54 protein-coding genes, 1 tRNA gene and 1 pseudogene (1 of these 56 only partly in view) are annotated in these 55854 nt (G+C 63.9%); 39 read left to right on the forward strand and 17 right to left on the reverse strand.

The window, feature by feature from the left end; translation table 11 throughout:
- Nucleotides 1–29 precede the first annotated feature (29 nt).
- Nucleotides 30–794: a precorrin-6A synthase (deacetylating) gene (gene cobF, locus FJ417_RS27235; RefSeq protein WP_140644179.1), complete on the reverse strand. Its 765-nt coding sequence runs from the start codon at nucleotides 792–794 to the stop codon at nucleotides 30–32.
- A gap of 127 nt (nucleotides 795–921) precedes the next feature.
- Here cobF and FJ417_RS27240 point away from each other — a divergent pair, with 127 nt between their 5' ends.
- The 6 genes from FJ417_RS27240 (at nucleotide 922) to FJ417_RS27265 (ending at nucleotide 6612) form a co-directional block, all read left to right on the forward strand.
- The gene (locus FJ417_RS27240) at nucleotides 922–1935 is read left to right on the forward strand and encodes a DUF4424 domain-containing protein (RefSeq protein WP_140644181.1); all 1014 of its coding nucleotides are present in this window, start codon (nucleotides 922–924) and stop codon (nucleotides 1933–1935) included.
- Nucleotides 1935–2453 carry a dihydrofolate reductase gene (locus FJ417_RS27245; protein WP_140644183.1) on the forward strand — a complete coding sequence of 173 codons (519 nt, stop codon included), beginning with the start codon at nucleotides 1935–1937 and terminating at the stop codon, nucleotides 2451–2453. Before FJ417_RS27240 ends, FJ417_RS27245 begins: the two co-directional genes overlap by 1 nt.
- A gap of 247 nt (nucleotides 2454–2700) precedes the next feature.
- Complete coding sequence (hflK, locus tag FJ417_RS27250; RefSeq protein ID WP_140644185.1) at nucleotides 2701–3816, forward strand: FtsH protease activity modulator HflK; 1116 nt, start codon at nucleotides 2701–2703, stop codon at nucleotides 3814–3816.
- Nucleotides 3816–4757, forward strand: a complete 942-nt coding sequence (locus FJ417_RS27255) for a protease modulator HflC (RefSeq protein ID WP_140785558.1) — start codon at nucleotides 3816–3818, stop codon at nucleotides 4755–4757. Before hflK ends, FJ417_RS27255 begins: the two co-directional genes overlap by 1 nt.
- 6 nt (nucleotides 4758–4763) lie before the next feature.
- Nucleotides 4764–4949 carry a DUF2065 domain-containing protein gene (locus FJ417_RS27260; protein WP_140644189.1) on the forward strand — a complete coding sequence of 62 codons (186 nt, stop codon included), beginning with the start codon at nucleotides 4764–4766 and terminating at the stop codon, nucleotides 4947–4949.
- A 145-nt stretch (nucleotides 4950–5094) separates the two neighbouring features.
- Nucleotides 5095–6612 carry a DegQ family serine endoprotease gene (locus FJ417_RS27265; RefSeq protein WP_140785559.1) on the forward strand — a complete coding sequence of 506 codons (1518 nt, stop codon included), beginning with the start codon at nucleotides 5095–5097 and terminating at the stop codon, nucleotides 6610–6612.
- A 304-nt stretch (nucleotides 6613–6916) separates the two neighbouring features.
- On the opposite strand, the gene FJ417_RS27275 is transcribed toward FJ417_RS27265, so the two are convergent.
- Both FJ417_RS27275 and serB read right to left on the reverse strand, forming a co-directional pair.
- Complete coding sequence (locus FJ417_RS27275) at nucleotides 6917–7480, reverse strand: GNAT family N-acetyltransferase (RefSeq protein WP_140785560.1); 564 nt, start codon at nucleotides 7478–7480, stop codon at nucleotides 6917–6919.
- Between the two features lie 8 nt (nucleotides 7481–7488).
- Nucleotides 7489–8376 carry a phosphoserine phosphatase SerB gene (gene serB / locus FJ417_RS27280; protein ID WP_140785561.1) on the reverse strand — a complete coding sequence of 296 codons (888 nt, stop codon included), beginning with the start codon at nucleotides 8374–8376 and terminating at the stop codon, nucleotides 7489–7491.
- Between serB and miaA the strand changes: the two genes are divergently transcribed.
- Both miaA and FJ417_RS27290 read left to right on the forward strand, forming a co-directional pair.
- On the forward strand, nucleotides 8366–9310 hold the full coding sequence (gene miaA / locus FJ417_RS27285; protein ID WP_140655285.1) for a tRNA (adenosine(37)-N6)-dimethylallyltransferase MiaA: 945 nt from the start codon (nucleotides 8366–8368) through the stop codon (nucleotides 9308–9310). The two genes, serB and miaA, sit on opposite strands and share 11 nt — an antisense overlap.
- A gap of 125 nt (nucleotides 9311–9435) precedes the next feature.
- Nucleotides 9436–10227, forward strand: a complete 792-nt coding sequence (locus tag FJ417_RS27290; protein ID WP_140785562.1) for a GGDEF domain-containing protein — start codon at nucleotides 9436–9438, stop codon at nucleotides 10225–10227.
- Nucleotides 10228–10405: 178 nt separating this feature from the next.
- On the opposite strand, the gene FJ417_RS27295 is transcribed toward FJ417_RS27290, so the two are convergent.
- Nucleotides 10406–12238, reverse strand: a complete 1833-nt coding sequence (locus FJ417_RS27295) for an ATP-binding protein (RefSeq protein ID WP_140785563.1) — start codon at nucleotides 12236–12238, stop codon at nucleotides 10406–10408.
- Between the two features lie 152 nt (nucleotides 12239–12390).
- Between FJ417_RS27295 and FJ417_RS27300 the strand changes: the two genes are divergently transcribed.
- From FJ417_RS27300 to FJ417_RS27310, 3 genes are read left to right on the forward strand one after another with little or no spacing between them, the layout of a single operon-like run.
- Nucleotides 12391–12957 (forward strand): XRE family transcriptional regulator, encoded by a 567-nt coding sequence (locus FJ417_RS27300; RefSeq protein WP_140655142.1) that lies wholly within the window; start codon nucleotides 12391–12393, stop codon nucleotides 12955–12957.
- Between the two features lie 5 nt (nucleotides 12958–12962).
- Nucleotides 12963–13271 (forward strand): hypothetical protein, encoded by a 309-nt coding sequence (locus FJ417_RS27305; RefSeq protein WP_140785564.1) that lies wholly within the window; start codon nucleotides 12963–12965, stop codon nucleotides 13269–13271.
- Between the two features lie 32 nt (nucleotides 13272–13303).
- On the forward strand, nucleotides 13304–13843 hold the full coding sequence (locus FJ417_RS27310) for a GNAT family N-acetyltransferase (protein ID WP_140785565.1): 540 nt from the start codon (nucleotides 13304–13306) through the stop codon (nucleotides 13841–13843).
- Here the strand turns inward: FJ417_RS27310 and FJ417_RS27315 are convergent.
- Entirely contained in the window at nucleotides 13835–14719 is an 885-nt protein-coding gene (locus FJ417_RS27315; protein WP_181183312.1) for a LysR family transcriptional regulator, read from the reverse strand. The genes FJ417_RS27310 and FJ417_RS27315 overlap by 9 nt on opposite strands.
- Before the next feature lie 110 nt (nucleotides 14720–14829).
- On the opposite strand from FJ417_RS27315, the gene FJ417_RS27320 reads away from it, so the two are divergent.
- From FJ417_RS27320 to FJ417_RS27330, 3 genes are all read left to right on the forward strand, one after another.
- Nucleotides 14830–15981: a gamma-butyrobetaine dioxygenase gene (locus FJ417_RS27320; protein WP_140785566.1), complete on the forward strand. Its 1152-nt coding sequence runs from the start codon at nucleotides 14830–14832 to the stop codon at nucleotides 15979–15981.
- Nucleotides 15978–16568 (forward strand): HD domain-containing protein, encoded by a 591-nt coding sequence (locus FJ417_RS27325; protein WP_140785567.1) that lies wholly within the window; start codon nucleotides 15978–15980, stop codon nucleotides 16566–16568. The genes FJ417_RS27320 and FJ417_RS27325 overlap by 4 nt, the downstream gene beginning before the upstream one ends.
- A gap of 668 nt (nucleotides 16569–17236) precedes the next feature.
- Nucleotides 17237–18397: a PcfJ domain-containing protein gene (locus FJ417_RS27330; RefSeq protein WP_140785568.1), complete on the forward strand. Its 1161-nt coding sequence runs from the start codon at nucleotides 17237–17239 to the stop codon at nucleotides 18395–18397.
- Nucleotides 18398–18448: 51 nt separating this feature from the next.
- Here FJ417_RS27330 and FJ417_RS27335 read toward each other — a convergent pair whose 3' ends face one another.
- Nucleotides 18449–20257, reverse strand: coding sequence for an NAD(P)/FAD-dependent oxidoreductase (locus tag FJ417_RS27335; protein ID WP_140785569.1), 1809 nt, complete (start codon nucleotides 20255–20257; stop codon nucleotides 18449–18451).
- A 54-nt stretch (nucleotides 20258–20311) separates the two neighbouring features.
- Here FJ417_RS27335 and FJ417_RS27340 point away from each other — a divergent pair, with 54 nt between their 5' ends.
- The 11 genes and pseudogenes from FJ417_RS27340 to FJ417_RS27390 all read left to right on the forward strand — a co-directional run bounded on the left by FJ417_RS27340 (nucleotide 20312) and on the right by FJ417_RS27390 (nucleotide 32661).
- The gene (locus FJ417_RS27340; protein ID WP_140785570.1) at nucleotides 20312–20725 is read left to right on the forward strand and encodes a hypothetical protein; all 414 of its coding nucleotides are present in this window, start codon (nucleotides 20312–20314) and stop codon (nucleotides 20723–20725) included.
- Nucleotides 20726–20846: 121 nt separating this feature from the next.
- Entirely contained in the window at nucleotides 20847–22628 is a 1782-nt protein-coding gene (locus tag FJ417_RS27345; RefSeq protein ID WP_140785571.1) for an acetolactate synthase 3 large subunit, read from the forward strand.
- 83 nt (nucleotides 22629–22711) lie between these two features.
- Complete coding sequence (gene ilvN, locus FJ417_RS27350) at nucleotides 22712–23287, forward strand: acetolactate synthase small subunit (protein ID WP_140644219.1); 576 nt, start codon at nucleotides 22712–22714, stop codon at nucleotides 23285–23287.
- 106 nt (nucleotides 23288–23393) lie between these two features.
- The gene (locus tag FJ417_RS27355) at nucleotides 23394–23990 is read left to right on the forward strand and encodes a LysE family translocator (protein WP_140785572.1); all 597 of its coding nucleotides are present in this window, start codon (nucleotides 23394–23396) and stop codon (nucleotides 23988–23990) included.
- Between the two features lie 268 nt (nucleotides 23991–24258).
- Nucleotides 24259–25548, forward strand: a complete 1290-nt coding sequence (locus FJ417_RS27360; protein ID WP_140785573.1) for an efflux RND transporter periplasmic adaptor subunit — start codon at nucleotides 24259–24261, stop codon at nucleotides 25546–25548.
- A complete protein-coding gene (locus tag FJ417_RS27365) occupies nucleotides 25545–28700 on the forward strand; it encodes an efflux RND transporter permease subunit (RefSeq protein WP_140785574.1) in 3156 nt (1051 codons plus the stop codon). The genes FJ417_RS27360 and FJ417_RS27365 overlap by 4 nt, the downstream gene beginning before the upstream one ends.
- A gap of 63 nt (nucleotides 28701–28763) precedes the next feature.
- Nucleotides 28764–29369, forward strand: coding sequence for a nitrile hydratase subunit alpha (gene nthA, locus FJ417_RS27370; protein ID WP_140785575.1), 606 nt, complete (start codon nucleotides 28764–28766; stop codon nucleotides 29367–29369).
- On the forward strand, nucleotides 29366–30025 hold the full coding sequence (nthB, locus tag FJ417_RS27375) for a nitrile hydratase subunit beta (RefSeq protein ID WP_140785576.1): 660 nt from the start codon (nucleotides 29366–29368) through the stop codon (nucleotides 30023–30025). Before nthA ends, nthB begins: the two co-directional genes overlap by 4 nt.
- Entirely contained in the window at nucleotides 30012–30356 is a 345-nt protein-coding gene (locus FJ417_RS27380; RefSeq protein WP_140785577.1) for a nitrile hydratase accessory protein, read from the forward strand. Before nthB ends, FJ417_RS27380 begins: the two co-directional genes overlap by 14 nt.
- A gap of 92 nt (nucleotides 30357–30448) precedes the next feature.
- Nucleotides 30449–31363: pseudogene (gene fusA / locus FJ417_RS27385) on the forward strand (elongation factor G); the annotation flags it as partial.
- A gap of 170 nt (nucleotides 31364–31533) precedes the next feature.
- Complete coding sequence (locus FJ417_RS27390) at nucleotides 31534–32661, forward strand: ATP-dependent RecD-like DNA helicase (RefSeq protein ID WP_140655181.1); 1128 nt, start codon at nucleotides 31534–31536, stop codon at nucleotides 32659–32661.
- Between the two features lie 12 nt (nucleotides 32662–32673).
- Here the strand turns inward: FJ417_RS27390 and FJ417_RS27395 are convergent, their stop codons facing one another.
- Nucleotides 32674–33069, reverse strand: coding sequence for an STAS/SEC14 domain-containing protein (locus FJ417_RS27395; RefSeq protein ID WP_140785579.1), 396 nt, complete (start codon nucleotides 33067–33069; stop codon nucleotides 32674–32676).
- Between the two features lie 108 nt (nucleotides 33070–33177).
- Here FJ417_RS27395 and FJ417_RS27400 point away from each other — a divergent pair, with 108 nt between their 5' ends.
- From FJ417_RS27400 to FJ417_RS27415, 4 genes are all read left to right on the forward strand, one after another.
- Nucleotides 33178–33918 (forward strand): pyridoxine 5'-phosphate synthase, encoded by a 741-nt coding sequence (locus tag FJ417_RS27400; protein ID WP_140705813.1) that lies wholly within the window; start codon nucleotides 33178–33180, stop codon nucleotides 33916–33918.
- A 173-nt stretch (nucleotides 33919–34091) separates the two neighbouring features.
- Nucleotides 34092–35918, forward strand: a complete 1827-nt coding sequence (locus FJ417_RS27405) for a potassium transporter Kup (protein WP_246687559.1) — start codon at nucleotides 34092–34094, stop codon at nucleotides 35916–35918.
- A 147-nt stretch (nucleotides 35919–36065) separates the two neighbouring features.
- Nucleotides 36066–37982, forward strand: a complete 1917-nt coding sequence (locus FJ417_RS27410) for a potassium transporter Kup (RefSeq protein WP_140644240.1) — start codon at nucleotides 36066–36068, stop codon at nucleotides 37980–37982.
- Between the two features lie 73 nt (nucleotides 37983–38055).
- On the forward strand, nucleotides 38056–39096 hold the full coding sequence (locus FJ417_RS27415) for an aldehyde reductase (RefSeq protein WP_140785581.1): 1041 nt from the start codon (nucleotides 38056–38058) through the stop codon (nucleotides 39094–39096).
- Between the two features lie 38 nt (nucleotides 39097–39134).
- Here the strand turns inward: FJ417_RS27415 and FJ417_RS27420 are convergent, their stop codons facing one another.
- Entirely contained in the window at nucleotides 39135–40028 is an 894-nt protein-coding gene (locus tag FJ417_RS27420) for an SDR family oxidoreductase (protein ID WP_140785582.1), read from the reverse strand.
- 168 nt (nucleotides 40029–40196) lie between these two features.
- Here FJ417_RS27420 and FJ417_RS27425 point away from each other — a divergent pair, with 168 nt between their 5' ends.
- Nucleotides 40197–40604: a helix-turn-helix domain-containing protein gene (locus tag FJ417_RS27425; protein ID WP_140705807.1), complete on the forward strand. Its 408-nt coding sequence runs from the start codon at nucleotides 40197–40199 to the stop codon at nucleotides 40602–40604.
- A gap of 73 nt (nucleotides 40605–40677) precedes the next feature.
- Nucleotides 40678–41907 carry an NAD(P)/FAD-dependent oxidoreductase gene (locus FJ417_RS27430; protein ID WP_140785583.1) on the forward strand — a complete coding sequence of 410 codons (1230 nt, stop codon included), beginning with the start codon at nucleotides 40678–40680 and terminating at the stop codon, nucleotides 41905–41907.
- On the opposite strand, the gene FJ417_RS27435 is transcribed toward FJ417_RS27430, so the two are convergent.
- Both FJ417_RS27435 and FJ417_RS27440 read right to left on the reverse strand, forming a co-directional pair.
- Nucleotides 41861–42580, reverse strand: a complete 720-nt coding sequence (locus FJ417_RS27435; protein ID WP_181183311.1) for a glutathione S-transferase family protein — start codon at nucleotides 42578–42580, stop codon at nucleotides 41861–41863. The two genes, FJ417_RS27430 and FJ417_RS27435, sit on opposite strands and share 47 nt — an antisense overlap.
- Before the next feature lies 1 nt (nucleotide 42581).
- A complete protein-coding gene (locus FJ417_RS27440) occupies nucleotides 42582–42887 on the reverse strand; it encodes a Rieske (2Fe-2S) protein (RefSeq protein ID WP_140785585.1) in 306 nt (101 codons plus the stop codon).
- A gap of 96 nt (nucleotides 42888–42983) precedes the next feature.
- Between FJ417_RS27440 and FJ417_RS27445 the strand changes: the two genes are divergently transcribed.
- On the forward strand, nucleotides 42984–43439 hold the full coding sequence (locus tag FJ417_RS27445; protein ID WP_140785586.1) for a MarR family winged helix-turn-helix transcriptional regulator: 456 nt from the start codon (nucleotides 42984–42986) through the stop codon (nucleotides 43437–43439).
- Between the two features lie 21 nt (nucleotides 43440–43460).
- Here the strand turns inward: FJ417_RS27445 and FJ417_RS27450 are convergent, their stop codons facing one another.
- Nucleotides 43461–43892: a DUF1772 domain-containing protein gene (locus FJ417_RS27450; RefSeq protein ID WP_181181586.1), complete on the reverse strand. Its 432-nt coding sequence runs from the start codon at nucleotides 43890–43892 to the stop codon at nucleotides 43461–43463.
- 121 nt (nucleotides 43893–44013) lie between these two features.
- Here FJ417_RS27450 and FJ417_RS27455 point away from each other — a divergent pair, with 121 nt between their 5' ends.
- Both FJ417_RS27455 and ilvC read left to right on the forward strand, forming a co-directional pair.
- Nucleotides 44014–44667: a TetR/AcrR family transcriptional regulator gene (locus tag FJ417_RS27455; protein WP_140644258.1), complete on the forward strand. Its 654-nt coding sequence runs from the start codon at nucleotides 44014–44016 to the stop codon at nucleotides 44665–44667.
- 25 nt (nucleotides 44668–44692) lie between these two features.
- On the forward strand, nucleotides 44693–45712 hold the full coding sequence (gene ilvC / locus FJ417_RS27460; protein WP_140644260.1) for a ketol-acid reductoisomerase: 1020 nt from the start codon (nucleotides 44693–44695) through the stop codon (nucleotides 45710–45712).
- A 126-nt stretch (nucleotides 45713–45838) separates the two neighbouring features.
- Here ilvC and FJ417_RS27465 read toward each other — a convergent pair whose 3' ends face one another.
- Both FJ417_RS27465 and FJ417_RS27470 read right to left on the reverse strand, forming a co-directional pair.
- Nucleotides 45839–46123 carry a PilZ domain-containing protein gene (locus tag FJ417_RS27465; protein WP_140644262.1) on the reverse strand — a complete coding sequence of 95 codons (285 nt, stop codon included), beginning with the start codon at nucleotides 46121–46123 and terminating at the stop codon, nucleotides 45839–45841.
- 184 nt (nucleotides 46124–46307) lie between these two features.
- Entirely contained in the window at nucleotides 46308–46892 is a 585-nt protein-coding gene (locus FJ417_RS27470) for a BA14K family protein (RefSeq protein WP_140655225.1), read from the reverse strand.
- A 166-nt stretch (nucleotides 46893–47058) separates the two neighbouring features.
- Here FJ417_RS27470 and FJ417_RS27475 point away from each other — a divergent pair, with 166 nt between their 5' ends.
- Both FJ417_RS27475 and FJ417_RS27480 read left to right on the forward strand, forming a co-directional pair.
- Nucleotides 47059–48171 (forward strand): endonuclease/exonuclease/phosphatase family protein, encoded by a 1113-nt coding sequence (locus FJ417_RS27475; protein WP_140644266.1) that lies wholly within the window; start codon nucleotides 47059–47061, stop codon nucleotides 48169–48171.
- A 5-nt stretch (nucleotides 48172–48176) separates the two neighbouring features.
- Nucleotides 48177–48893: a hypothetical protein gene (locus tag FJ417_RS27480; protein ID WP_140785603.1), complete on the forward strand. Its 717-nt coding sequence runs from the start codon at nucleotides 48177–48179 to the stop codon at nucleotides 48891–48893.
- Nucleotides 48894–48934: 41 nt separating this feature from the next.
- On the opposite strand, the gene FJ417_RS27485 is transcribed toward FJ417_RS27480, so the two are convergent.
- From FJ417_RS27485 to FJ417_RS27495, 3 genes are read right to left on the reverse strand one after another with little or no spacing between them, the layout of a single operon-like run.
- Entirely contained in the window at nucleotides 48935–50152 is a 1218-nt protein-coding gene (locus FJ417_RS27485) for an ABC transporter permease (protein ID WP_140785587.1), read from the reverse strand.
- Nucleotides 50149–50856, reverse strand: a complete 708-nt coding sequence (locus tag FJ417_RS27490; RefSeq protein ID WP_140785588.1) for an ABC transporter ATP-binding protein — start codon at nucleotides 50854–50856, stop codon at nucleotides 50149–50151. The genes FJ417_RS27485 and FJ417_RS27490 overlap by 4 nt, the downstream gene beginning before the upstream one ends.
- 4 nt (nucleotides 50857–50860) lie before the next feature.
- Nucleotides 50861–52147 carry an efflux RND transporter periplasmic adaptor subunit gene (locus FJ417_RS27495; protein ID WP_140785589.1) on the reverse strand — a complete coding sequence of 429 codons (1287 nt, stop codon included), beginning with the start codon at nucleotides 52145–52147 and terminating at the stop codon, nucleotides 50861–50863.
- Nucleotides 52148–52279: 132 nt separating this feature from the next.
- Here FJ417_RS27495 and FJ417_RS27500 point away from each other — a divergent pair, with 132 nt between their 5' ends.
- The 3 genes from FJ417_RS27500 to FJ417_RS27510 all read left to right on the forward strand — a co-directional run bounded on the left by FJ417_RS27500 (nucleotide 52280) and on the right by FJ417_RS27510 (nucleotide 54648).
- Nucleotides 52280–53182 carry a PhzF family phenazine biosynthesis protein gene (locus tag FJ417_RS27500; protein ID WP_140644273.1) on the forward strand — a complete coding sequence of 301 codons (903 nt, stop codon included), beginning with the start codon at nucleotides 52280–52282 and terminating at the stop codon, nucleotides 53180–53182.
- A gap of 160 nt (nucleotides 53183–53342) precedes the next feature.
- Nucleotides 53343–53418 (forward strand) — tRNA-Lys (locus FJ417_RS27505).
- A gap of 393 nt (nucleotides 53419–53811) precedes the next feature.
- The gene (locus FJ417_RS27510) at nucleotides 53812–54648 is read left to right on the forward strand and encodes a hypothetical protein (protein WP_140785590.1); all 837 of its coding nucleotides are present in this window, start codon (nucleotides 53812–53814) and stop codon (nucleotides 54646–54648) included.
- Nucleotides 54649–54851: 203 nt separating this feature from the next.
- Here FJ417_RS27510 and cobT read toward each other — a convergent pair whose 3' ends face one another.
- Nucleotides 54852–55854, reverse strand: the 3' portion of a protein-coding gene (cobT, locus tag FJ417_RS27515; protein ID WP_140785591.1) for a nicotinate-nucleotide--dimethylbenzimidazole phosphoribosyltransferase. It continues 23 nt past the right edge of the window; 1003 of the gene's 1026 nt are visible here — the last part of the coding sequence; its start codon lies beyond the right edge, outside the window; the stop codon is at nucleotides 54852–54854.

The following is a 55854-nucleotide window of genomic DNA, read 5'->3' on the forward strand; positions in this document are numbered from 1 at the left end:
CCTACTGCCTACTGCCTACTGCCTACTGCCTAATCCCCTGGCTTCCTCAGCAGATAGGTGTCCATGATCCAGCCCTTCTTTCGCCGGGCTTCCTCGCGAACCCTTTCGATTTCGGCGCTGACATCGCCCAGCCGGCCGGAAATGACGATCTCATCCGGTGTGCCGAGATAGGCGCCCCACTGGATGAGGACATCCTGGTCCGCCAGCGTGTTGAAGGCGCATTTGCCGTCGAGCATGACCACGGTCGAGCCGGCATTGGCGGCCAGGCCTTCCTCGGTCAGCCGCCGGCCGGTGGTGACAAGAATCGAATCGCCGATGCGATTGAGCGCGGTCGCGTGGGCGGCGGCCAGCGCCTGGATCGCGGTGATGCCGGGGATGACTTCGAGCTCGAAAGCGACATTGCCTCTGAGGCGAACGCGTTCGAGGATACGCAGCGCGCTGTCATAGAGCGACGGATCGCCCCAGATCAGGAACGCGCCGCAACCGTCGTCGGCAAGCTCGTCGCGGATCAAGGCCTCATAGATCTCGGCGATCGCCTCGTGCCAGTCGTCGACGGTTGCCCGGTAAGACGATGTCGGCTCGGCCCGGACCGGCACATCGAACTCGACGCGGCGCGATTTCGGATTGGTGACGAAGCGGTCGCATATCTGGCGGCGCAAATCGGCAAGATCGTTCTTCTTCGTTCCCTTGTCGGGAATGAACAGCGCGTCGGCGCGGTTCAGGCCGTTGATGGCCTGTACAGTCATGTGGTCGGGATTGCCGGCGCCGATGCCGATGACGAGAAGCTTGCGCATGGCGCTCTCCTGCCCGATCGATGGCGCGGTGTCCAGAAGTCCCGATGCCCGATGACGAAGGGCTTTGAAACGGCGCACTGAAACGGTAGATGAAAAGACGCCCGGTATCGCCGTCGAGGAGGGGTCCATGTTACGCACCGTACTGACCGCAGCGCTGGCAATCATGGCCGCTCCGGCCTTCGCCAATGATTCCGTCGCTGAGCTCGGCACCGGCGGCCTGATCCTGTCGCGCAGCGACGCCGTCGCCATGCAGAGCGAGGATCTTTTCATCTCGCCGGAGAAGGTGGCGGTCGACTATGTGTTCCGCAACAACACCGACAAGGATGTCAGCTCCATCGTCGCGTTCCCGATGCCCGACATCGAGGGCGATCCAAACGAGATGCCGGCGATCCCGGAAGCGCAGAGCGACAATTTCCTCGGCTTCGAGGTGACGATCGACGGCGTCGACGCGAAGCCGCAGCTCGAGCAAAGGGCGTTTGCGCTCGGCATCGACATCACCACGGACCTCAAGGCACAGAACGTACCGCTCTATCCGTTCGGCGACGCCGCCAAGGCGGCGCTGGCGAAGCTGCCCAAGGATGTCGCCGAGGATTGGGAAAACCGTGGCATCGTCATCGAAGACACCGCCGATGACGGCTCGGGCATGAAAACCGCCTACGCGCCGTTCTGGCAATTGCGCTCGACCTATTGGTGGCGCTCGACCTTCCCGGCCAACAAGGAAGTCCATGTTTCGCATCGCTACAAGCCCAGCGTCGGCGGCACTTCCTCGGTCAGTTTCTTCTCCGACGGCCAGTTCCAGGGCCAGTATGCGGCCTACAAGACCCGCTATTGCATGGACGGCGCATTCGAGAATGCGGTGCGCAAGGCGGCCAAGGCAAATCCGGATGGTTATCCGAAATATTACGAGAGCCGGATCGCCTACATCCTGACCACGGGGGGTAATTGGGCCTCCGGCAATATCGGTAACTTCAAGCTGACGATCGACAAGGGCAGCCCCAAAAACCTCGTCTCCTTCTGCGGCGACAATGTCAAAAAGGTCGGACCGACGACGTTCGAGATCACCGCAAAGGATTTCGATCCCGAGCACGACATCGACATCCTGCTGCTGGAGCCGTCGGATAATGGCGGGAATGGCGGCTGATGGACATCGCGATCTATGTCGCCATCGCCGAAAACGGCGTGATCGGACGCGAAGGCGGCCTGCCGTGGCGGCTTTCCACCGATCTCAAGCGGTTCAAGGCCGACACGATGGGCAAGCCGATCATCATGGGCCGCAAGACCTATGAAGGCATCGGCCGGCCGCTGCCCGGTCGTCTCAACATCGTGGTGACGCGCGACAAAACCTGGCGGGCCGAGGGCATTGAGGTGGCCCACTCGCTGGATGACGCGATCGCGCTGGCCAGGGTGCGCGGCCGCTGCATGGCGGGAGCGCAGGAGATCTGCGTGGTCGGTGGCGGCGAGATCTACGCCCAGGCTTTGCCGCTCGCCGACCGGCTGCATGTGACGCATGTGCTGGCCAGCGTCGATGGCGACGCGCATTTCCCGCCGATCGACCCAAATGTCTGGCAAGTCGTCAGCGCCGAGGATTTTCCCGCCGGCGAGAAGGACAGCCACGCCACGCGTTATACGGTTTACGAGCGCCGACGCGACGATCGTTGACGACGACAAAGGGTCGCTACCGATCCAAATCGCACGGAGACGACGGCACATCGCGTTGAAAGCGGGTCAAGGCGTCCCTATAGAAGAACGGTGTTGCAGCGGCGCGCATCCAACCGGACGCGCAAGAGGCCGCCGTAATACTTTGATTTTGGCGCATGATTCCTTTTCGAAAACCGATATGGGTTTTCCGGGTCATGCGTTAGGATTGCGCCGCAAGGCCTGAGGGAACCGGAGCGAAAGGACATTCATGCCCTGGAACGACAAGAGCGGTGGCGGCGGCCCATGGGGCGGCGGCGGCAATCAAGGGCCCTGGGGGCAGGGACCGAAAGGGCCAAGCGGCCCGCAGGGTTCGCCCCCCGATCTTGAGGATATCATCCGCCGCGGCCAGGACAGGCTGCGGCGCGCGCTTCCGGGAGGCGGCGGCGCCAGCCCGGCCGTGCTCGGGCTGATCGCGCTGGCCCTCATCGTGCTGTGGGCCTTCAAGGCGATCTACACCGTGCAGCCCGACGAAGTTGCGGTCGAACTGCGCTTCGGCCAGCCGAAGACCGAGCTTTCGCAGCCAGGCCTGCATTTCCACTGGTGGCCGATCGAAACGGTCGAGACCGCAAAGATCTCCGAGCAGCTCGTCAGCATCGGCGGCGGCTCGAGCAGCGGCTCCGGGCTGATGCTCTCGGGCGACCAGAACATCGTCAACGTGCAGTTCTCGGTGGCTTACCAGGTCTCCGATCCCAAAGCCTATCTGTTCGATGTCTCCGATCCCGACGGCATGCTGACCCAGGTGGCTGAGAGCGCCATGCGCGAAGTCGTCGGCCGGCGGCCGGCGCAGGACATCTTCCGCGACGACCGCCAGGGCATCGCAACCGGGGTGCGCGAGATCATCCAGGGCACGCTCGACGGCTACAAGACCGGTCTCCAGGTCAACGCAGTCTCGATCGAGGACGCGGCACCACCGCGTGAGGTAGCCGACGCGTTCGACGAGGTGCAGCGCGCCGAGCAGGACGAGGACAAGTTCGTCGAGCAGGCCAACCAGTATTCCAACCAGAAGCTCGGCCAGGCGCGCGGCCAGGCGGCACAGGTCCGCGAGGACGCCGCCGCCTATAAGAACCGCGTCGTGCAGGAGGCGGAAGGCGAGGCGCAGCGCTTCATCTCCGTCTACAACGAGTACGCCAAGGCGCCCGACGTCACGCGCAAGCGCCTTTATCTCGAAACCATGGAGAAGATCCTGAAGGACTCGAACAAGGTCGTCGTCGAACAGGGCAACGGTCAGGGCGTGCTGCCTTACCTGCCGCTGCCGGCATTGCAGCCGAAAGCACAGCCTGCGCCGGCCCCTATGGGCGGCGTCACGACGGGAGGTAACCAGTGATGGCCAACCGTCTTCCCATCATCGCCGTAATCGCGGCCGTCCTTTTGTTCTTGCTCTATTCGTCGGTGTTCGTGGTCAATGCCGGCCAGCAGGCCATCGTGCTCAGGTTCGGCGAGATCATCGACGTCAAGAGCGAGCCCGGCATTTACTTCAAGGCGCCGTTCGCCTTCTTCGATGCCGACAGCGTGCAAATGGTCGAGAAGCGGGTGATGCGCTTCGACCTCGACAACATCCGCGTCCAGGTCTCGGGCGGCAAGTTCTACGAGGTCGATGCTTTCATCGCCTACCGCATCTCGGATCCGCGCACCTTCCGCGCGGCGGTGTCCGGTCAGGTTGAACTGGCCGAAGCCCGCCTGAGGACGCGTCTCGACGCGGCGCTGCGCCGTGTCTACGGCCTGCGCGACTTCGAAGCCGCTCTTTCGGAAGAGCGCGGCAATATGATGCGCGAGGTGCGCGATCAGCTTCGTCCCGACGCGACCTCGCTCGGCCTCGACATCGAGGACGTGCGCATCCGCCGGACCGATCTGACGGCGGAGGTCTCGCAGCAGACCTATGACCGCATGAAGGCCGAGCGCCTGGCGGAAGCCGAGCGTCTGAGAGCGCGCGGCAACGAGGCGGCGCAGCGCATCAGGGCGCGAGCCGACCGCGAGGTCGTCGAGATCGTCGCCGAGGCGCAGAAGGAATCGGAAATCCTGCGCGGCGAGGGCGAGGCGCAGCGCAGCGCGACTTTCGCCGACGCCTATAAGCGCGATCCGGCCTTCTTCGACTTCTATCGCTCGATGAACGCCTACGGCACGGCGTTGGACAACACCGGAACGACGATGGTGCTCTCGCCCGAATCCGAGTTCTTCCGCTACTTCCGCGATCCGGACAGCAAGCCCGGGCCGGCACCTGCCGCGCCTGCGATGCCACCTGCAACGCAACCCGGCACCGCCCAGTAGCGGGCGGTGCAGGATTTTCTGGCGGCAATCGGCCTGGTCCTCGTGATCGAAGGGCTGGTCTATGGAGGGTTTCCGGCTTTGGCCCGGAAACTCGCTACTGAAGTGCTGTCGGTGCCGGAAAATGTGCTGCGGATCGGTGGGCTGGCGGCGATCGCCATCGGCGTCGGCATCGTCTGGCTGGTCCGCGGTTGATGAAATTCCTTGGTGCCGAAGCGATTGACGATTTATCTTCCGCCGATAGCTATAGCCGCAAACGTGCCTTATTTCTTGCCAACATGAATCGGACAGGCGCCTTTGCGGATGCGTCGTTCCTTTTCTGAAACACCGGGAGGCCACGATGATATCCGACACCCTGTTGCGCGCGGCGCGGCGCACCTTCTTCGCCGGCGCCACGGCATTCGCAGTCGGCATTGTTGCCGTTCCGTTCTTCGTCACGCCGACGATCGCCTCCGACGGTCCGCCTTCGGTCGCCGATCTGGCCGAGCGCCTGCTTGGCGCGGTGGTCAACATCTCGACCTCGCAGACGGTGAAAGGCACGGAAGGGCCGGGCGCAGTGCCGATGCCGCAGCTGCCAGAGGGCTCGCCGTTCCAGGACTTCTTCGACGATTTCTTCAAGAACCGTGGCGGCGACAAGGGCGGTGCCGCGCAGAAAGTGCAGTCGCTCGGCTCCGGCTTCGTCATCGACGCCGAGCAGGGCATCGTCGTGACCAACAACCATGTCATCGCCGATGCCGACGATATCGAAGTCAATTTCTCCGACGGCATCACGCTGAAGGCGACGCTGGTCGGCACCGACACCAAGACCGATGTCGCGGTGCTGAAGGTCGACCCCAAGGGCCACAAGCTGACGGCGGTGAAATTCGGCGATTCCACCAAGATGCGCGTCGGCGACTGGGTGATGGCGATCGGCAATCCGTTCGGCCTGGGCGGCACGGTCACGGTCGGCATCGTCTCGGCGCGCAACCGCGACATCAATTCCGGCCCCTATGACGATTTCATTCAGACCGACGCCGCCATCAACCGCGGCAATTCCGGCGGCCCGCTGTTCGACGCCGAGGGCGAAGTCATCGGCATCAACACGGCGATCATCTCGCCGTCGGGCGGGTCGATCGGCATCGGTTTCTCGATCCCCTCGCAGCTTGCCGCCGGCGTCGTCGACCAGCTTCGCCAGTATGGCGAGACGCGGCGCGGCTGGCTCGGCGTGCGCATCCAGCCGGTGACGGACGACATCGCCGAAAGCCTCGGCATGGCAACCGCCAAGGGTGCGCTGGTGGCCGGCGTCATCAAGGGCGGGCCGGTCGACAACGGTTCGGTGCAGGCCGGCGACGTCATCATCAAGTTCGACGGCAAGGACATCCACGAAATGCGCGACCTGCCGCGTGTCGTGGCCGAAAGCCCGGTCGGCAAGGCGGTCGACGTCGTCATCGTGCGCAAGGGCGTCGAGCAGACCGTCAAGGTGACGCTCGGACGGCTCGAGGACAGTGAGAAGCTGGCCAGCGGCGAGAACGGCAACACCGACCAGGACAAGGGCGACAAGGCGACGCCTCCGGTATCGACGGCTTCGGTGCTCGGCATGACGGTCGGCGAGCTCAACGACCAGACGCGGCAGAAGTTCGGCATCGCGGCGGATGTGTCCGGCGTGGTCATCACCGATGTCGCCAAGAATTCGGCGGCGGCCGAGCGCGGCATCCAGCCTGGCGAGGTGATCACCGAGATCGCGCAGGAATCGGTCGGCACGCCGAAGGACGTGATGGACCGGATCGGCGCGCTGAAGGAGCAAGGCCGCAAGAACGCGCTCTTGATGCTGGCTTCGAAGACCGGCGAACTGCGCTTCGTGACGATCCGGATGGATTGAGTCCGGCTTGCTAGCCCGGCCGAGTTGCTGGAAGGAACACGAACATGAGCAAGGCAACATATCCTTTGAAGCTGCCCCTCTCGGTCAAGGAAGCGGCGGCGCGCCTGGCAAAAGCGGACGGTGTCTCGCTCAATCAGTGATCGCCTCGGCCGTGGCACAAAAGATCGGTGCCATGGAGACTGCGGCCGATTTCCTACGCCGACGGGCGGGCAATGCATCCGGCGCGGATTTCGCCAGGATTCTCGATCAGCTCCCGGATGGTCCGCCACAGTCTGGAGACGAACGTTCTTCTGAGAGGCATTGATCAGATACGCCGTGCCTGCCAGTCCTCGCGCGACAACCTGTAGAGGACATGCCGCTTGAGATGCGGATGGCTATCGGGGACGGCGGGATGCTCGAAATCGGCGGCGGGATCGGCTCGCATGCCGAGCCGCTTCATGACAGCGATGGAGCGATGATTGTCAGCAACCGCGAACGACACGATTTCGCCGACGCCAAGCGTTCCGAAGCCATAGGCGAGCCAAGCTTCCGACGCCTCGGTAACGTAGCCCTTGCCCCAGAATTCGGGTGCCAGCCGCCAGCCGATCTCGATGGTGCCGGGCGCCAGCACGTCGATGTCTTCCGTTCCGGACAAACCGACAAAGCCGATGCATTCGCCGGTCGCGGCAATCTCGGCCGCGGCGAAGCCGTAGCCATCCTCATCGATCCAGGCGCGGACCTCGTCCATCTTGGCATCCGCCGCGGCACGGTCGCGGCGGAACGGGAAGAATTCCATCACGCGCTCGTCGGAGTTGATGCGATGGAAAAGCGCGCGGTCGCGCTCTTCCCAATTGCGCAGGATGAGACGCTCGGTGCGTATCGGCGTCATTGGAGACCTCACAAGACGAATTCATCCCGGCGGTAGCCCTGGAGATAGAGCAGCGCCGTCAGATCGCCATGGTCGATGCAGATGCGGGCCTGTTCCGCCACCGCCGGCTTGGCGTGAAGCGCGACGCCGGTGCCGGCAAGGCGGATCATATCGAGGTCGTTGGCGCCGTCGCCGACGGCGATGGCATCCTCGGTCGTCAGTCCGAGCCGCGCCGCGATATCGAGCAGCGCTTCGGCCTTGGCGGCGCGGCCGAGGATCGGCTCGGCCACCATGCCGGTGAATGTGCCGTCTTTCTCGATCAGCCGGTTGGCCCGGTTTTCCTGGAAACCCAGCATGGCGGCGATGCGGCTGGTGAAGACGTCGAAGCCGCCGGAGACCAGCGCCGTCCAAGCCCCGTTGGCGCGCATCGTTTGCACCAGGGCGCGGCCGCCGGCCGCGAGCGTCAGCCGGTTGGCGATGATGCGGTCGACCACGGCGGTATTGAGGCCCCTCAGCAGGGCGACGCGCTCGCGCAAGGCGGGCTCGAAGGCGATCTCGCCATTCATCGAGCGCGCGGTGATCGCCGCGACATGATCCTTGACGCCGATCTCGTCGGCGAGCTCGTCGATGCATTCCTGGTCGATCATGGTCGAATCCATATCGGCGAGCAGTATCTTCTTGCGCCTGCCTTCGGCGGGCTGGACGATGACATCGACCGGCTCGGAAGCCAATGCAGCGCGCAGATTGGCGGTCATTTCGCCGATATCCGGCGTCTGCGGCAAAACGAGATCGCAGGCGATGTCCTCGGCCAGCCAATCAACGGCGCTTGCGCCGGCGGCCCGCAAGGCCATATTCGCAAGCGAGGCCGGCACGGCGCGGGCTTCTGGACGGGATACTAAAGTGGCGATCAGCGGCATCGAACATTCCGGCAGGCAGGCGGGCGAAGGCCGCGTCAAGAACGCGATCCTGATAGCCGGGCCGACAGCCAGCGGCAAGTCGGCGCTGGCGCTCGATCTCGCCGAACGCGACGGCGGCGTCATCGTCAACACCGATTCCATGCAGGGCTATTCGGTGCTCGATGTCCTGACGGCGCGGCCGAGCGCCGCTGAAATGGCACGCGCGCCGCATTTCCTTTACGGCCATGTCCATCCCTCCACGGCCTATTCCACCGGCGCCTGGCTGCGCGACGTCACGAAGCTGATAGAAGACGGCGTGCTGTCGGGCCGACCGGTCGTTTTCGTCGGCGGCACCGGGCTCTATTTCCGCGCGCTGGCCGAAGGCATCTCGGACATGCCGGATATTCCGGCCTCCGTCCGCGAGCGCTGGCGCTACGAGCTCAAGGAACAAGGGGCCGAAAGGCTGCATCGCCTGCTGATGCGTGAGGATTCGACCGTCGCCATGCAGCTCAGGCCGACCGATGGCCAGCGTATCGTGCGGGCACTCGAGGTGCTCGACGCTTCGGGGCGCTCGATCCTGGAATGGCAGGCGGCGCGCGGCCGGCCGCTGATCGATCGCGACAGCGCGCGTTTCCTGGTCATCGAGCCGGACCGGCAGCAACTGGTGCGGCGCATCGAGGCGCGTTTCGACCAGATGCTCGACAAAGGCGCGCTCGACGAAGTGCGCCGGCTCATCGCGCTCGGTCTCGACGCGGATCTGCCGGCGATGAAAGCGATCGGCGTGCGCGAGCTGCAAGCGGCAATGGCCGGACAGTCGGGTTTTCCCGAAGCGATCGAACGCGCCAAGATCGCGACCCGGCAGTATGCCAAGCGCCAGTCCACCTGGTTCAGGCACCAGCTGGGCGCGGAATGGCGCAGGCTGCGGCCGGGCGACGAACCGGCGCTCCCGGACTGACGAAAAGCTTTTTCAATCAGCACCTTAAAATCCCTGGCTCTAATTCTCGCCAAGGTTGTCCGGGTTAACTGTCCGTAAGGTCCGCCATGCCATAACCTCGAGGCTTGCAGTGCCGCGGGGAGTAGATGCGTTTCCATAAGGCGGAATCCGCATTTTTTGTCTTTATTTTCGTGATCCTGGCCGCAGGCCTGGTGACCTTCCACGCCTATGGCCAATTGCAGGACATCGCCGCCGACCTCGATACCGCATCGCGCGCCGACAAAATCGTCTATCTCAACAAACTGCTGTTCGTCACCGGGGCGCTGCTGGCGACCGCGCTGTTCTTCGGCACCTTCTTCATCTACCCGCTGATCCGCGGCCAGGTGCGGGAAGAGGGCAAGCTCAGGGCCATGACGGTTTCGCTCAGCGCCCGTTCGCAGACGCTCGAGCAGGCGGCGCTCACCGATGGTCTTACCGGAATGCAGAACCGTCGCTATTTCGACGATGCGCTGCGCGAATATCTCCACGAGTTTCGCCGCATCGACAGGCCGGTCGGACTGATGATCCTCGATCTCGATCATTTCAAACAGGTCAACGACACGCATGGCCATGACGTCGGCGACGAGGTGTTGAGGGCCGTCGCCGCGTGTCTGAGGGGCATGACGCGTTATCACGATGTGGTGGCGCGGTTGGGCGGCGAGGAGTTTGCCGTCGTCACCCCCAACATGGATGTCGAATTGCTCGCCAGGTTCGCCGAACGCATCCGCAAGGCGATCGCCAACATGTCGATCATGTCCGGCAATGTGCGGCTGAAGGTCACCACCAGCGTCGGCCTTGCCGTCTGGGACCACAAGGAGAGCGCGGAGGATTTCTACCGCCGCGCCGACCGCCAGCTCTATGAGGCGAAGAAGCAGGGCCGCAACCGCGTCTGCGCCTGAAATCTCATCATCAAATTCGTGAGGCTGGCCGTCTGGAGGCGCTTTCTGCGCTTCCGGTGCTCACGGACCCAAATGTCCGCTCCGCTCCGGTTCTCGAAAACGGCTCCAGCCGACTCAGCCTGACGAATTTCCTGACGAGATTTACCCATTCAAGCGGGGCTTCAGGCAGAGCGGAAACTCAGTCGTTGAGCTGGCGCATGCCGAAGGTCGAGGGCTTCAGGCCGTAGCGAGTGTCGAAGTCGTCGTCCGGCTGCACGCGCGGGGCGTTGGCCGGCTTCTTGTAGTCCGGGTCGCCGGCCTGGCGGGTCGAATCCACGGTCTCGGCGAAAGCCATTGACTGCTGCGGCTTCGGCACGTTGCGAAGCCGCTCGACGATCATGGCCAGATCGACGTCGCTGCCATCCACGGAGGGCTCGACCTGCTCGCCTTTCGCGGTGCCGGGGATGAATTGTTGCGGCAGCTTCTCGAATTTCAGCCGCATGGTCGTCGCCACGCCTTCGCCGAAAGCGATGGCTTCGCGCTGCCCCATCGAGGACAGGAAAGCCAGCGTCGAGGCCGAGGAGTCGGCGATCGCCGAGCGGATGATCGCCTGGTCCTGCTCGTTGGCAAGGCGCATGGCGAAAAAGGTAGAGCATTGCGACAGGATGGTCGGGTCGAGCTCGCCCGGGCGCTGGGTGACGACGCCGAGATAACAGCCATATTTGCGGCCTTCCTTGGCGATACGCGACAGCGCGTGGCGGGTCGGCGCGAAGCCGAGACGCGGATCGGCCGGCATATAGCGGTGGGCTTCCTCGCAAAGCAGGAGCAGCCTCAGCCGGCCCTCGCTCCACAAGGCCAGGTCGAAGGCCAGGCGCGCCAGCACCGAGCAGACCGAATTGACGACTTCCGAAGGCATGCCCGCCATCTCGAAGCAGGTGACCGGGCGGCCATGGCTGGGGACGCGGAAAATGTTGCCGATCGTTTCGTGGATGGTGTCCTCGATCAGCCGCGAATTGAACATGAAGCGGTAGCGCGGATCGGCCGCCGCCGATTCGATGCGCGTTTTCAGCGATTTCAGGATCGGGCGGTCGTTCTTGCTTTCGAGCAGGCCCATGCGCTCGTCGATCTGCTTGATGAGATCGGCCATACGGTAGGGCACCGGCGTGTCCGCGGTCAGCGCGTCGCTGCCGCGCCTGACATAGGTGCCGGAATTCGGGTTGCGATAAAGGTTCTTGGCGGCCGGGATCAGGTCGCGCAGGACATCCACTTCCTCGGGCACCGTCTCGCGGCCGCGAAACAGCACTTCGGCGAACTCTTCCAGCCTGAACATCCAGAACGGCAGGTCGAGCGTCTTGGAATCGACCTTGACGCAATATTCCGGCAGCGAGCCGGCGAACTCGTTGTGCGGGTCGAGGATGAGCACGCGCAGGTCGGGACGCGCCTCGATCGTTTTGCGCAACAGCAGCGACACCGCCGTCGATTTGCCGACGCCGGTGGTGCCGACGATGGCGAAATGACGCGCCAGCGTGTCGTCGATGGCGATGTTGGCATCGATCGACTCATCCTGCGACAGCGTGCCGATGGTCACCGAATGGCGCCCGGCCAGATCGTAGACCGCCTGCAGGTCGCGGCTGCGGATGCTGTGGGCAATGGCGCCGATATGCGGATAAGTGGTGATGCCGCGGTCGAAGACCGGCTTGGCGCCGGGCTCGGCGCCGTCGCGCACCTCGCCGACCAGTTCGACGCTGACCTCGATCGGGTTCTGCCCTTCGTGGTTCCAGGCAAGGTCCGATTTGCCGATGGCATAGACAAGGCCGACCGTTCTTGTCGAACCGAGATTGATGGAGATCATCTTGCCGACGGTCCAGAGGCCGGTGACCGCGCCTTCGGTGTCTTCGGCATGGGCACTGATGGTGGCGCGCGCGCCGTCGCATTGCACGACATTGCCCAGAATGCGCTTGTCGTTCTGCTGGATGTTGCGGCGCTCCTGCGAAGTCGGTTCGCCAACGGAGGCTTCGCGTTCAACAAACATGATGCCGTGGTCCCATTCCCCTGGAGCGGCAACCCTATCCAATCGGGGTTAAAGTCAGGTGAGGTCGAATGGTGTAGGCAGCGTTAAGCCAGCCGCGACAATTCGATCGAACAACCTCTTCCCATCGTGCGGAATTCCGATATATTGGACGAATGGATGGTATATCGAACGACATCAGCGCCACTATCGGCAGACGAATACGCTCCGAAAGGACGGTGAGGGGCTGGTCGCTGGCCGAATTGGCCGAGCGCTCGGACGTTTCGAAGGCGATGCTGAGCGCCATCGAACGCGGTACGACCAGTCCGACCGCGGCGCTCCTGGTGCGCATCGCGGCGGCCTTCGGCATAACGCTGTCGACGCTGATCGCACGAGCCGAGATGCAGGGCGGCGGCGTTTCGCGCAAGGACGAGCAGCCGGTCTGGCAGGATCCGGCAACCGGTTACATCAGACGTCATCTGTCGCCGGCATCGCGGATGCCGCTCGAACTGATCAGGGTCAGCCTGCCGGCGGGCGCCAAGGTCAGCCTTCCCGCCGCATCCTACACCTTCATCAAGCAGCAGGTATGGCTGATCGACGGAAGGCTGGACTTCACCGAGGGCGATTTGGTGCACAGGCTCGAGCCCGGCGACTGCCTGGCGCTGGGGGCGCCCTCGGATTGTGTCTTTCATGCTCCCGGACCGGATGCGGCGGAGTATCTCGTGGCGCTGGTCAGGGACTGATTGCGATGTTTCGCCGGCCAAAGCGCTCGCATAATGGCGGGCCGCCGCTCGACGACTATGACGGCCCGCCCTGGGGCAAGGGCGACGCCTATATCTTCCTCGCCTGGCGCGCCGCTCACGACAAGGCCTGGAAGGCGCCAAGCCACGCCGTCATGCTGATGCGGCTGGAACGGGCCGAGCGGCTCGGGCTGACCTATGAGGAATATACGCTGGAGATCCTGGAGCGCGGGCGCCATCTCAGCGAGGACGACGCCGACCGTATCGCCGAAATCAGGCGGGCGCGCCGACGCAAGCGAACCAGCCATTTCGAATGACCTCGTTCCCGAGACCTCTGGAGAGCACCAGAATGAACTCCCTTGAAATCCGGGCGTTGATCCACGACGCGGCGACCGTAGCCCAACTGTCCGCTCTCTTGATCGAGACGGTCGCCACCGGCGGATCGGTGAGCTTCATGCATCCGCTGTCGCTGGAAGCGGCGCGGGACTTCTGGCGCAAGTCGCTTGCCGGGGCCGCGCGCGGCGAAAGGGCGGTGCTCGGCGCATGGCGGGGCGAGGCGCTTGCCGGCACCGTCACCCTGTTGCTCGATTTCCCATCCAATCAACCGCACCGCGCCGAGATCGCGAAGCTGATGACCGGCCGGGACCATCGCGGCAAAGGCGTCGCGACGGGGCTGATGCGGGCAGCGGAGAAATTGGCCGTCGAGAAAGGTCGTACGCTGCTGGTGCTGGACACGGCGAGCGAAGAGGGCGCGGCCGGGCTTTATGAGAAACTTGGTTTCACCTTGTGCGGTGAGATCCCCGATTTCGCGCTCAAGCCGCATGGCGGGCTGACCGGCACCCTTATCTACTGGAAACGGATAGGGAGAGCGGCCGACGCGCTATCCTGAAATCCTGGCGATGCGCGACAGAAGCCAGCGGCGAAAATCCTGCTCGGCGCCGGACAGCCGTGACGATGACGGTCTTGTCAGGAAATGGCCCGATGGGCTCGAAAGCTCGAAATCCGAAAGCCTGACGAGAGCCTTTTCCTTGAGAGCCGTGTCGATGAGCGGCCGCGAGCCGAGCAGCGCTCCGGCGCCGGTCTTGGCCGCTTCCAAGGCGGCGACGAAACTGTCGAAGCGATGCGAGCGCCGGGAATGACCGACGAGCCCCGAGGCGGCAAACCATTCCGCCCACATCTCGCGCGCGCCTGCCACCAGGAGCAGCGGCAACGATGTCCAATCGGCGTCTCGGGCGAGCGGCGGAGCCGCGACCGGAACGAGCCGCTCGACGGTCAGCCGGTCGGTCTCGCGACCGGGAAAGGACCCGTTGCCGAAGCGTATGTCGAGCGCCGAGCCCGGCTGGTCGTAATCGGTCGGCCGATGGATGGTCACCAGATCGAGCCTGACGCGCGGCAGCGCCTTTGCCAGGTCGGGAAGAGCCGGCACCAGCACCAGCAGGGCGAAGGAAATGGGAACGCGTATGCTGACGGTCTGCACGGCGCGCGGCTCGAACAGCTCTTTCGTGCTGTTGCCGATGGTCGCGAATGCCGACTGGATGTGGGGGAGGTAGGCCGCGCCTTCCGGCGACAGCGCCACGCCGCGCGCCAGGCGCGCGAACAATCGCGTCTTCAGCCGCTCTTCCAGGAAACGGATGTGCTGGCTGACCGCGGCCTGGGTGAGCCCGAGCTCGGCAGCCGCGGCGGTGAAATTCGACAGGCGGGCGGCGGCCTCGAAACTGCGCAGCCGGTCGAGCGGAGGCATCGTGTCGAAAGCTTCTTCAGCCATCATAAATTTAGTGCCATTACCCACAAAACGATAATTTGAATTATGCCTTCGATGAAGCCACCATGCAATCCGTACCTGCGGTGGCGTTAGAGGATGGGAGCTTTCGGGATATGTTGGCGACGGTAATGCTTGGCGACGACGGACGAACGATCGAGCTTGGCTGGAAAGACGGAGCGGTGAGCCGCTTCCACGCCATGTGGCTGCGCGACAATGCGCTGGACGACAAGACGCGCAGCGCCGGCAACGGCCAGCGGCTGATCACCATCCTCGACATTCCGGCCGGGACGCGGATCGGCTCAGCCTCGATCAAGGGCGGGGCGCTGGAGGTCAGGTTCGTGCCCGAGGACAAGACAGTCAGCTTCCCGGCCCAGTGGCTGTGGGCCAACGCCTATGATCGCGTCGAATCTCGGCAGCTCGGCTGGACGGGCGACGTCATTCAGCGCTGGACCAAGTCGGCAATGCAGAATTCGGTGCCGCGCGCCAGCTACGCGGCGGCCTTGCATGACCGCGGCGTCCTGCGCGAATGGCTTTCGGCGGTGCGGGCCTATGGCTTTGCCGTCATGGATGGCCTGCCCACGGAATCCGGCGCGCTGTGCAAGGTGGCTGACCTCTTCGGCTACATCCGGGAGACCAATTACGGGCGCTGGTTCGAAGTGCGCGCCGAGGTCAACCCGAACAATCTCGCCTACACCAATCTTGGCCTGCAGGCGCATACCGACAATCCCTATCGGGATCCGGTGCCGACGCTGCAGATCCTGGCCTGCATCGAGAACACGGTGGAAGGCGGCGAATCCAGCGTCGTCGACGGGTTCGCGGTGGCGGCGGCGCTTCAGGCGGAGAACCCGGACGGCTTCCGGCTGCTCTCTTCCTATCCGGCGCGCTTCGAATATGCCGGCTCGTCGGGCGTGCGGCTGCAGTCGAAGCGGCCGATGATCGAGCTCGGGCCCGATGGCGAGTTGATCTGCATCCGCTTCAACAACCGCTCGCTGGCGCCGGCGGTGGACGTGCCGTTCGCCGAGATGGACAAGTATTATGCGGCCTACCGCCGGTTCGCCGAACTGATCGAGGATCCGGCCTTCGAGGTGACCTTCAAGCTCGAGGCGGGAGAATCCTTCATCGTCGACAACACCCGCGTCATGCACGCGCGCAAGGCGTTTTCCGGCAGCGGCAAACGCTGGCTGCAGGGCTGCTACGCCGACAAGGATGGCCTGTTGTCGACGCTGGCGGCGATCGAGCATGGTTTCAAGGAGGCGGCGGAATGAACCCGAATGAATTGAACACGGGCAACATCGTCGAATTCATCGCCGATATCTTCGAGCGTCGCGGCGCGGAATCCTATCTCGGCGAGCCGGTCACCATGTCGGAACATATGCTGCAGGGCGCGTGGCTGGCCGAGCAGGACGGCGCACCGGAGGAACTGGTAGCTGCGGCGCTGCTGCACGACATCGGCCACTATACCAGCGAGTTCGGCACCTATTCGCCCGACGACGTCGAGGACAAGCACCATGACGAGGCGGGCGGCGAGGTGCTGGCGCCCTTCTTTCCGCCGGTCATCGTCGAGTGCGTCAGGCTGCATGTCTCGGCCAAGCGCTATCTGTGCGCCACCGATCCGACCTATTTCGGCAAGCTGTCGGCGGCCTCGGTGCATACGCTGTCGCTGCAGGGCGGGCCGATGAATGCCGAGGAAGTGGCCGAGTTTCGCAGCAACCCCTTCCACGACGAAGCGGTGCGGGTACGCATCTGGGACGAGGGGGGCAAGGTCGCCAATATGAAGACGCGCGCCTTTCGCGATTACGTGCCGCTGCTGGAGCGCGTGGTGAAGAGGTTCGCGGCGGAAACGGCGGCCTAGCCGAGTATAACCGGATTGGATACCGGCCAGACGGCTCCCGCGACCGCCTCCAGGTTGCAAGTGTTCGCGCACCGGGTCCAATTGCGTCCAGTCCCAATGGGCGGAATGTCGGGGCCTCGTTCGAACCCGGCGATGCCGAGCATAGCCGGCGCCTTGCTGTCGTGCTCAAACAGATGTATTAGCCGCGCCCTACATGCGGCCAGTTGGTTTTCAATGGCCGTGCCGGTACCCACAACGCTTTTGATGGAGGCGACGATGAGATCCTGTTCACGCATTACGCGCCTTCGCGGCGGACGGACCGGTTGACCCGCTACCGCGGTTTCAAACTTCCTGACGGTGCGAGCGCCGACCGCGATCCGCGGTGGGCAGTTATCTTTTCCGCGCGGTCGACCGTGCGGGGCCAACGACGGTGAGCTGAGCGCTTTCCGCGAACGATGCCGGCTGCCTGGAAGCCTCAGATGCGCCTTTGCAACGCTCAAGCAGGCTATTGTAAACATTGAGAGAATGGCGCTTGCGTCATCTTTGCTCGGACCCTAGAGAGCCCGCCATCCATAACCCGTCATCCCTGAGAGGAGACCTGTCAATGACCCCGCAATCCAGATCGTCACGATCCGTGCCGACGCTGGAAATGCGCGCGGCTGACAGGGTTCCAATAGGGAAGAACGGCCATGGCAAGGTCCATGATCCAGCGCAGGCAGGACGCCGAGCGCGAACGCATTGAAGCTTATGATGCAAGGCTGCGGCAGGTTTTCGCCGCCACGCGTCCCGTTCCGGATTTCGAGCGGGCGCTGGACGATGCACGCTCGGGCTTTGCGGGCATGGCGATCCGCGACGGCGCGCAGTGGCGCCCGAAGCTGAAGACGCGCGACCGCGCGCGCCTGCGGCTGGCCGCGGCGCGCCATCTCTATGCGCGTTATCCAGTTTCGGCCGCGCTCGAGAGCGTCTGGTTGGACAGCACCGGCCTGGACGCCAACGAGATTGCGTTCCGCAAGGCCTGGTATGTGACGGTGGCGCGTGGCCACTCGCTCTATAAGGCGGGCGCCAACGCATGGCTGTCGCGCAAGGAGGTGCATTGCTTCCTGAATGTCTCCGGCGATTTTGGTTTCGCCGAGGCGTTCTGGCTGGCGATCGCCCGGTCCTACACGGATGACCAGGGATTGGCGGCTCGGCTTGCGCGTACCAAGATCGCGCGCACGCCGCGCCACGAGTTGGCATTCTGGCGCGAGGTGGCTCGCTTCTTCTGCGGATATTCCGCCTCGAAGGAGGAGATCGACGATCTGTGCGATTACATCGGCGCCATGCATCAGCGTGATGCGGCCTACAGCCTGAAGGGGCGCACGCTTGCCTCGCTGCGCCGGCAGATGTTGAACTGGCATCGCGACATCGCCGCGATCGAGCGCATCGAGGCCATGCGCCGGCGCGCCGCCGGACGCAACCAGCGAGGCGCCGGAACGCCGGCCGAGCGCGGTGCCTGGGACGGCTCGCGCCTGGAGGACTGGGAATGGCAGCCATCGGCCAAGGAAGCGAAGGTGCGCGGCGAGCGTTTCTTCGTTCGGCAGTTGAAGACCGCCGAGGACCTGGTCGCCGAGAGCCGCGCGATGCATCACTGCGTTTCGACATACGCGGCCAAATGTATCGCCGGCAACGCCTCGATCTGGGTGCTGCGGCGCATCGCGCTGGGCAAGATCGAGCGGCTCCTGACGATCGAGCTCGATCCGCAGAACCGCGCGGTCCAGGTCCGCGGCTTCGGCAACCGTCTGGCCTTGCCGGAGGAGCGCAAGGTTGTCGAGCGTTGGGCCAAGGCGAGGGGCGTGGTGCTCAGGGCCTGAACTGAAACCCGCGGCGGAGACGCCGCGCGGGTCTTTTGCACGGGCGGGCAGCTATCCCTTGTGATAGACCTCCTGCAGCCCATAGACAGGCGTCGGCAAGCCGACCTGCCTGGCTTTGAGCTGCAGCGACAGGTACTGCGAGTAGTGCCGAGACTGGTGCAGGTTGCCGCCGTGGAACCACAGCGCTTGCTGCTGCGTCGGCTTCCACATGTTGCGCTGCTCGCCTTCCCAAGGGCCGGGGTCCTTGGTGGTGCTGGAACCCAAACCCCAAACCTTGCCGACCTTGTCGGCGACGTCCTGTGAGATGAGGTCCGCGGCCCAGCCGTTCATCGAGCCATAGCCGGTCGCATAGATCACCAGGTCGGCCGGCAATTCCGTGCCGTCGACGAATTTCACGCCGGTTTCGGTGAGTTCCTGCACCGCGGCGCCCGGTCCGCTCTTCAGCTTGATCGACCCGTCGATGACGAGGTCGCAGGCGCCGACATCGATGTAGTAGCCGGAGCCGCGTCGCAGGTATTTCATGAACAGGCCCGAGCCGTCGTCGCCCCAGTCGAGCATGAAGCCGGCCTTTTCCAGGTCGTCGTAGAATTTCGCGTCGCGCTCCTTCATCTGCTCGTAGAGCGGGATCTGGAACTCGTGCAGGATGCGGTAGGGGAGCGAAGCGAAGATCATGTCGGCCTTGCGCGTCGTCATGCCGTTCTCGACCGCCTGCTCGGAGTAGAGGGCGCCGAGGCCGATATCCATCAGCGTGTCGGATTTCACGATGTGCGTGGAGGATCGCTGCACCATGGTCACGTCGGCGCCGCCTTCCCACAGCGCCGCGCAGATGTCGTGCGCCGAGTTGTTGGAGCCGATGACCACCACCTTCTTGCCGCGGTATTTATCCGGGCCGGGATGGGTCGATGAATGCTGCTGCTCGCCCTTGAAGATATCCTGGCCCTTGTATCTCGGCCAGTTTGCCTTGCCCGACATGCCGGTCGCCAGCACAAGCTGCTTGGGCTTGAGCGTGATCTCCTTGCCGTCGCGCTCGACGACGATCGTCCATTCCTTGGCCTTGTCGTCGTATTTGGCGGATTTCGCCGTAGTGGAGCTCCAATAGTTGAGCTCCATCACCTTGGTGTACATTTCCAACCAGTCGCCGATCTTGTCCTTCGGCGCGAAGACCGGCCAGTTCTTCGGAAAGTCGATATAGGGCAGGTGATCGTACCAGACCGGGTCGTGCAGGCAGAGCGACTTGTAGCGTCTGCGCCAGGAATCGCCTGGGCGTTCGTTCTTCTCGATGATGATGGCCGGCACGCCTAGTTGTTTCAGCCTAGCTCCAAGAGCGATTCCGCCCTGGCCGCCGCCGATGATGACGACATAGGGCTGTCGGGAGTGGCCGAGCTCGGCGATCTCGTCGTCGCGCTCTTCACGCCACGTCTTGCGGTCCTTGCCGTGGCCATGCTTGGCGCCGAGGGGGCGGGTGAAGCCCGCCTTCTCCTCATGGTCTTTCAACTCCGCCATCGTCGTGAGCAGGGTCCAGATCAGGTCGCCCTTGAACCGCACGAGGCCAAAGCCGCGCGCCACGCCGGTCTCGAAAGTGATCCAGGCGGTGATGACGCCGCCGTCCTCGTTCGCTTCCTCGCCCTTGGCCACCGCCCAACCGGTCGGCTTGGTGCTGGCCAGCGTCGCCTGCAGCATGTCGCGGATCTGGTCGCGGCCTTCCATCGTCTTCAGGTTCCAGGTGAAGGTGACGAGGTCGCGCCAGTAGCAATCGGCCTGGAAGCAGTTGACGGCGCTGTCGATGTCGCCGGCTTCCAATGCCTTGCCGAACTTGTCGAGCAGCGCCTGCGCCTTGGTGGTGGGTGTTCTCTCGAGCATTTGTTCTCCTCCACTTGCTAGAGTCCGTCATGAGCAGCAAGCGGCGTGCCAATCGTGACGTTCATCAAGGATTACAATGAAATCAATCTGTTAGGGCAATGTAGATTTCGATCGGCCGAGCCGATCGAGCCGATGCGTGTCGATGCAGCGCATCCAGGATTGAACGACGATGTCGTCGCGGGCCGATCGCGCGCCGGACAGCACCTGCTCGATCTCGCGGATATGCTCTCGTTCGCCAGCCCTGCGTCCTCCTCGCACGTCCTCTGCCAGCGCATAGTGGTGCGTCGGAGAGGGACGCTCAACTGTACTATGGTAGCTGTGGGATGGGAGCGCGCGCCGATGTCGTTCTCACAGGCGGGTGAATTCGCGCTGGACCCCATTGACGAGCCCGCGTTTTCGCCTTTATTGTCCGCGCCCATGAAAACGGCACTCATTCTCGTAGGCAGGCGTGTGGGCAAGGCGGTGTAACCGCCGGGCGAAAACCTCCCATGCGCATCACACAGGCTCCCTCGGGGGCCTTTTTTATTGCCTGAAACACGACTAAACGACCAGCAAATCGCCAGATGGCGGACAGTACGGGACCAGACCGATGAGCAACGGACAGAACGAGCGGCGCGAAATGACAGGCGCCGAAATGGTGGTGCAAGCGCTGAAGGACAACGGCGTCAAGCATGTCTTCGGCTATCCGGGCGGCGCCGTTCTCCCAATTTATGATGAAATTTTTCAACAAGACGATGTCGAGCACATCCTGGTCCGGCACGAGCAGGGTGCCGGCCATGCCGCCGAAGGCTATGCCCGTTCGACCGGCAAGGCGGGCGTCATGCTGGTGACGTCCGGTCCCGGCGCCACCAATGCGGTGACGCCGCTGCAGGACGCGCTGATGGATTCCATTCCGCTGGTCTGCCTCACCGGCCAGGTGCCGACATCGCTGATCGGCTCCGACGCGTTCCAGGAATGCGACACCGTCGGTATCACGCGGCCCTGCACCAAGCACAACTGGCTGGTGAAGGACGTCAACCAACTCGCCGCCACCATCCATGAGGCTTTCCATGTCGCGACCACCGGCCGTCCCGGCCCGGTCGTGGTCGACATTCCCAAGGACGTGCAGTTCGCCAAGGGCATTTATGTGCCGCCGCAGACGGCGCCGCGCACCAGCTATCAACCCAAGGTCCAGGGCGACCTGGAGAAGGTGAAGGCCGCCGTCGAGTTGATGGCAGCCGCCAAGAAGCCCATCATCTATTCGGGCGGCGGCGTCATCAATTCCGGTCCGGAAGCGAGCCACTTGCTGCGCGAGCTGGTCGACCTCACCGGTTTCCCGATCACCTCGACGCTGATGGGGCTCGGCGCCTATCCGGCGTCGGGCAAGAACTGGGTTGGCATGCTCGGCATGCACGGCACCTATGAAGCCAACATGGCCATGCATGACTGCGACGTGATGATCTGCATCGGCGCGCGCTTCGACGACCGCATCACCGGCCGTCTCAACGCGTTCTCGCCGAGCTCGAAGAAGATCCACATCGACATCGATCCGTCCTCGATCAACAAGAACGTTCACACCGACGTGCCGATCATCGGCGACGTCGGCCGGGTGCTGGAGGACCTGGTGCGACTGTGGCGGGCGACCGCCAAGACCGACAAGAAGGCGCTCTATCCATGGTGGGAGCAGATCGCGAAATGGCGCGCGCGGGACTCGCTCGCCTACAAGATGAACAACGACGTGATCATGCCGCAATACGCGATCCAGCGGCTCTACGAGCTGACCAAGGACAAGGACACCTACATCACCACCGAGGTCGGCCAGCACCAGATGTGGGCGGCGCAGCACTATCATTTCGACAAGCCGAACCGCTGGATGACGTCGGGCGGCCTGGGCACCATGGGTTACGGCCTGCCGGCCGCGCTCGGTGTGCAGATCGCGCATCCGGATGCGCTGGTCGTCGACATCGCCGGCGACGCCTCGGTGCAGATGACGATGCAGGAGATGAGCACGGCGGTGCAGTACAATGCGCCGATCAAGATCTTCATCCTGAACAACCAGTATATGGGCATGGTGCGGCAGTGGCAGCAGCTGCTGCACGGCAACCGGCTGTCGCATTCCTACACCGAAGCGATGCCGGACTTCGTCAAGCTGGCCGAGGCCTATGGCGGCCATGGCATACGCTGCGACAAGCCGGACGAGCTCGACGACGCGATCAAGGAGATGATCTCGGTGAAGAAGCCGGTGCTGTTCGACTGCCGCGTGGCGACCTTGGCCAACTGCTTCCCGATGATCCCGTCGGGCAAGGCGCACAACGAGATGCTCCTGCCGGGCGAGGCGACCGACGAGGCGGTGGCCAACGCCATCGACGCCAAGGGCAGGGAACTGGTGTAGGCAGCCACAAAGGCGGGGCTGTCGCGAGAAAGCCGTGCGCAAACAGAGAATTAGCTCAAAAGTCTGAAATCGAGATTCACCTTATGAACGCACAGCACCTTCAACCGACCGGCTCCGCCTATTTCATCGCCAAGGAAACCGAGAAGCCGGAAACGCATACGCTCTCCGTGCTGGTCGACAACGAGCCGGGCGTGCTTGCCCGCGTCATCGGCCTGTTTTCCGGTCGCGGCTACAACATCGAGAGCCTTACCGTTTCCGAGACCGAGCACGAACGGCATCTGTCGCGCATCACCATCGTGACGCGCGGCACGCCGCACGTGATGGAGCAGATCAAGCACCAGCTCGAACGCATCGTGCCGGTGCACAGGGTGGTCGATCTGACCGTGCGCTCGCATGAGCTTGGGCAGGAGCGGCCGCTGGAACGCGAACTCGCGCTGGTCAAGGTCGCCGGCACCGGCGACGCCCGGGTCGAGGCGCTTCGCCTTGCGGATGCTTTCCGCGCCTCGGTCATCGACGCCAACACCGAGCATTTCATCTTCGAGATCACCGGCAAGGGGTCCAAGCTCGACCAGTTCATCGCCATCATGAAGCCGCTCGGCCTGGTCGAGATCTGCCGCACCGGGGTGGCGGCGATGAACCGCGGCCCGCAGGGGATGTGAACAGGACGACCATCCTGTTTTCAGCTTTGGCCCGGCGGTTGCCTGTTTCTGGCTTTTGCGCATGTGCTAAAAAAGACAGTAAGGCTGACATATCGGGGAGGATAACATGTCGCTCGACGCATTCCTTGCCCTGCTGGTCTACGCCTTCGTGACGTCGATCACGCCGGGACCGAACAACCTCATGCTGCTCGCTTCCGGCGTCAATTTCGGCATCGCCAGGACGGTTCCGCACATGCTGGGCATCAGCATCGGCTTTCTGGTCCTGCTGCTCGCCGTCGGCTTCGGGCTCGGCGCGGTGCTGACGGCGTTTCCGGCGCTGCATACGGCGCTGAAGATCGCGGGCGCCGCCTACCTGCTCTACCTCGCCTGGAAGATCGCCATGTCGCGCTCGATAAGCGACGGAAAAGGGGCGCAGGGGCGGCCAATGCGCTTCATCGACGCCGCTGCGTTCCAGTGGGTCAACCCCAAGGCATGGGTGATGGCCATCACCGCCATGGCCGTCTACACCAATTCCGATCACCCGTTCGTCTCGGTGGCGCTGATCTCGATCGCCTTTACCATCGTCAACCTGCCCAGCGTTTCGGTGTGGGCCGGCTTTGGCACGGCGCTGCGCGGCTTCCTGTCGGATCCGGTGCGGCTGAAATGGTTCAACATTGCCATGGGCGTGCTGCTGGCGGCGACGCTGTGGCCGATGCTCCGTTAGGTGTATCGATATTCAGGTGAGGCCGGCCTGACCTGAATCTCAACACATCTAGACAGCCTTTCCGATGGGCCGCAGAGCTGCTCGCGACCTCGTTTGCCGGCTGCCTAACATTTGTGCACTGCACATTAAATCTTCGTAATCCCGCGTTTTGGCCCTTTTCCGCCAAAGCCTTGTCCTATCTATTCGGCGAAAATCGCGGCGAAGGGCCGTGAATCGAGCTAAGATGGACCACCGGGATCGGCGTGTCGGGTAGAGGGCTTATTTGTCGATGCGCGGAAAAATCGCCTTTGCAGTTGTAGCGGTCGCCTGTCTGGCGGGCGCCGGGCTCTATTTTTCGCCCACGACGTTGGCCAAGGTCCAGGAGCTCATTTCGGGCAAGCAGGCTGGCGCTGCCGCCGCGGACAAGACGGCCAGCGGTGACAAGACAGCCAGTGCATCGGATAATGCGAAAGGCGGCAGCGGGCGTTCGGCGTCGATCGTGTCGGCGACCGCGACGACCGCCGATTTCCCGATACGCCGCTATGCCATCGGCTTCGTCTCGTCGCCGGCGGTGGTCAGCATCAATGCCCGTGTTTCCAGCCAGATCGTGTCGATCGCGGTCAAGGACGGGCAGATGGTCAAGGCCGGTGATCTTCTCATCTCGCTCGACGACCGCGCGCTGAAGGCGCAACTCGCCAAGGACCAGGCGACGCTCACCAAGGACCAGGCAATGCTGGTGAGCGCCCAGGCCGACCTGCAGCGCGCCAAGGACCTCGTCGCCAAGCAGGCCGGCACGCAGCAGACCTACGATCAGGCGCTGGCGGCGCAGAAGGCCGCGGCCGCCACCATCGACGCCGACAAGGCGACCATCGATGCCGACACCGTGCAATTGAGCTACGCGACGATTACGGCGCCGATCGCGGGCCGGCTCGGCGCCGTCAACGTCTCGGTGGGCGATCTCGTCACCACCAGCAACGGCAACTCGAGCAGTTCGACGCCGCTGGTCACCATCACGCAGATAGACCCGCTGCAGGTGAACTTCACACTGCCCGAGAGCAACCTTGCCTTGTTGCACAAGGCGCTCGCCGACCCGCAGCAAGGCGACGTGACGCTGACCAAGGACGGCGATCCCACGCCGATCGGCAAGGGCACGCTCGATTTCGTCGATTCCAGCGTCGATACTGCCTCCGGCACCATCGCCACGCGGGCGAGCATACCCAATCCAGATCTTTCGCTGTGGCCCGGGCAATATGTGAACGTGGTGCTTGAGGCCGGCACGATGCCGCAGATGACCTCGGTTCCGACGGTCGCGGTGCAACCCAGCCAGAAGGGCCCGTTCGTCTATGTGGTCAAGCCGGACAACACCGTCGAGATGCGGCCGGTGCAGGTGGCGCTGACCGAGGGCCAGAACAGCGCCATCAGCGATGGTCTCAAGAGCGGCGACAAGGTCGTCGTCGAAGGCCAGACGCGATTGAAGAACGGCGCGGCGGTGCACGAAGGCAAAGCCGTGGCCGGATCCACTGATCAGGCATCGCCCAAGGTCGCGGAGGCCGACAAGGCCGGCGGGGCGAGCCAATGATCTCCGAATTCTGCATCCGCAAGCCCGTCGCCACCCTTCTGATGTCGTTCGCCCTCATTCTGGGCGGCATCTTTGCCTACAAGTTCCTGCCGGTGGCGGCGCTGCCCAGCGCCGAATTTCCGGTGGTCAACGTCTCGGCCAGCTTGCCCGGCGCCTCGCCGGAGACGATGGCGACATCGGTGGCGACGCCGCTGATCAAGCAATTCGCGACGATCGCCGGCATCGATTCGATTTCGACCACCAATTCGCTCGGCCAGACTTCGATCGCCATCCAGTTCGTGCTCAACCGCGACATCGACGCGGCGGCGGCGGACGTCCAGGCGGCGATCGCGCGCACGCAAAAATCGCTGCCGCCGGAAATGACGGCGCCGCCGAGCTATCGCAAGGTCAATCCGGCCGACGCGCCGATCCTTCTGATGTCGCTGGTCAGCGACACGGTCCCGCTGACCGATCTCGACGCCTTCGCCGAAAACGTCATTTCACCTTCTCTGTCGACCATCGACGGTGTGGCCCAGGTCTCGATTTACGGCCAGCAGAAATATGCCGTGCGCATCCAGATCGATCCGACCGCGCTGGCCGCGCGCGGCATCTCGATCGATCAGCTGCAGGCTGCGATCGCTTCGGCCAACAGCAACACGCCGCTCGGCGTCCTGCAGAACAACAAGCAGCAGCTGACCATCACCGCCAACACACAGCTCGACAACGCCGCTGGCTTCTCCAACCTGATCATCGCCACCAAGAATGGTCACCCGGTGCGGCTGGGCGAGGTGACGCGCGTCGTCGACTCGGTCGAGACCACGACGACGGCAAGCTGGTATGACGGCACGCGCGCCATCATCCTCGCGGTCCAGCGCCAGCCCGACGCCAACACCGTCGAGGTGGTCGACAAGGTCAAGGCGATGCTGCCATCCTTCCAGGACCAGATGCCGGGGGCGGCCAGCATCAAGCTGCTCAACGACCGCTCGACCTCGATCCGGCAAGCCGTCGACGACGTCCAGTTCACGCTGCTCCTGACCATCGCCTTGGTGGTGATGGTGATCTTCGTGTTCCTGCGGCGGGTGACGGCGACGATCATTCCGGCCGTGGCGGTGCCGATCTCGCTGATCGCCACGCTCGGCGCGATGTTCCTGTTCGGCTTTTCGATCGACAACATCTCGCTGATGGGCCTGACGCTTGCCGTCGGCCTTGTCGTCGACGACGCCATCGTCATGCTGGAAAACATCTTCCGCCACATGGAAGAAGACGGGCTGTCGGCCTTCGACGCCTCGCTGAAGGGCGCGCGCGAAATCGGCTTCACCATCATCTCGATCTCGATCTCGCTGGTGGCGGTGTTCATCCCGGTGCTGCTGATGGGCGGCGTCATCGGCCGCATCTTCAACGAATTCGCGGTCGTGGTGACCGTCGCCATCCTGGCCTCGATGTTCGTGTCGCTGACGCTGACGCCAATGCTCTGCTCGCGCCTGCTGTCGGTGAGCAAGGCCGATCGCGAAAAGCATGCCCCCGGTCACAAGCCGGATTTCATCACGCGCGGCTACGACCGGATCCTGGGCTTCTGCCTGCGAAACACCTTCCTGGTGTTCCTCGTCTTCGTCGCAACCGCGGCGGCCTCGGTGTGGCTGATCCAGGTTTCGCCGAAGGGCTTCTTTCCGCAGGAGGATATCAGCCAGATCTCGGTGACCACGCTTGCGCGCCAGGACATCTCCTTCGACGCCATGGTCAAGCTGCAGGGCAAGGTCGCCGATGTATTCTCCCATTCTCCCTATGTGACGCATGTCGCGTGGTCGGTGGGCGGCAGCCAAAGCGCGCTCAACCAGGGCCGGCTCTATGTGCAGCTGAAGGACAAGAGCCAGCGCCCCGACATCGAGAAGGTCCAGTCCGACCTGAGGCGGCAACTTTCGAATGTGGCTGGCATCGAAGCCTATATGCAGCCGGTGCAGAATCTCAGGCTGGGCTCACGGTCGTCGGCCAGCGCCTATCAGCTCGTGGTGCAGGGCCTGGATACCGGCCAGACCGACATCTGGGCGCAGAAGCTGGACGACGCGATGGCCGCGGACCACACGATCTTCACCGACGTCACCAGCGACCTGCAGAACAACGCATTGCAGGCCTCGCTGGTGATAGACCGCGACAAGGCCGCCCAGCTCGGCATCGATACCGACACGCTGCGTTCGGCCCTCTATGGCGGCTTCGGCACCGATCAGGTTTCGACGATCTTCGGTTCGGCCGACAGCTATGAGGTGATCACCGAGCTCGATCCCAAGATCAACTGGTCGCCGGAGCGAATGCTGGCCATCCAGATGCGGACGTCCAGCGGCAGCCTGGTGCCTCTCGGCGCCTTCGCGCATGTCGACCGCACGGCCGGCGCGCTGACGGTCAATCAGCTCGGCCAGCTTCCGGCGGTGACGGTTTCCTACAATCTGCCGCAGGGCGTGTCGCTCGGCGACACGGTGACCCGCATCGAGCAGCTCAAAGAGCAGATCGGCATGCCGAAGGAGATCTCGACGAGCTTTGCCGGTACGGCCAAGACCTTCCAGGATTCGCTTGCCAACCAGGGCTTCCTGATCGGCGGCGCGATCCTGACGATCTACATCGTGCTCGGCATGCTCTATGAGAGCTTCATCCACCCGCTTACCATCCTCACCGGCCTGCCGTCGGCGGTGCTGGGCGCGGTGGTGGCGCTGCGCTTCGCCGGCATGGACCTGTCGGTTATCGCGGTGATCGGCATCCTGATGCTGATCGGCATCGTCAAGAAGAACGGCATCATGATGGTCGACGTCGCGCTGGAGCTGAGGCGTCAAGGCATGTCGGCGAAGGAGTCCATCCACAAGGCCTGCCTGATGCGTTTCCGGCCGATCATGATGACGACGCTTGCCGCGTTGATGGGTACGTTCCCGATCGCGCTCGGCACCGGCGCCAGCGCCGAGCTGCGCCAGCCGCTCGGCGTCGCGGTGGTCGGCGGCCTGCTCGCCTCGCAGGCGCTGACGCTGTTCGTCACGCCGGTGATCTACGTCTATTTCGAGAATTTCTCCGGCTGGCTGCTCGGCTTCTTCTCGAAGAAGAGCAGGCCGGCGCTGCATGTGGTGGAAAGCGGCGAGCAAGCCTCGCTGTTCGATACCAACGACGATATCCCGCAAAAGACCGCTGCCGAGTAGGCGGCGGCTCTGGCCCAAGCCGTCATGCTTGCGGCGCGGTGTGGGCAATCGTAACCTCGTGACATGGCCCACGATCATGACCACGACAACGAGCTCGATCCGTTCGCGGCGCGCGTGCGCGCGCTTGAGACGATTTTGACGCAAAAGGGCCTGATCGATCCCGCGGCCATCGACGTCATCGTCGACACCTATGAGACCAAGATCGGTCCGCGCAACGGTGCGCGGGTGGTGGCAAAGGCCTGGAGCGATCCGGCTTACGCCGATTGGCTGAAGCGCGACGCGACCGCGGCGATCGGATCGCTCTCCTATACCGGCCGCCAGGGCGAGCACATGCAGGCCGTATTCAACACCGATGAGACGCATAACCTCGTCGTCTGCACGCTCTGCTCCTGCTATCCGTGGTCGGTGCTCGGCCTGCCGCCGGTCTGGTACAAGGCGCCGCCCTACCGTTCGCGGGCGGTGATCGATCCGCGCGGCGTGCTTGAGGAGTTCGGGCTGACGCTGCCGGCGGAGATGAAGATCCGTGTCTGGGATTCGACGGCCGAGCTTCGCTACCTCGTGGTGCCGATTCGGCCCAAGGACACGGAAGGCTGGAGCGAGGAACAGCTCGCCGGGCTGGTAAGCCGCGATGCGATGATCGGCACGGCGGTCGCGAAGGAACCCGCATGAACGGGCCGCAGGATCTTGGCGGGCAGATGGGGTTCGGACCGGTCGCGCCCGAGACGGACGAGCCTTATTTCCACGCCGCATGGGAAAGGCGGGCGCTCGGCGTCACGCTCACCGCAGGCGGCATGGGGGCCTGGAACATCGACGAGAGCCGGCATGCGCGGGAATCGCTGCATCCCGCCGATTATTATTCGTCGAGCTACTACCAGATCTGGATCAAGGCGCTGGAGGCGCTGCTGAAGCGCCATGGCTTCGTCAGCGAGCGCGACCTTGCCGCCGGCAAGGCGGTCGATGCCGCCGCGACGCCGAAAAGAGTGCTGAAGGCGGCGGACGTGCCGGCGGTACTCGCCAAGGGCGGGCCATGCGACCGGCCGATTGCCACGCCGGCTCGGTTCCAGGCGGGCGACCAGGTGCGGACGAAGAATTTCAACCCGACCGGCCATACGCGCCTCCCACGTTATGCGCGCGGCAAAAGCGGGACGATCGATGCCGTTCGCGGCGGCTTCGTCTTCCCCGACAGCAATGCGCATGGCAAGGGCGAGAACCCGCAATGGGTCTACACGGTGGTGTTCGAGGGGCCGGAGATCTGGGGCGAGGGCGCCGATCCGACGCTCAGCGTTTCGATCGACGCCTGGGAGAGCTATCTTGAGCCGGCATGACGGCGCATTGCCTGCGGGCTTCGACGAGCCGGTCTTTGCCGAGCCGTGGCAGGCTGAAGCCTTCGCGCTGACTGTCGCGCTGCACGGAAAAGGCCTGTTTTCGTGGAGCGAGTGGGCGGAGGCCTTGTCCGCCGAGGTGAAGCAGCCGGGCGCGGCAAGGGACGGCCACGATTATTACGAGCATTGGCTGGCGGCGCTGGAGAAGCTTTTGTCCAGGAAGGGTGTCGCCCGCAAGGGCGAGGTCGATGAACTCGCCGCCGCGTGGGAGCGCGCCGCCCATGCGACGCCGCACGGCAAGCCGATCCTGCTGGAGAATGATCCGGGGCTCTGATCGCGACTTGCCAGCCACTGGGACAAGTTTAGGCTTCTGTTATCTCAGTCTGGATTTCGGCCCGATATTCGGTTGCAAATATCGGAGCAGCCTGCAACCGTGCGGTCACTATGGAAAAACCTGCCGCACCATGGCCGTTGCTGCAAATCGTGATCGAGCCAAAGTCCACGGCCGACGAGCAGAAGCTTCGCGCTGCCTTGTCGACACTGTCGGAGGAGCAGCCTGACTTTGAAGTGAAATGGGACGAGGAAGCTGGCCAGACGATCATGGCCGCGATGACCGAACTCGACCTCGACGTCATCGTCCATCGCCTGCTCACTGAGTTCGAAGTCGCGTTCAAGGTCTGGGCTCCGCAGGTGGCCTATCGTGAGACGATTACCTACGCCCGCGAGCAAGACTACACGCATAAGAAGCAGTTCGGCGGCCAAGGACAGTTCGCCCGCGTCAAGATCCTGTTCGAGCCGAACGGGCACAGTCCGGAATTCGCATTCTCGTCGAAGGTTCCTGGTGGCGCGGTTGCGGACGAATATGCCACCGCAGTCGAAAAAGGGGTGCGCAGCATCCTGGTCTCAGGTCCCTTCGCCGGGTTTCCGATGATCGGAGTCAAGGCGTCGTTGGTTGATGGGGCTTCTCACGATACCGACTCTTCGGCCTTGGCCTTCGAGGTCGCCGGCCGCGCCTGCTTCAAGGAAGCCCTGCCCAAACTTGGCGTGCAACTGCTCGAACCGATCATGAAGGTCAAGGTGGTGACGCCGGAAATCTACGTCATCAGCGTTATCGGCGACCTGCACGGCCGCCGCGGTCTGGTCAAGAGTCGGATAAGCCGCGGCGAAGCCATCGTCGTCAACGCGATGGTGCCGCTGGCCACCATGTTCAAGTACTTCGACAACCTGCGCTCGATGAGCCGGGACCGCGCGACCTACACGATGCAGTTCGACCACTACGCGCCCGTTCCGACGGCTGACCGTGATCCACCCCCGCCCCCGGCAGTGGCTGCCTACGGCTGACTTGCACTCGCTGGACTGGGTTGCGCCCACGGCATTGGCCTTTTGTTCTCTTTACGTTCTTATTTACGGCTGATAGCCTGGGTTGTCGGAAGCGTGAGCGCCCGCAGCCGACAACGGTCGATATGGCGGCCAACCTTGTCTTTCGCTTGCGAATCCGGTCTGTCGCACTGATGGAATTTTCTCCCCAGCAGGATGAGGCTCTGAAGGCGGTCGGGCGCTGGCTCAAAGAGGGCCGGCCGCAGGTCTTTCGGCTGTTCGGCTATGCCGGCACCGGCAAGACGACGCTGGCGCGCTATTTCGCCGAGCATGTCGACGGGCAGGTGCAGTTCGCCGCCTTCACGGGTAAGGCGGCGCAGGTGCTGCGTTCCAAGGGCGCGACCAACGCCCGCACCATCCATTCGCTGATCTATAGGCCGAAGGGTGAGGAATCGGTCGAAGACGAGGTGACCGGCAAGACATCGATGTCGCCGACCTTTTCGCTCAACCGGCAAAGCCCGATTTCGCGCGCCAAGCTCGTCGTCATCGACGAATGCTCGATGGTCGACGAGCAGCTCGGCCGCGACCTGCAGAGTTTTGGCACGCCGATCCTGGTGCTGGGCGATCCGGCGCAGCTGCCGCCGATCTCGGGCGGCGGCTTCTTCACCGAACACGAACCGGACGTGCTGTTGACCGAGATCCACCGCCAGGCGCGCGACAATCCCATCATCCGGCTGGCGCTCGACGTGCGCGAGGGCCGGGAATTCATGCATGGCGACTACGGCACGGCGCAGGTGATCGGCAGGGAAGGCGTCAACCAGGAGCTGGTGCTCAAGGCCGACCAGGTGCTGGTCGGGACCAACCGAACGCGCCGGCGCTACAATCAAAGGCTGCGCGAGTTGAAGGGATTCAACGCGGACTTCCCGCAGGCGGGCGACAAGCTGGTCTGCCTGCGCAACGATCCGGCCAAGGGGCTGCTCAATGGTTCGCTGTGGAAGGTGATGACCTCGTCGCGCGAGACGGTGAAGCCCGGCATCAACCTTCTGGTCTCGCCGGAAGAGGACGATCCCGACCGCGGCGTTGCCAAGATCAAGCTGCTCAAGGCGGCGTTCGAGGACCCGGATGCCGAGATTCCCTGGCAGCAGAAGAAGCGCTTCGACGATTTCGACTATGGCTATGCGCTGACCGTGCACAAGGCGCAGGGCTCGCAGTGGAACGATGTCGTGCTGTTCGACGAGAGCTGGGCCTTCAAGGAGACCCGGCAGCGCTGGCTCTATACCGCCATCACCCGCGCCGCCGAGCGGCTGACGGTGGTGCGCTGACGTCCGCGAATATCATGTCGGCCTTGCACCAAGCCACTGCCAGGCGGCTTCCTCATCGTCGACATCGAAGCGCCTGAATTCGAAGGACAGCGCCTTGGGGAAAATGCCCGTGACGAGAGAAGCCCAGCTCGGCTCGCCGATGGCCGCGCAGCGCACGACATGTTGCATTGCGTCGGCTACGCCCTGGCGAAGCGTGTCCTGCGAGATATTGGCCCAGTCCACGCTTTCCTCGTCGGTCAGCCTGACCAGCACGTCGATCCTCGGATGCAGCGCGTAGGCGGCCTCCAGCAGGCCGAACAGATTTTCCGCATCGGCCGGCGAGACATCGCCGACGACGTCAATGGCGAAAAGCGCGTCGCGGTTGGTTTCGATGCGGCGGATCGCCGGCACGGCCTCGAGGAAATTCACTGGCAAATCCTTGTGTTAGCCTCCATCTATCCCCTGGAACACCCGAAACCCTCTATCTGTTCCCCTTAAAGGCGTTATAGATGCCCGCCGATCCACTGGACCCAGTTCATGCCCGCCAAGCTTTCGGTCAACCTCAACGCCGTTGCCATGCTGCGCAACCGCCGCGACCTGCCATGGCCGAGCGTCACCGGACTTGGCCGCATCGCCCTTGCCGCCGGCGCGCATGGGCTGACGGTGCACCCAAGGCCCGACGAGCGGCATACCAGGCATTCCGACCTGCCGGAGATCAGGGCGCTGATAGACGACGAATTTCCTAGCGCGGAATTCAACATAGAGGGCTATCCGACCGAGGACTTCCTGGCGCTTGTCGAGAAGCATCAGCCCGAGCAGGTGACGCTGGTGCCGGACGACCCGGCGCAGGCAACCTCGGACCATGGCTGGAACTTCGCCGCCCAGGCGGCGTTCCTCACACCGATCGTCAAGCGGCTGAAGAAGGGCGGGTTCCGCGTGTCGCTGTTTTCCGACGCCGATCCGGATGGGGTGAACGCGGCTCGCGATACCGGCGCCGACCGCATCGAACTCTATACCGGTCCCTATGGCGGCTTCCATTCCGATTCCGCAAAGGCGGCCAAGGAGCTGGAAAGATTGGGAAAAACCGCTGACGCCGCATTCGCGGCCGGGCTTGGCGTCAATGCCGGCCACGATCTGACCGTGAAGAACCTGCCGGCATTGGCCAAGCGTATTCCGGCATTGGCCGAAGTATCGATCGGACATGGGTTGACAGCCGATGCGCTGGAGTATGGCATGGCCGGCACGATCGGACGGTTCTTGAAGGCCTGCGGATGGTAGGGCGCCTTGCGTAGTTTCGGCAGTCTTTGTGTGTCCCGCGCGATGCGGCGACCCCGGAGCGTGGCGAATCCGGTGAAGTGGGGTTTACGGTGCTAGCCAACACCAGCGAGACGGAATCCCTCGAACGTTCGGGCCATGCCGAAACCGAGCGGCAGCACAGCACCAAGGTTCTCATGCTTGGCGCGCTCGGCGTCGTTTATGGCGATATCGGCACAAGCCCGATCTACGCCTTCCGCGAGGCGCTGCATGCTTCGTCGAGCTCGGTTGCCCGCCATGACGTGCTCGGCGTGCTTTCGCTGATCGTCTGGGCGCTCACCATCATCGTCACGATCAAATATGTCGCCTTTGTGCTCAGGGCCGACAACAAGGGGGAGGGCGGCACGCTGTCGCTGATGTCGCTGGCGCGCAGCGCCTACCCACCAGGTTCCAAGCTCATCCTGGTGATCGGCCTTTGCGGCGCGGCGCTGTTCTTCGGCGATTCGATCATCACGCCGGCGATCTCCGTGCTGTCCGCGGTCGAAGGCCTGGAAGTGGTCACGCCGGCGCTCGATGCCTATGTGGTCCCGATCACGCTGGTCATTCTGGCCGTGCTTTTCTCCGTGCAGCGCTTCGGCACGGGCAGAGTGGCGGCGGTGTTCGGACCTGTGACGGCGACATGGTTCGTAGCGATCGGCGCGGCCGGCCTCTATCACATCGTCGACGATCCATCCGTCTTCCTGGCGATCAACCCGTATTACGCGATCTACTATCTGGCCACCACGCCGACAGGCGCCTTCGTCACCGTAGGCGCGGTGTTCCTGGCGGTTACCGGTGCCGAGGCGCTTTATGTCGACCTGGGTCATTTCGGCCGCAAGCCGATCGTGATGGCCTGGTTCGCAATCGTTTTCCCTTGCCTGCTGCTGAATTACTTCGGGCAAGGCGCCTTCGTGCTTTCGCATGGCGGCAAGCCGACCAACCCGTTCTTCCAGATGCTGCCCGAATGGGCGCTGATGCCGATGGTCGGCCTGGCGACGGCGGCCACCGTCATCGCCAGCCAGGCCGTCATTTCCGGCGCCTTCTCGCTGACAAGGCAGGCCGTGCAGCTCAACCTTCTGCCGCGCATCGAGGTGCAGCACACCTCCGAGATGCAGAGCGGCCAGATCTATATGCCCAGGGTCAATCTCCTGGTCGCGCTCGGCGTGATGCTCCTGGTCGTCGGTTTCGGTAGCTCGAGCGCGCTTGCTTCAGCCTACGGCATTTCGGTAACGGGCGAGATGCTGATGACGACGATCCTTTTGTTCGTGGTGATGCGCTGGCTGTGGAAATGGCAGGTTGCTGCTGCTTTGGCGCTGGCAATGCTGTTCGGCGTCATCGATCTCGGCTTCTTCTCGGCCAATGTCGTCAAGATCGTCGAAGGTGGCTGGGTGTCGATCACTGTCGCCTGCCTCATGGGCCTGATCATGTGGACCTGGATCCGCGGAACCCGCTATCTTTTCGACAAGACGCGCCGCAACGAGATCCCGCTCGACTTCCTGGCGGCAAATCTGCTGAAGAAAAAACCGCAGCTGGTCTCGGGCACCGCCGTGTTCCTGACCAGCGATCCGCTGAGCGCGCCGACCGCGCTGATGCACAGCCTTAAACATTACAAGGTGCTGCACGAAAAGAACGTCATCCTCTCGGTGGTGACGGCGCCGCAACCGGTGGTGCCTGACAGCGAGCGCGTCAAGATGGAGACGGTCAACGAGCTGTTCATGCGGGTGACGCTGACCTTCGGCTACATGGAACAGCCCAACATTCCGCGCGCCCTGGCCATTTGCCGCAAGCAGGGCTGGAAGTTCGACATCATGACGACGTCGTTTTTCCTGTCGCGGCGCTCGCTGAAGGCATCGCCCAATTCCGGCATGCCGGTCTGGCAGGACCGGCTGTTCATCGGCCTGGCGCGCTCGGCCGCGGATGCGACCGAGTATTTCCAGATTCCGACGGGGCGCGTGGTGGAGATCGGCACGCAGGTAGCGATCTGACAGCCTCGATCTGCGCCGGATGAAGAAGCCCGCGCGTACCATATATTGAAAGCCCTGCGTCGGCGGCATGGGAGCCCTTACGTCGGGGCACTTGATATTGCACCGCAGCAAGCGTAGAGCACCGCGCGTTTTATCGGAGTGTCGTCCATGGCCCTTGCCAATGGTGCTGAGGCAGAACCCGTCGACCAATCGAGCCATCCCGAAATAGAGCAGCACAGCACCAAGGTGCTGATGCTGGGCGCGCTCGGCGTGGTCTATGGCGACATCGGCACCAGCCCGATCTACGCGTTTCGCGAAGCGTTGCATGCTTCCTCGGGCGGCGACGTCGCCAACCGCGCCGACATTCTGGGCGTGCTGTCGCTGATCATCTGGTCGCTCACGATTACGGTGACGATCAAGTACATCATGTTCGTGTTGCGCGCCGACAACCGCGGCGAGGGCGGCGTGCTGTCATTGATGGCGCTGGCGCGCGGTACCTTCCCGACACGCTCGGCGATCGTGCTGGGCATCGGTATCGTGGGTGCATCGCTGTTCTTCGGCGACGCGGTTATCACGCCCGCCATCTCGGTGCTGTCGGCGGTCGAGGGCATGAATGTCGTCACGCCTGCCTTCCAGCCCTATGTTGTGCCGCTGACCCTTTTGATCCTTGCGATGCTGTTTGCTGTGCAACGCTTCGGCACCGGCGGCGTGGGCCTGGTGTTCGGCCCGGTTACCGCCGTCTGGTTTCTCGCGATCGGCCTGTCCGGTCTCAATCACATCATCGACGACCCGGAAATCCTGTGGGCCATAAGCCCGCATTACATCGTGGCCTTCTTCATCAATTCACCGGATGTGTCTTTCGTCACGGTCGGCGCCGTCTTCCTGGCGGTCACCGGCGCCGAGGCGCTCTACGCGGACCTCGGCCATTTCGGCCGCAAGCCGATCGTGCTGGCGTGGCTGGCGATCGTGTTTCCCTGCCTGCTTTTGAACTATGCCGGGCAGGGCGCCTTCGTGCTTGCCAAGGGCGGGACGGTCGGCCATCCGTTCTTCGAGATGAACGAGGGCTGGGCGCTGATCCCGATGGTGGTGCTGGCGGCGGCGGCGACGGTCATCGCCAGCCAGGCGGTGATCTCCGGCGCCTATTCGCTCACCCGGCAGGCCGTGCAGCTCAACATGCTGCCGCGGCTGGAAATCCTGCATACGTCGGAAAAGCAGTCCGGCCAGGTCTACATGCCGCGCGTCAACATGCTGATCGCGCTCGTCGTCATGATGCTCGTGGTCGGCTTCGGCGAATCCAGCAAGCTCGCCTCGGCCTATGGCATCTCGGTGACCGGCAACATGCTGGTGACGACGACGCTGCTGTTCATCGTCATGACGCGCATCTGGAAATGGAACATCTGGCCGGCCATCGCGCTCACCGCGGTGTTTGCCCTGATCGATATCGGCTTCTTCGCCTCCAACATCGTCAAGGTGTTCGAGGGCGGTTGGGCGTCGCTCGCGGTCGCCTTCGCCATCATCCTTGGCATGTGGACCTGGGTGCGCGGCAGCCGCTATCTGTTCGACAAGACCCGCCGCAACGAGATCCCGCTCGATTTCCTGGCGGGGAACCTTCTGAAGAAGAAACCGCAACTGGTGTCCGGCACCGCGGTGTTCCTGACCAGCGATCCGTTGAGCGCGCCGACCGCGCTGATGCACAGCCTCAAGCATTACAAGGTGCTGCACGAAAAGAACGTCATCCTGTCGGTGGTGACGGCGCCGCAACCGGTGGTGCCCGACAGCGAGCGCGTGAAGCTGGAGACGGTCAACGAGTTGTTCATGCGCGTGACCTTGACCTTCGGCTACATGGAGCAGCCGAACATCCCGCGCGCGCTGGCGATCTGCCGCAAGCAGGGCTGGAAGTTCGACATCATGACGACGTCGTTCTTCCTGTCGCGGCGCTCGCTGAAGGCGTCGCCCAATTCCGGCATGCCGATCTGGCAGGACCGGCTGTTCATCGGCCTGGCGAAAACGGCGGCGGACGCGACGGAGTATTTCCAGATTCCCACCGGGCGCGTGGTGGAGATTGGCACGCAGGTCGCGATCTGACAGACTGCGCCGCATAGGCTGACGTCCCGCAATTGCGGATGGAAGACGCAGTTGCTTTCGAAAGAGGCGGGGCATGAGCGACGGGTTGGTGCTTGTGACCGGCGGGTCCGGCTTCCTTGGCGCTCATTGCATCCTATCGCTTTTGAACGCGGGCTACCGCGTGCGCACGACGGTGCGCTCGGCCAAGCGCGAAGCCGATGTTCTTGCCATGCTGAAGGTCGGCAGCGCCGAGCCGGGCGACGCGCTTTCCTTCGCTTATGCCGATCTCATGAGCGACAAGGGCTGGCCCGAAGCGGTTGCCGGATGCCGATATGTCTTGCACGTCGCTTCGCCCTTTCCGCCCGGCGTGCCGAAACACGAGGACGACCTGATCGTTCCGGCCAGGGAAGGGGCGTTGCGCGTGCTGCGCGCCGCCCGCGATGCCGGCGTCGAACGGGTCGTGCTCACCTCGTCCTTTGGCGCCATCGGCTATGGCCAGGTACCGGTTCCCGGCCATCCGTTTACGGAAGAGAACTGGACCGATCTGTCGCAGAAGGTGAGCGCCTACGTGAAATCGAAAACGCTGGCCGAGCGTGCGGCCTGGGATTTCATCGATCGCGAAAGCGGCGCCTTGGAATTGGCGGTCGTCAATCCGGTCGGCATCTTCGGGCCGGTCCTGGGGCCGGATCATTCGACCTCGACGGACTTCATCAGGCGTCTGATGGATGGCGAGATGCCCGGCCTGCCGCGCATGGTGTTCGGCGTGGTCGACGTGCGCGACGTCGCCGACCTGCATCTGCGCGCCATGACCAACCCCGCCGCCAGGGGCGAGCGGTTCCTGGCCATCAGCGGCGACTTCATGACGATGCTCGAGATCGCGCGGACGCTGAAGGCGCGGCTTGGCAACGCAGGATCGCGTATTACGACGAGGGAGCTGCCGGACTGGCTGGTCCGGATCGTCGGCCTGTTCGACGGGCAAGCGGCCCAGATCGTGACGGAACTGGGCAAGCCGAGAAACGCCACGAGCGCCAAAGCCATGCGCCTGCTCGGCTGGACGCCGCGATCACGCGAAGACGCGCTTGTGGCGACCAGCGAGAGCCTGATCCGGCTCGGATTGCTCAAGAAAACGAAGTGAGGCGCGCCGGGGGACGGCTTCCCCAGGCGCGCCAGACTTCAGCCGAGCAGGGCAGCCTTGTTCGTCTCGAGGAACTGCTTCAGCGTCCGCGGCTTGCGGCCAGATAGTTTTTCGACGGCATCGGTCACCTCTGCAATGCGGCCGGCGCGGGTGTTGGCGTCGAAGGAGACGATGATGCGGGCGAAATCTTCGGGAACGCCGGCCGCTTTCACCCCTTCGGTCAGCGCCTCGTCCGGCAGTTGGATGACTTCCAGCGGCTTGCCGGTGACTTCGCTCACCAGAGCGGCGATCTCGCCCACGGTATGGGCCTGCGGACCGGTCAGCGTGTAGATCCTGCTCTCTTTCGTGCCGGAAGCGAGGCCGGCGGCAATGGCGGCCGCCATGTCGTCGCGCGCGCCATGTGCGATGCGTCCGTCGGCGGCCGACGTGTACCACTTGCCCGACGAAATGGCATGCGGAAGCGACATGAACAGGTTCTCCTGGTACCAGCCGTTGCGGAAGATGGTGTAGGGGATGCCGCTCGTCTTGATCGCCTGCTCGGTGCCGTAGTGGTCGCCGGCGAACAGCACCGGCGAGCCGGGCTCCGGATTGGGCATCGAGGTGTAGAGCAGATGCGAAACGCCTGCCGCCTTGGCCGCCGCGACCGCGGTCTCATGCTGCTTCAGGCGCCGGCCGGTTTTGAGGTCAAGGTCGCCGGTCGAGATGATCAGCACCTTGTCGGCGCCGCTGAATGCCTTCTCGAGCGAGGCCTTGTCGTTGAAATCGGCAGCCCTGACGGTAACGCCCCGCGCCGCGAGATCCGCGAGGTTTTCGGGATTGCGCGTGGCGGCGATGATGTTTGCCGGCGCAATTTTCTGCGCTTCCAGCAAGTGATCGATGACGGCGCGGCCAAGCTGGCCGGAGGCACCGGTGACGAGGAGTGTTTCGGTCATGGGAGGTTCCTGAATTGCGCCGATTGGCGGGTGCTGTGGTAGTCTCAAAAAGAGACCAGCACTAAAATAGGAATTGACCTCAAGCCGTAAAGAAGGCAGTTTTTCGGGAGGTAGGCACGGCGAGGGAACCACCCCGGCCGGCCGAAATTTCGACCAGCGGATGTCGCGATGGACAGCAAGATCTTCAATCTCAAAGCCAAGCTCGAGATCTATAAGGCCATGACGAACGGCGCCAATTTCGCCGACTGTCCGGTCCGTGACGTGATCCAGGGCATCAGTGGCAAATGGAGCTCGCTGCTGGTCATGGCGCTGGCCGAGAAGCCCTATCGGTTTGGCGAATTGCGACGGCTGGTTCCCGACATCTCACAGCGCATGCTGACACAAACGCTCCACGACCTGCAGCGCGATGGTTATGTTCATCGCGAAGTGTTTCCGACCAAGCCGCCGAGCGTGGAATACAGCTTGACCGATCTTGGGCGCTCGATGTTCGCACCCCTGCAGATGCTGATCCAGTGGGCCGAGCTCAACCATGACGCGGTGCGCGCGGCCCGCGCAGCTTTCGATGCCCAAACTTGATGGGCGTCAAAGCGCCAGCTTGATTTGACGATACTGGTGGGAGATTGTCGCGCCGGCTTGGCTTGGGCGGGCGATGAGCAGATCTTACGACATAGCGATTGCCGGTGCCGGGCCGGCCGGACTGGCGGCAGGACTCTATCTCAACCGGGCAGGGCACAAGGTCACCATTTTCGAGCGTTTCGACGCGCCGAAGCCCCTCGGCTCCGGCCTCATCCTGCAGCCGACCGGGTTGACCGTGCTCGCCGATCTCGGCCTGCTCGCCGAGATTCTTTCGCTTGGCAGCCGGATCGAGCGGCTGCACGGCACCGACGCCGGCAGCGGCCGCACTGTGCTCGAAGTCCGCTACGACGCGCGGCGCGGCCGCCGCTTCGGCCTCGCGGTGCACCGGGCGGCGCTGTTCGGCGTGCTCTACCGTGCTGCCTTGCGCGAAGCGATCACCATCGAAACCAATGTCGAGGTCGGGACGCTGGAGGCGGCCGAGCGCGCGACGCTCGTCTGCGGCAACGGCAGGCGGCTCGGCCCATTCGACCTTATCGTCGATGCCAGCGGCGCGCGCTCGAAGCTGCGGCACTATCTTGGCGATGCCGCGATGCCGCGGCCGCTCGCCTATGGGGCATTCTGGGCGTCACTCGGCTGGCGCGACGGCTTCGACGAACGCGCGCTGCTGCAGCGCTACGACAAGGCAAGCGTTATGGTCGGCGTGCTGCCGATCGGCCGGCCGGAGCCCGGCGCGGAAGACATGGCGGCGTTCTTCTGGAGCCTCAAGCCGGCCGACGCCGAACAGGTGAAGGCGAAGGGGCTCGACGCCTGGAAGGCGGGGGTGGTTTCGGTATGGCCTGAGTGCGAGGTTTTCACCAGTCAGATCGACAGTTTCGAGCAGCTCTCGCTCGCCCGCTATGGCCACCACACGATGACGCTGCCGGCCGGCCGACGGCTTGCCGTCATCGGCGACGCCGCTCATTCGACCAGCCCGCAACTCGGGCAAGGCGCGAACATGGCGCTGCTCGACGCGGCCGCGCTCAGCCATGCGCTGGCGCGGACGAACGGCATCGACGGCGCGCTTGCGACTTATGCAAGCGCGCGCCGTTGGCATGTGCGCGTCTTCCAGGCGCTGTCGCTGTCGCTGACGCCGTTCTACCAATCGGATTCCGCGGCCTTGCCCTTTGTCCGCGACCGCATGGTGGCGGCGCTTGCGAGGATTCCGCCGGGGCCGCAATTCCTCGCCGCCATGGTCGCCGGCACGGTGATCGACCCGTTCAGGCGGATCGGACTTGCGGAGTTGCAATGGCCTGCCGCTGGATGATCCCAGACAGATAAGATTGCTTTGCCAGAAGGAAGGCGTGCAGCCGCCGCGGATAGTCCGGGCCGACGGCTTCCTTCACTGACCGGCGTTCGCTCAAGGCCTCGCGCCAGGCTTGGACGAGCGGCTTGCCGTCGAGGATGCCGAAATCGCCGATGCGGTCGAACGTATCGAAATAGCGGAAGACCGGCCCGTAAACGGCATCGACCAGCGAGAATCGATCGCCGGCGAACCACGGACCGCTTTGCCTTGCAGACAATTCTGCTTCCAGACGTGCAAACATCCCGGACAAGCCTCTGCTTTCATCGAGGAAAGCAGCTTCGTCGGCAGCGGAGTAGAAGCGGCCGATGGCGTTGAGGATGGCCGAGCCGAATTCGATCCAGGCGCGATGCCTGGCCCGCGCCAGCGGATCGGCCGGGTGCAAGGGATTGGCCTCTGTCTCCTCGAGGAGTTCGAGGATGACGGCGGATTCGAAAATCACATCCTGCGCATTGCCGTGCCGGACGCGCAGCAGCGGCACCCTGCCAAGCGGCGAGATCGCCTTGAACCAGTCGGGTTTGTTGGAGAGGTCGACATCGACCCGCTCGAACGGCACGCCTTTTTCGGCAAGCGCAATCGCGGCGCGCTGGACGTAGGGGCAGAGATGATGGCTGACGAGGGTGAGTCTGCCGGTCATCTCACTCTCCCCAGACATAGTTGAGCGCGCCATCCTCGACGCGGGTCGACAGGAACATCAGGCGTGAGCCTTTCGGCGCCGGGCCTTCCAGGCGCTCGCCGCTTGCCATGTCGAATTTCGCGCCATGCCACTGGCAAACGAAAGCGCCGTCCTTGCAGTCCAGCGGTCCGCCGAAATGCAGGCAGATATTGGCCGCGGCGCGGATGCGCTCGCCGCTGCGCCAGACATGGACCTCGCGGCCGAAGAAAGGCGCAATCAGGCTGCCGGTTTGCGGAATGTCGGCGATCTTGCAGATTTCATGTCTCATCGGTTCTCTCCATATAAATGCATTTGCATCTATATGGATGCGTTTGCATCGATCGTCAAGCTTGATGCAATTGCATCTATCGCTTAGGCTGGCCCGATGACGAAAACATCACCATCACCCGAAGCCGTCATCGCCTGGGCGCGCCTGATGCGCGTCTCGCGCCAACTGGTCGAAAGGACCGAGGGTGCACTGAAAGCCGGCAGGCTGCCGCCGCTCGCCTGGTATGATGTGCTGCACGAGCTTGCGGAGGCGGGCGAGGGGGGGCTGCGACCGTTCGAGCTGATGGATCGCGTTCTCTTGGCACAGTACGGCGTTTCAAGGCTTCTGGCCCGGCTCGAGGCGGATGGGCTGGTCGAAAAGCTGCCCGTCTCAGACGACGGCCGGGGCCAGACCGTACGCATCACGCCAAGCGGTCGGGACATGCGCCGCCGCATCTGGACCGTCTATGGCGCTTCGATCGCGGAACTCATGGGCGACAGGCTTTCCGCCAAGGAACTGGGGATGCTTGCCGGGTTGCTCGGGCGGCTGCGCGATCCGCCGGTCGCGGACTGAAATCCATGAGCCGACCAGCTTTCAGGGCAGGCGCAAGGCCCATAGAAATGCGATCGTCGCCAGCGCGCCCAGCGCGACACGGACCAGATGCATCCCGCCCCACCTGACGATCAATGACCTCGCCTGAGAATTGGGGGCCTCGACATCCATCGCCTCCAGCATCCGGTTCGTCGGCATCATCACTAGCAGCGTCCATGGCCAAGGCAGAATGATGAACAGCGCACCGGCAAGATAGGCTGACGCGCCGGTCAGCCACCAGGCGATCAGGCCGAGAATGCAGGCTACCATGGCAATAGAGGCCTGCATGGCGGCCCCGCGCTTATAAGAGGGCTGCCATTCGCGCAGCAGCGCCTGGTCATCGAGGCCAAGCCGCGCCGGCTGCTCCGCGACGCTGACATAGACAGCGGCGCCGGTGAAGGCGGCGGCTACGGCCAGGGCGAGCAGACCGACCAGCATCTTATCCCTCCGGTAAGGAAATGGAAAATAGGGCTTGCATGACTTCGGGCAATACGGCATAGAAGCCGAACCGTAACGTACGGTACGCATCGGTCTTGTCGACGTATCGAGGGCAAACGTGTTGCACAGCGTGCAGGATATCGACAACAGCGAAGCGCTCACCGAGCGCCAGCAGGCCGTTCTGGAGGCGGCACTTCGCCTTTTGGTCGAAGAGGGCGACAACCTGACCATGACGGCGGTGGCGCGGCGGGCAAGCTGTTCCAAGGAAACGCTCTACAAATGGTTCGGCGATCGCGATGGACTGCTCAACGCCACGGTGCAATGGCAGGCGTCAAAGGTGCGTGTCGCGGCCGTCGACCGTGAGAGACTGGATATCGGTTCGCTCACGGCGAGCCTGGAGCGCTTCGCTTCAGATTGGCTGAAGGTTATCTCCAGCGACACTTCGATCGCTCTGAACCGTGTGGCAGTCAGCCATGCCGGTTCCGGCAAGGACGATCTCGGCGCGATCGTGCTGCAGAATGGCCGCTTCGCTCTTGCCAAGCGCCTGAAGCCGGTGCTTGAAGCCGGTCTGCAGGCCGGGCTGCTCGATTTCGAGGACGCCGAGACGGCGTTCAGAACCTTTTTCGGTCTGGTCGGCCGCGACGTGCAGATACGTCTGCTGCTCGGCGACCGGGTGGAATTGACTGGGGCGACGATCGGCGGCGATGCCGCGCGCGCGACGCAACAGTTTCTCGCTCTCTTCGGAGCAAAAACCGGGCCACTGGCCCTCTGATCTTCAAAACGGGAAGGAACACCAAATGCGTGTCTATTACGATCGTGACGCCGATCTCAATCTGATCAAGGGCAAGAAGGTCGCCATTATCGGCTATGGCAGCCAGGGCCGGGCGCATGCGCTCAACCTCAAGGATTCCGGCGTCAAGGAAATCGCCATCGGTCTCAAGGCCGGCTCGGCGACCGCCAAGAAGGTCGAGGCCGACGGCCTCAAGGTGATGAGCGTGGCGGACGCCGCCAAGTGGGCCGACCTGATGATGATGGCGACGCCCGACGAATTGCAGGCCGACATCTACAAATCGGAAATCGCCCCGAACATCCGCGATGGTGCGGCGATCGCCTTCGCGCACGGCCTCAACGTGCATTTCGGCCTGATCGAGCCGAAGGCCTCGGTCGACGTCGTCATGATCGCGCCGAAGGGCCCGGGCCACACCGTGCGTGGCGAATACCAGAAGGGCGGCGGCGTGCCGTGCCTGGTCGCCGTCAACCAGGACGCTTCGGGCAACGCGCTCGATCTGGCACTATCCTACGCCTGCGGCGTCGGCGGCGGCCGTTCCGGCATCATCGAGACCAATTTCCGCGAGGAATGCGAGACCGACCTGTTCGGCGAGCAGGTGGTGCTGTGCGGCGGTCTGGTCGAGCTGATCCGCGCCGGTTTCGAGACGCTGGTGGAAGCCGGCTACGCGCCGGAAATGGCCTATTTCGAGTGCCTGCACGAAGTGAAGCTGATCGTCGACCTGATCTATGAAGGTGGCATCGCCAACATGAACTACTCGATCTCGAACACCGCCGAATGGGGCGAGTACGTCTCAGGCCCGCGCATCATCACCGCCGAGACCAAGGCCGAGATGAAGCGCGTGCTGAAGGACATCCAGACCGGCAAGTTCACCTCGGAATGGATGCAGGAATACCGCGCCGGCATGTCGCGCTTCAAGGGCATCCGCCGCAACAACGACAGCCACCAGATCGAGGAAGTCGGCGCCAAGCTGCGCGCGATGATGCCGTGGATTTCCAAGAACAAGCTGGTCGACAAGGCCAAGAACTAAGAAGCCTGCGCCAATTCCACCCTGCCGGCTATCGGCAGGGCGAATTGTCATCAGGCTTCCGGTTGCTGCAGCTTCAAGCCGGCGGAGAAATCCGCCGGCTTTTTATTACGCAAGGTGGACGCGATTTCAGCCGTAGTGCCAGTGCGGCTTGGGCTCGGTGTCGGTGAACTCGACGCCGATGCGATCCTCACGGCGCCAGCGCACCACTGCCTTGTAGCCGATGCCGTTGACCGGCACATAAAGCAGGAATTCGTCCGGCACGCGCGCATCGATGGGCACTTTCAGCTCGGCGCCGTTCGCATGCATGTTGCGCACCGTGCATCTCACCTCGGAATTGTTGATGCCAGTCAGGATCGCCGCGCCTTTCAGCACGCGGTGCCTGTGTTGGTTTCTGTGTTCGTTTTCGGCCATGGCGGGCACGTCCTGCAACCTGGTCCTGCGAGTCGTCGTGTTGGGGGAGATCGGCATGAATGGATAGAAGCCGCCAATGAATTTAGCGTTATCGCCCGTCGTAGCCACCCGTCGTAGCCACAGGTTGCGGCAAAATAAAACGACGCCCGCGAAGGGCGCCGTTTCATCATTCCTGCCGACGAGCTCAGATATAGGGCGAGATGCACTGCCGGCGCGGACCGTAGTTGGGCCGGAACGTATTGTCCCAGGCCCGATAGGACCGGTAGCGGTCGTAGCACCAGCGGACATGCGCGCTGGACAGCCGCCCGGTCCGGTAGATGCGCCGCGGCTGAGCGTAACGCGGATAGGGATCGTAATAGTAGGGATCGTAGTAGTTGCCATAGGCCATGCTGCCCAAGCCAAGGCCGAGGCCCAGCCCCAGGATCGCCGCGTCGCCGCCGCGGAAGTGCCGGCGGTGGTGGTGCCGCCAGCGCCAATCGCCATCGCCATTCCACCTGCCGCCGTCCCAGTTGCGCGAGAAGTGTCGATTGCCGCCGCGCCACCTGAAGTCGCCGCCGCGATTACGCCAACGCCAATCCTGGAAGCCGCCCCTGTTGTTGTTGCCGCCGGCCCAGCTGTCCCGGACCGGAATGATCTTCGGCGCGGCGGTATTCGTCGCGACGCCGAGATCGGGTTGCAGGATCGGTCCGGCGACCGATGGCGCCGTCACGCCGGTAACGAGGCCCAGGACCAGAAGCCCGGATCTCAGGGAAGAAAAAAGCGGTTTCATTTCACTCTCCAAGGAGTAAAGGCCCCACGCCCAGCACACCCCGGGGAAAGGCCTATTGTTGGAACTTTCCGTCTGAACGGAGGATGAACGGAAAGGTTCCATCAACCATGACGAGTATCGGCCTGGCCCTTGTTTTCGCCCTCGCTTGCAGGCAAAGGTCGCGGCCATGTCGCTGCGCCTCGCCACCTTCAATGTCGAGAACCTGATGAACAGGTTCGATTTCTCGGGCTACCGCAACCAGCTCAACGAAGACCGCACGCTGGCGCTCTTCGACATCCAGAGCGAGGCCGAATACCGCATCCTCGAGCAGGCCCGCGCGATCGCCCAGTCCGACGACACCCGCCAGTTGACGGCGCTCGCCATCGCGGCCACCCGCGCGGACGTCATCTGCATGCAGGAGGTCGACAATATCGAGGCGCTGAAGGCCTTCGAATACGGTTATCTGTTCAAGATGGTCGGGCGGGGGTACCGGCAGAAATACACCACCGCCGGCAACGATACGCGCGGCATCGATGTCGCCGTGATGATGCGCAACGAAACCGCGCAGGGGCAGCCGATCGAATTCTCGCGCATGACCAGCCACGCCTATGTCACTTTCGAGCAGTTCGGGCTGTTCACGCCGGAGCTCGCCGGGCTCGGCTATCTCGCCAATGAGCGTATCTTTCGCCGCGACTGCCTGGAGATCGACCTGCGGGTCGGCGGCGCGCCGTTGACGCTCTATCTCGTGCATTTCAAATCGATGGGCCCGCCGCGCAACGGGCTGGACGGCCGCGAGGCGTCGATGCCGCTGCGCATCGCCGAGGCGCAGGCGGTGCGCCGTATCATCGAGGAGCGTTTCGGCAAGGACCATGCCGCCGACAAGCGCTGGGTGGTCTGCGGCGACCTGAACGACTACCGGCAACGCGTGAAGGTCGACGGCGATGCCATCGATGGCTACCGTTTCGAGGTTGTCGACGAAGCCCGGTCCTCGATCGACGTGCTTACCGCCGGCGGCTTTTGCGAGAATGTCGTCGAACGGCGGCCGGAGATGGACCGCTGGAGCTTCTACCACACGCGCGGCCCGGAGGAGCGGCATCTCTGCCAGCTCGATTATATCCTGCTGTCGAAGGCGCTTGCCGCGAAGAACGCCACCGCCGTTCCCGACATCATCCGCAACGGCCAGCCCTGGCGCACCATCTTTCCGCCCGGACAGGAGGTCGAGCGTTTCCCGCGCGCCGGCTGGGACAGGCCGAAAGCGTCGGACCACTGCCCGGTGGCGATCACACTGGACATGGCGTGACCGTCTTGAGTTTCGACCTGCCGCGCAATGTCATCCTGCCCGTCGATGCGGTCGACGTCCGTCTCGATACCGGCCCGCATCCCTTCGCGCTGAGCAATGCGGCGGCGATCGCCGAGAACTGGCGGCAGGAAACAGCAGCCAATCCGGCCCTGTTCGACGGCACCGTGGTGCTGCTTTCCGAGCTTGCCTACCGGGACGGCCGCCTCGCCGGCCGCTGCCATGCGGTCAACTATTCGACCTTCCTGCTGTGGCGCAAGCGGCGCGAAATTTCCGGCGCCGAACATGCCTATGCACATGCCATGCTGGTCGCAGGCGACAATGCGCTGGTGGCGATCCGCATGGGGCCGCACACCGTCAATGCCGGCCGCGTCTATTTCGCCGCCGGCTCCTTCGAGCCGATCGATTTCCGCGACGGGCTGGTCGATGTCGACTTCAACATGATCCGCGAGGTGGGGGAAGAGACCGGGCTCGACCTGTCGGAGGCCGAGCGTGGACGGCACTATCACGCGCTCTCGACGCCGAGCGGCACGGTGATCTTTCGCCGTTACCGGGTCGCCGAGCCCGCCGACGAGTTGGCACGGCGCATTACGGCCTTCGTCGCCACCGAGACGGACCCGGAGATCGAGGGGCCGGTGATCATCCGCCACGCCGGCGATCTGCCCGACGGGTTGATGCCGCATATGAAGCCGTTGATCGAGTGGCATTTCGCCGGCCACGACTAACCACGCTGGACGTCCGGACGTCAGCAGTCGCTGTGATCTGGCTATTCGTGCCGGAGCGCGTCGATCGGATCGAGGCGGGCGCCGCGCAGCGCCGGGAAGAAGCCGAACACCATGCCGATCAGCGCCGAAAAGCCGACGGCGAGCAGGATGACGGCGGGGCTCGGCGCGAAAGGTATCGTCAACGCCATCGAGGCGAGGCCGGCCAGCGACAGCCCGATAAGGATGCCGATGATGCCGCCAAAGAGCGACAGCACCGTCGCCTCGACCAGGAACTGGATGAGGATGTGCTTCTCATGCGCGCCGATCGCCAGCCTGATGCCGATCTCGCGCGTGCGTTCGGTGACCGAGACCAGCATGATGTTCATGATGCCGATGCCGCCGACCAGTAGGCTGACGCCGGCGACGGCGCCCAGCATGCCGGTCATGGTGGTGGTGGCGCTGGTCATCGCATCGGCGATCTGGGTCATGTCGCGGATGGCGAAATCGGGATCGCGGTCCGGCGTGATGCGGCGCATGTCGCGCAAGATGTCCTCGACGCGCGGCTGCAGCTCGGTGGTCGGCGTGCGGTCGTCGGCGGCGATATAGATGTTGTCGATATCGCGGTTGCCGGCGATGCGCCGCTGATAGGCGTGCAGCGGCATCAGCACGACATTGTCCTGGTCCTGGCCGAAGCCGGTATAGCCCTTGGGCTCGAGCAGGCCGATGATCTTGCAGGAGGTGCGGTTGACGCGGATGATCTCGCCCTCCGGATCGCCGGCGCCGAAGAATTGCTGGCGCACGGTTTCGCCGATCAGGCAAACGCCGGCGCCGGCGCGCGTTTCGGAATCGCTGAACGGCCGTCCCGATACCAGTTTCCAGTCGCGGGCGTCGAGATAGGCGCTGTCGGTGCCGGTGACGCCCGAGGTCAGGCTTTCGGTGCCGAAGATGACGCGGGCCTGCTTTTGCGAAGCAGGCGAAATCGCGCGCGCGCCGCTCAGATGCGCAACGAGCGCGATGACATCCTTTTCGGCCAGCGGCCGCACCGCCTGGTCGAGACCTCCCGGTCCGCCTGGTCCCGCGGGCCGGCCGGCGCGAACGACGAGAAGGTTGCTGCCAAGCTTGGAAATGTCGGCCTTGACCTTCTCGGTGGTGCCGGAGCCGATGGTGAGCATGGCGATGACGGCGGCGACGCCGATGACGATACCAAGCAGCGTCAGGAACGAGCGCAATACGTTGCGGCGGATCGAGCGCAGCGAGAGGCGGACGGTCTCCCAGATCATGCCGCTTCCTCCGCTTTCAAGGTATCGGAGGCGACATGGCCGTCGAGGAAACGGATGGTGCGGCCGGCATAGTCCGCGACGTCGGCCTCATGCGTGACCATGACGATCGAGAGCCCGAGCTCGGCGTTGAGCCTGGTCAGCAACTCCATGATTTCGTGCGTGCGCGCGGTGTCGAGATTGCCGGTGGGCTCGTCGGCGACGAGCAGCGTCGGCCTGGTGACGATGGCGCGGGCGATCGCCACGCGCTGTTGCTGGCCGCCCGAGAGCTCGGCCGGGGTGTGGTGCTCGCGCCCGACAAGCCCGACCTCGGCCAGCGCCTGCATGGCAAGGTCGCGGCGCTCGCGCGCGGCGACGCCGCGATAGATCAGCGGCAGCTCGACATTTTCCGCGGCGGTCGTGCGCGGCAGCAGATTGTAGCCCTGGAAGACGAAGCCGACATAGAGGTTGCGCAAAAGCGCGCGACGGTTGCGGTCGAGGCGGCCCGCGTCGAGGCCCATGAAGGAGTAGGTTCCGGCCGTCGGCGTGTCGAGGCAGCCGATGATGTTCATCGCCGTCGATTTGCCCGAGCCGGAGGGGCCCATGATGGCGACGAATTCACCTCTGCGGATGGCGAGATCGACGCCGGCCAGCGCATGCACGCGGGCTTCGCCCTCGCCATAGCTTTTCCAGACCTTGTCGAAAGTGATGAGCAGGGGAGCCGACATGTCGTCAGCTTCGCTGCTGCACGCCGGTGATGACTTGCGCGCCCTCGTCGAGGCCGGACGTGATCTCGGTCAACTCGCCGTCGGTCGAGCCGATCTTGACGTTGACCGGGTGCGGCCGGCCGTTCTCCAGCACGTAAAGCGTGCGCGACCCGTCGGTCGGGGCTTTCGTTGCCTCGCGCTGCCGGTTGGGACGGCCCATGCGGCCGGTGAACAGGTCGCTGAAGCTCCAGCCGCGGGCCTGCTGTTGCATCGGACGATAGCGAAAGGCGGTCGAGGGGACGGTAAGCACGCCCTTGGCCTGCCGGGTCACGACCGATACCGTGGCCGTCATGCCGGGCCGCAAGAGAAGCTCGCCATTGTCGACTTCGAGGCGCGCATTGTAGGTCACGACGCCATCGGTGGTGACCGAGGCGTAGGAGATATCGCGGATCTCGGCATCGAAGGGTCGGTCCGGGAAAGCGTCGACCGTGAAACGGGCATGCTGGCCGGGCTTAACCTGGCCGATATCGGCCTCGTCGACCGCGGCCTGCAATTCCATGTTGCGAAGGTCGGCGGCGATGACGAAGAGCACGGGCGCCTGCAGCGAGGACGCGACCGTCTGGCCGGGATCGACCGAGCGCGTCAGCACGATGCCGTCGATCGGCGCATAGATGGTGCTCTTGGCGAGATCGGTCTGCTGCGCCTTCAGGTCGGCCTGGGCAATGGCGAGATTGGCTTCGGCGCTGTCGAGCGCTGCCTTGGAACGATCGCGCGTCGCGGTCGCCGCCTCGAGCGACTGGTCCGTCGCCATGCCGCGCTTGGTCAGCGCGTTCGCGCGCACAACCGCGTTCTCGTTCTCCTGCAAGGTGACCTTGGCGTCCTCGACGGCGGCGGCCGCAGCCTTGGCGGAGGCGGTGGCGCGTTCGATCTGGACCTCCAGCTTGGCGGTGTCGAGCGTCGCCAGCACGTCGCCCTTCTTGACCTGCTGGTTTTCATTGGCCGCGACCGAGCGGACGATGCCGGAAAGCTCGCTGGAGATGTCGACCTGGGTCAGCGGCTGCAGGGTGCCGGTGGCCGATACCTCGACGGTGAGGTCGGCGATCGCCGCAGGCACGGCGGTGTATTCAATCCTGGGGGGTGCGGCGGCATACCATCGATAGACGGCAATGGCCGCGGCGACGATCGCTATCGCCAGCATCGCATAAAGCCAGAAGCGGCGTCGCTTGCGGCTTACGCCCTTGCGGTCGAGCCCGAGCGCGGCCTCTATGGAAGTACCGGATTCCGCGTTTGGCGGATTGACAAGCTGGTCCACGCCGGACCCCTATGCTGAAAATCGATGTCCCTATCCGTGCACAAATCAGGCCTTAAGGTTCGAATTTCAAATTAAATTTCCCTCATGTTGGGATTGAGGCAGAAATTCGAGGCGAGGTGAAAGGTTTTCTCCATGGCGCGCAATTACTTGCTTTACGATGTGTTTACCACCGAAAGGCTGGCCGGAAATCCGCTTGCCGTGGTGCTCGACAGCGATGGGCTCGACACTGCCGGCATGCAGGCGATCGCGCGCGAATTCAATCTTTCCGAGACGGTGTTCGTGCTGCCTGCCGACAATCCAAAGCACCGCAACCGTATCCGCATCTTCACGCCCGACTACGAAATGCCTTTCGCCGGGCATCCGACGGTCGGCTCGGCGATCGCGCTTGCGGAACTCGCCGGGGAGGCGGCCGGCATCTTCGTGCTGGAGGAGAATATCGGGCCGGTGCGTTGCGCGGTGAGCAAGCATGACGGCTCGACCTTCGCCGAGTTCGATCTGGCGAAACTGCCGGAACCGCTGGAGCTCAAGGCCGACCCGGAAGCAATCGGCGCCGCGCTCGGGCTTGCCCCGCACGAGATCGGCTTCGAGAATCACCGCGTCGCCTTCTGGTCTGCCGGCGTGCCTTACGTGACCATTCCGGTCGCGGACCTTGAAGCGGCAGCCAAGATCAGGCTCGATAACCAGGCGTGGTCGGAACTTGCGCCGCGCAAGAGCGACTGGGCCTTCGCCAGCCCCTATGTCTACTGCCGCGAGCGGGTCCATCACGACAGCGCCTTCCATGTGCGCATGATCGTGCCCGGCACGCCTTCCTACGAGGATCCGGCCACGGGTTCGGCCGCGGCGGCCTTTGCCGGCGCCATCATGCATTTCGACGCCCCGACCGACGGCATCTCGCAGCTCTGGATCGAGCAGGGGCTGGAAATGGGCCGGCCGTCGCGCATCCGCCTCGAGCTCAATGTCGATGGCGGGAAACTGGCCTCCGCGCGCATCGGCGGCCATGCGATCAAGATGGCTGAAGGCAAGCTGTTTGTCTGACGCCTGCGGCCTTTTTTGAGCTGGTATGATCTTTTCCGAAAACCGGAATCCACTTTTCGGGTTCATGCCATGTCGATTTGTCGGGAAATGATCCGGCAGGGCTAGACATCACCGAAAGCGGCGGCTATATGCGCCGCCGACGCTGGTTTTCCAGCGGTGTGGGTGTGTAGCTCAGTTGGTAGAGCAGCTGACTCTTAATCAGCGGGTCCACAGTTCGATCCTGTGCACACCCACCATCTAGTCCCTTGCTTTTGCTAGTATTTTACGTCTGCGGAAAACTCCTCTTTTCCGGGTCTTAGCAGGTCGCTGCTCGGAGGCATGGGTGTGGGGTTGCTTCGGCCAGTCCTGTGATCACGGCCGCTCCCGCAAAATCGCCGGCGAATGCAGCGTCAGGCTCGAGCCGGAGATAAAGACGGGCAAAGGCACCGCCACACTGGAGTCTGCCCCGTGGGTATGGACGCTTTCGCTCGTGCGCAATATGGATGGGGATGTGGCCTGCCGTGGCGCTCACATTTTTCGCTGTGTCGCGAAGGCAGACGACGAGACGTTCGTTCAATGATGCTGCGCCGGGCGAGTTGGCCTTTCGATTGAAGCCGCCCTGCAAAGTGTCGATTTCAGGGGAACTGGTCATGACCGACAACAAGCCGGGCGCAGACGTCACCAAGGATTGGCAAGCAACGCAAGGCCAGAAGTCCGCCGCGACGCGCCTTCGCCTTTTCGCCGCGCTCTCGTGGATTATCGCCATTGGCGGTGAGATTGCCGGGATCGTCTTGTTTTACCAGCGCAAGTTCGACCAAGGGAATCTGCCGCTGTTGATCGGCATTCTGGTCGGAATCGCGATTTTCGCAATCGCCGGTAACTTGTTGTGGAAGGCTGCCAACCGGCACGATCCGGCCCGGGCATCCAACACGGCCAGGTTCTTCTTCCAAAACCAGCTCGGCGCGATCATCACGCTGATTGCCTTCCTCCCGTTGATCTTCCTTATCCTCACCGACAAGAACATGGATCCGCAGACCAAGAAGGTAGCCGGCGGAGTGGGTGCTGCACTGGCCGTGCTTGCGACTGTAATGGGCGTCAGCTTCAAGCCCCCGTCGGTCGAGCAGTACACCCAGGACATGAACTCGTGCGCGGCCCAGATCAGGGCGGGACAGCCGACCACGGCCTGTTCGCCCGAAGTCGCCGCCCAGGCTCAGGAGATCGCCACGGATACCTCTGCGGTGACCGCGGCGACGAAGGACGCGAGTCACCCTGCCGGTCAGGATGTCGTGTACTGGATCGCGCCGGAAAACGGAGCCGCGAAGTCCTCCGAACCGCATGTTTTCCATCTCTGCGCCGCGGTGAGTCCGTTGAAGGACAAGACCGTGAACAGCGGCTCCGTGACCGAGGCCTATGCGCAGAACGCCATCCGCATCACGAAGCAGATCGAGATGGAACAGAAGCAATGCGGATTTGCCGCTTCGCAGTGAACCTGCCCGCGATCGCCTCGAAGACGGACTGGGGCGTTTCATCGTTTCACGGAAACGGCGAAACGCCTATCTCTCCGGCTTAGCTGGAGCAATTCCGCTCAGACTTTTGCTGGGATCGCTCTGACCGGTAGGCCGTCAGCGATCGGAAGAAACAATGCTTCACCGGCGCTTCGGGTGCATCGCACGCAATCCGGGGGTGTCGTCTACTTCTCCGAAACGCCGGCCTCGGCGAAGCTCGCCATCTTCGCGTGGCATTCCAAAGCGGAACGGACGATGTTGACGGCAAGGCAGGCGCCGGAGCCTTCGCCGAGCCGCATGCCGAGATCGAGCAGCGGCGGCAGGCCGAGCGCTTCGAGCAGGCGGCGGTGGCCGGCTTCGGCCGAGACGTGGGCGGCGACGGTGTGGGCGAGGCCGGTCGGGTGCAGCCTTGCCAATGGCGCGACCGCGGCGGTGCACACAAAGCCGTCGAGCAGCACCGGCACGTTGTTCTTGCGCGCGGCGAGCGTGGCGCCGAAGATCGCCGCCAACTCGCGCCCGCCAAGGGCGGCAGCGATCTTCAGCGGGTCGGAGAGCGAATCGGCATGGCGCTTGAGGCCAGCCTCGATGGCCACGACCTTGCGCTGCAGGCCGGCGTCGTCGACGCCGGTGCCGCGACCCGTCCATTTCTCGGCGCCGCCGCCGAAGAGGGCGGTGGAGATCGCCGCTGCCGGCGTCGTGTTGCCGATGCCCATCTCGCCGAAGCAGACGAGATCGAGGTCCTTGGTCACGGCGTCATAGCCGGCCGAGACGGCGGCGAGGAACGCCTGCTCGTCCATCGCCGGAATCTGCGTGAAGTCGCCGGCCGGATGCTCGAGATCGAGCGGGATGACGTCCAGCTTGGCGCCGGCAATGCGGGCAAGCTGGTTGATGGCCGCACCGCCGCCGGCGAAATTCGCCACCATTTGTACCGTGACTTCCGAAGGATAGGCCGAGACGCCTTGCGCGGTGACGCCGTGATTGCCGGCGAAGACGAAGACTTTCACCGCATCGAGCTTCGGCATGTCGCGGCCCTGCCAGCGGCCGAGCCAGGCGACGATGGTTTCCAGCCGGCCGAGGCTGCCCGGCGGCTTGGTCAGCGTGTCCTGGCGCCTCGCGACGGCGCCGGCGGCCGCATCGCTGCCGGCGGGAAGGTCGAGGCAAGCGGCGCGAAGGTCTTCGAGCGATTTG

Source organism: Mesorhizobium sp. B3-1-7 (assembly GCF_006439385.1).
Lineage (GTDB): Bacteria > Pseudomonadota > Alphaproteobacteria > Rhizobiales > Rhizobiaceae > Mesorhizobium.

Bases quoted from the DNA above. Each gene is read 5' to 3' on its own strand.
- cobF (WP_140644179.1), bottom strand. From the start codon at position 794: ATGCGCAAGCTTCTCGTCATCGGCATCGGCGCCGGCAATCCCGACCAC.
- FJ417_RS27240 (WP_140644181.1), top strand. From the start codon at position 922: ATGTTACGCACCGTACTGACCGCAGCGCTGGCAATCATGGCCGCTCCG.
- FJ417_RS27245 (WP_140644183.1), top strand. From the start codon at position 1,935: ATGGACATCGCGATCTATGTCGCCATCGCCGAAAACGGCGTGATCGGA.
- hflK (WP_140644185.1), top strand. From the start codon at position 2,701: ATGCCCTGGAACGACAAGAGCGGTGGCGGCGGCCCATGGGGCGGCGGC.
- FJ417_RS27255 (WP_140785558.1), top strand. From the start codon at position 3,816: ATGGCCAACCGTCTTCCCATCATCGCCGTAATCGCGGCCGTCCTTTTG.
- FJ417_RS27265 (WP_140785559.1), top strand. From the start codon at position 5,095: ATGATATCCGACACCCTGTTGCGCGCGGCGCGGCGCACCTTCTTCGCC.
- FJ417_RS27275 (WP_140785560.1), bottom strand. From the start codon at position 7,480: ATGACGCCGATACGCACCGAGCGTCTCATCCTGCGCAATTGGGAAGAG.
- serB (WP_140785561.1), bottom strand. From the start codon at position 8,376: ATGCCGCTGATCGCCACTTTAGTATCCCGTCCAGAAGCCCGCGCCGTG.
- FJ417_RS27290 (WP_140785562.1), top strand. From the start codon at position 9,436: ATGCGTTTCCATAAGGCGGAATCCGCATTTTTTGTCTTTATTTTCGTG.
- FJ417_RS27295 (WP_140785563.1), bottom strand. From the start codon at position 12,238: ATGTTTGTTGAACGCGAAGCCTCCGTTGGCGAACCGACTTCGCAGGAG.
- FJ417_RS27300 (WP_140655142.1), top strand. From the start codon at position 12,391: ATGGATGGTATATCGAACGACATCAGCGCCACTATCGGCAGACGAATA.
- FJ417_RS27305 (WP_140785564.1), top strand. From the start codon at position 12,963: ATGTTTCGCCGGCCAAAGCGCTCGCATAATGGCGGGCCGCCGCTCGAC.
- FJ417_RS27310 (WP_140785565.1), top strand. From the start codon at position 13,304: ATGAACTCCCTTGAAATCCGGGCGTTGATCCACGACGCGGCGACCGTA.
- FJ417_RS27315 (WP_181183312.1), bottom strand. From the start codon at position 14,719: ATGGCTGAAGAAGCTTTCGACACGATGCCTCCGCTCGACCGGCTGCGC.
- FJ417_RS27320 (WP_140785566.1), top strand. From the start codon at position 14,830: ATGTTGGCGACGGTAATGCTTGGCGACGACGGACGAACGATCGAGCTT.
- FJ417_RS27325 (WP_140785567.1), top strand. From the start codon at position 15,978: ATGAACCCGAATGAATTGAACACGGGCAACATCGTCGAATTCATCGCC.
- FJ417_RS27330 (WP_140785568.1), top strand. From the start codon at position 17,237: ATGGCAAGGTCCATGATCCAGCGCAGGCAGGACGCCGAGCGCGAACGC.
- FJ417_RS27335 (WP_140785569.1), bottom strand. From the start codon at position 20,257: ATGCTCGAGAGAACACCCACCACCAAGGCGCAGGCGCTGCTCGACAAG.
- FJ417_RS27345 (WP_140785571.1), top strand. From the start codon at position 20,847: ATGAGCAACGGACAGAACGAGCGGCGCGAAATGACAGGCGCCGAAATG.
- ilvN (WP_140644219.1), top strand. From the start codon at position 22,712: ATGAACGCACAGCACCTTCAACCGACCGGCTCCGCCTATTTCATCGCC.
- FJ417_RS27355 (WP_140785572.1), top strand. From the start codon at position 23,394: ATGTCGCTCGACGCATTCCTTGCCCTGCTGGTCTACGCCTTCGTGACG.
- FJ417_RS27360 (WP_140785573.1), top strand. From the start codon at position 24,259: ATGCGCGGAAAAATCGCCTTTGCAGTTGTAGCGGTCGCCTGTCTGGCG.
- FJ417_RS27365 (WP_140785574.1), top strand. From the start codon at position 25,545: ATGATCTCCGAATTCTGCATCCGCAAGCCCGTCGCCACCCTTCTGATG.
- nthA (WP_140785575.1), top strand. From the start codon at position 28,764: ATGGCCCACGATCATGACCACGACAACGAGCTCGATCCGTTCGCGGCG.
- nthB (WP_140785576.1), top strand. From the start codon at position 29,366: ATGAACGGGCCGCAGGATCTTGGCGGGCAGATGGGGTTCGGACCGGTC.
- FJ417_RS27390 (WP_140655181.1), top strand. From the start codon at position 31,534: ATGGAATTTTCTCCCCAGCAGGATGAGGCTCTGAAGGCGGTCGGGCGC.
- FJ417_RS27400 (WP_140705813.1), top strand. From the start codon at position 33,178: ATGCCCGCCAAGCTTTCGGTCAACCTCAACGCCGTTGCCATGCTGCGC.
- FJ417_RS27405 (WP_246687559.1), top strand. From the start codon at position 34,092: ATGCTTGGCGCGCTCGGCGTCGTTTATGGCGATATCGGCACAAGCCCG.
- FJ417_RS27410 (WP_140644240.1), top strand. From the start codon at position 36,066: ATGGCCCTTGCCAATGGTGCTGAGGCAGAACCCGTCGACCAATCGAGC.
- FJ417_RS27415 (WP_140785581.1), top strand. From the start codon at position 38,056: ATGAGCGACGGGTTGGTGCTTGTGACCGGCGGGTCCGGCTTCCTTGGC.
- FJ417_RS27420 (WP_140785582.1), bottom strand. From the start codon at position 40,028: ATGACCGAAACACTCCTCGTCACCGGTGCCTCCGGCCAGCTTGGCCGC.
- FJ417_RS27425 (WP_140705807.1), top strand. From the start codon at position 40,197: ATGGACAGCAAGATCTTCAATCTCAAAGCCAAGCTCGAGATCTATAAG.
- FJ417_RS27430 (WP_140785583.1), top strand. From the start codon at position 40,678: ATGAGCAGATCTTACGACATAGCGATTGCCGGTGCCGGGCCGGCCGGA.
- FJ417_RS27435 (WP_181183311.1), bottom strand. From the start codon at position 42,580: ATGACCGGCAGACTCACCCTCGTCAGCCATCATCTCTGCCCCTACGTC.
- FJ417_RS27440 (WP_140785585.1), bottom strand. From the start codon at position 42,887: ATGAGACATGAAATCTGCAAGATCGCCGACATTCCGCAAACCGGCAGC.
- FJ417_RS27445 (WP_140785586.1), top strand. From the start codon at position 42,984: ATGACGAAAACATCACCATCACCCGAAGCCGTCATCGCCTGGGCGCGC.
- ilvC (WP_140644260.1), top strand. From the start codon at position 44,693: ATGCGTGTCTATTACGATCGTGACGCCGATCTCAATCTGATCAAGGGC.
- FJ417_RS27465 (WP_140644262.1), bottom strand. From the start codon at position 46,123: ATGGCCGAAAACGAACACAGAAACCAACACAGGCACCGCGTGCTGAAA.
- FJ417_RS27470 (WP_140655225.1), bottom strand. From the start codon at position 46,892: ATGAAACCGCTTTTTTCTTCCCTGAGATCCGGGCTTCTGGTCCTGGGC.
- FJ417_RS27475 (WP_140644266.1), top strand. From the start codon at position 47,059: ATGTCGCTGCGCCTCGCCACCTTCAATGTCGAGAACCTGATGAACAGG.
- FJ417_RS27485 (WP_140785587.1), bottom strand. From the start codon at position 50,152: ATGATCTGGGAGACCGTCCGCCTCTCGCTGCGCTCGATCCGCCGCAAC.
- FJ417_RS27490 (WP_140785588.1), bottom strand. From the start codon at position 50,856: ATGTCGGCTCCCCTGCTCATCACTTTCGACAAGGTCTGGAAAAGCTAT.
- FJ417_RS27500 (WP_140644273.1), top strand. From the start codon at position 52,280: ATGGCGCGCAATTACTTGCTTTACGATGTGTTTACCACCGAAAGGCTG.
- FJ417_RS27510 (WP_140785590.1), top strand. From the start codon at position 53,812: ATGACCGACAACAAGCCGGGCGCAGACGTCACCAAGGATTGGCAAGCA.